Origin of the sequence: Arthrobacter sp. C9C5, assembly GCF_013359735.1 — a bacterium.
Taxonomy (GTDB): Bacteria; Actinomycetota; Actinomycetes; order Actinomycetales; family Micrococcaceae; genus Arthrobacter.
The window spans coordinates 180,359-236,413 of record NZ_JABFMX010000002.1; the positions used below are offsets into that span (position 1 = coordinate 180,359).

Annotated in this window: 54 protein-coding genes and 1 tRNA gene (1 of these 55 running past the window's edge); 36 read left to right on the forward strand and 19 right to left on the reverse strand. The window is 67.9% G+C overall.

The window, feature by feature from the left end; all coding sequences use genetic code 11:
* Nucleotides 1–108: 108 nt before the first annotated feature.
* The 5 genes from HNO80_RS02390 (at nt 109) to HNO80_RS17855 (ending at nt 7,519) form a co-directional block, all read left to right on the forward strand.
* Nucleotides 109–969, forward strand: a complete 861-nt coding sequence (locus tag HNO80_RS02390) for an SURF1 family protein (protein WP_175321238.1) — start codon at nt 109–111, stop codon at nt 967–969.
* Nucleotides 966–1,478: a DUF3817 domain-containing protein gene (locus HNO80_RS02395; RefSeq protein ID WP_175321239.1), complete on the forward strand. Its 513-nt coding sequence runs from the start codon at nt 966–968 to the stop codon at nt 1,476–1,478. The genes HNO80_RS02390 and HNO80_RS02395 overlap by 4 nt, the downstream gene beginning before the upstream one ends.
* A gap of 73 nt (nt 1,479–1,551) precedes the next feature.
* On the forward strand, nt 1,552–3,141 hold the full coding sequence (gene guaA / locus HNO80_RS02400) for a glutamine-hydrolyzing GMP synthase (protein WP_175321240.1): 1,590 nt from the start codon (nt 1,552–1,554) through the stop codon (nt 3,139–3,141).
* A gap of 222 nt (nt 3,142–3,363) precedes the next feature.
* Nucleotides 3,364–7,179, forward strand: a complete 3,816-nt coding sequence (locus HNO80_RS02405; RefSeq protein WP_349627164.1) for an AAA family ATPase — start codon at nt 3,364–3,366, stop codon at nt 7,177–7,179.
* A gap of 52 nt (nt 7,180–7,231) precedes the next feature.
* Nucleotides 7,232–7,519 carry a hypothetical protein gene (locus tag HNO80_RS17855; RefSeq protein ID WP_249777113.1) on the forward strand — a complete coding sequence of 96 codons (288 nt, stop codon included), beginning with the start codon at nt 7,232–7,234 and terminating at the stop codon, nt 7,517–7,519.
* Between the two features lie 34 nt (nt 7,520–7,553).
* Here the strand turns inward: HNO80_RS17855 and HNO80_RS02410 are convergent, their stop codons facing one another.
* From HNO80_RS02410 to HNO80_RS02420, 3 genes are all read right to left on the reverse strand, one after another.
* Complete coding sequence (locus HNO80_RS02410; protein ID WP_349627165.1) at nt 7,554–8,120, reverse strand: RcpC/CpaB family pilus assembly protein; 567 nt, start codon at nt 8,118–8,120, stop codon at nt 7,554–7,556.
* A gap of 315 nt (nt 8,121–8,435) precedes the next feature.
* Nucleotides 8,436–8,687 (reverse strand): FmdB family zinc ribbon protein, encoded by a 252-nt coding sequence (locus HNO80_RS02415; protein ID WP_175321242.1) that lies wholly within the window; start codon nt 8,685–8,687, stop codon nt 8,436–8,438.
* Nucleotides 8,688–8,823: 136 nt separating this feature from the next.
* Nucleotides 8,824–9,453 carry a 5-formyltetrahydrofolate cyclo-ligase gene (locus tag HNO80_RS02420; RefSeq protein WP_175321243.1) on the reverse strand — a complete coding sequence of 210 codons (630 nt, stop codon included), beginning with the start codon at nt 9,451–9,453 and terminating at the stop codon, nt 8,824–8,826.
* A 117-nt stretch (nt 9,454–9,570) separates the two neighbouring features.
* Here HNO80_RS02420 and galU point away from each other — a divergent pair, with 117 nt between their 5' ends.
* From galU to HNO80_RS02475, 11 genes are all read left to right on the forward strand, one after another.
* Nucleotides 9,571–10,473, forward strand: coding sequence for a UTP--glucose-1-phosphate uridylyltransferase GalU (galU, locus tag HNO80_RS02425; RefSeq protein ID WP_502707801.1), 903 nt, complete (start codon nt 9,571–9,573; stop codon nt 10,471–10,473).
* A 4-nt stretch (nt 10,474–10,477) separates the two neighbouring features.
* Nucleotides 10,478–11,119, forward strand: a complete 642-nt coding sequence (locus tag HNO80_RS02430; protein ID WP_175321245.1) for a GNAT family N-acetyltransferase — start codon at nt 10,478–10,480, stop codon at nt 11,117–11,119.
* Between the two features lie 99 nt (nt 11,120–11,218).
* Entirely contained in the window at nt 11,219–12,184 is a 966-nt protein-coding gene (locus HNO80_RS02435; RefSeq protein WP_349627167.1) for a hypothetical protein, read from the forward strand.
* An 81-nt stretch (nt 12,185–12,265) separates the two neighbouring features.
* On the forward strand, nt 12,266–13,066 hold the full coding sequence (locus HNO80_RS02440) for an SDR family oxidoreductase (RefSeq protein WP_175321246.1): 801 nt from the start codon (nt 12,266–12,268) through the stop codon (nt 13,064–13,066).
* 46 nt (nt 13,067–13,112) lie between these two features.
* Nucleotides 13,113–13,185, forward strand: a tRNA-Ala gene (locus HNO80_RS02445).
* Between the two features lie 200 nt (nt 13,186–13,385).
* Nucleotides 13,386–14,525 (forward strand): hypothetical protein, encoded by a 1,140-nt coding sequence (locus HNO80_RS02450; protein ID WP_175321247.1) that lies wholly within the window; start codon nt 13,386–13,388, stop codon nt 14,523–14,525.
* 132 nt (nt 14,526–14,657) lie between these two features.
* Nucleotides 14,658–15,119, forward strand: coding sequence for a GatB/YqeY domain-containing protein (locus HNO80_RS02455; RefSeq protein WP_175321248.1), 462 nt, complete (start codon nt 14,658–14,660; stop codon nt 15,117–15,119).
* Nucleotides 15,120–15,279: 160 nt separating this feature from the next.
* Nucleotides 15,280–15,621 (forward strand): YnfA family protein, encoded by a 342-nt coding sequence (locus HNO80_RS02460; RefSeq protein WP_175321249.1) that lies wholly within the window; start codon nt 15,280–15,282, stop codon nt 15,619–15,621.
* 246 nt (nt 15,622–15,867) lie between these two features.
* Nucleotides 15,868–16,548 (forward strand): hypothetical protein, encoded by a 681-nt coding sequence (locus HNO80_RS02465; RefSeq protein ID WP_175321250.1) that lies wholly within the window; start codon nt 15,868–15,870, stop codon nt 16,546–16,548.
* Between the two features lie 258 nt (nt 16,549–16,806).
* Nucleotides 16,807–18,399 carry an ABC-F family ATP-binding cassette domain-containing protein gene (locus HNO80_RS02470; RefSeq protein ID WP_175321251.1) on the forward strand — a complete coding sequence of 531 codons (1,593 nt, stop codon included), beginning with the start codon at nt 16,807–16,809 and terminating at the stop codon, nt 18,397–18,399.
* 69 nt (nt 18,400–18,468) lie between these two features.
* On the forward strand, nt 18,469–18,798 hold the full coding sequence (locus HNO80_RS02475; RefSeq protein WP_175321252.1) for a hypothetical protein: 330 nt from the start codon (nt 18,469–18,471) through the stop codon (nt 18,796–18,798).
* A gap of 49 nt (nt 18,799–18,847) precedes the next feature.
* Here the strand turns inward: HNO80_RS02475 and corA are convergent, their stop codons facing one another.
* The gene (gene corA, locus HNO80_RS02480; protein WP_175321253.1) at nt 18,848–19,843 is read right to left on the reverse strand and encodes a magnesium/cobalt transporter CorA; all 996 of its coding nucleotides are present in this window, start codon (nt 19,841–19,843) and stop codon (nt 18,848–18,850) included.
* Between the two features lie 7 nt (nt 19,844–19,850).
* On the reverse strand, nt 19,851–20,390 hold the full coding sequence (locus HNO80_RS02485) for an Lrp/AsnC family transcriptional regulator (RefSeq protein ID WP_502707797.1): 540 nt from the start codon (nt 20,388–20,390) through the stop codon (nt 19,851–19,853).
* Between the two features lie 175 nt (nt 20,391–20,565).
* Between HNO80_RS02485 and HNO80_RS02490 the strand changes: the two genes are divergently transcribed.
* Nucleotides 20,566–21,807, forward strand: a complete 1,242-nt coding sequence (locus HNO80_RS02490; protein WP_175321255.1) for an MFS transporter — start codon at nt 20,566–20,568, stop codon at nt 21,805–21,807.
* Nucleotides 21,808–21,859: 52 nt separating this feature from the next.
* Here the strand turns inward: HNO80_RS02490 and HNO80_RS02495 are convergent, their stop codons facing one another.
* Nucleotides 21,860–22,366 (reverse strand): Lrp/AsnC family transcriptional regulator, encoded by a 507-nt coding sequence (locus HNO80_RS02495; protein WP_175321256.1) that lies wholly within the window; start codon nt 22,364–22,366, stop codon nt 21,860–21,862.
* Between the two features lie 132 nt (nt 22,367–22,498).
* Between HNO80_RS02495 and HNO80_RS02500 the strand changes: the two genes are divergently transcribed.
* Nucleotides 22,499–23,662: a trans-sulfuration enzyme family protein gene (locus tag HNO80_RS02500; RefSeq protein ID WP_349627168.1), complete on the forward strand. Its 1,164-nt coding sequence runs from the start codon at nt 22,499–22,501 to the stop codon at nt 23,660–23,662.
* Here the strand turns inward: HNO80_RS02500 and HNO80_RS02505 are convergent.
* A complete protein-coding gene (locus HNO80_RS02505) occupies nt 23,659–24,993 on the reverse strand; it encodes an MFS transporter (RefSeq protein WP_175321257.1) in 1,335 nt (444 codons plus the stop codon). The two genes, HNO80_RS02500 and HNO80_RS02505, sit on opposite strands and share 4 nt — an antisense overlap.
* A gap of 89 nt (nt 24,994–25,082) precedes the next feature.
* Here HNO80_RS02505 and HNO80_RS02510 point away from each other — a divergent pair, with 89 nt between their 5' ends.
* Complete coding sequence (locus HNO80_RS02510; RefSeq protein WP_175321258.1) at nt 25,083–26,066, forward strand: LysR family transcriptional regulator; 984 nt, start codon at nt 25,083–25,085, stop codon at nt 26,064–26,066.
* 127 nt (nt 26,067–26,193) lie between these two features.
* Here the strand turns inward: HNO80_RS02510 and HNO80_RS02515 are convergent, their stop codons facing one another.
* Nucleotides 26,194–27,228, reverse strand: coding sequence for a nitronate monooxygenase (locus HNO80_RS02515; RefSeq protein WP_175321259.1), 1,035 nt, complete (start codon nt 27,226–27,228; stop codon nt 26,194–26,196).
* 36 nt (nt 27,229–27,264) lie between these two features.
* Between HNO80_RS02515 and HNO80_RS02520 the strand changes: the two genes are divergently transcribed.
* Nucleotides 27,265–28,197: an N-acetylglucosamine kinase gene (locus HNO80_RS02520; protein ID WP_175321260.1), complete on the forward strand. Its 933-nt coding sequence runs from the start codon at nt 27,265–27,267 to the stop codon at nt 28,195–28,197.
* A 47-nt stretch (nt 28,198–28,244) separates the two neighbouring features.
* Here HNO80_RS02520 and HNO80_RS02525 read toward each other — a convergent pair whose 3' ends face one another.
* Nucleotides 28,245–29,282: a pirin family protein gene (locus HNO80_RS02525; protein ID WP_175321261.1), complete on the reverse strand. Its 1,038-nt coding sequence runs from the start codon at nt 29,280–29,282 to the stop codon at nt 28,245–28,247.
* 65 nt (nt 29,283–29,347) lie between these two features.
* On the opposite strand from HNO80_RS02525, the gene HNO80_RS02530 reads away from it, so the two are divergent.
* From HNO80_RS02530 to HNO80_RS02565, 8 genes are all read left to right on the forward strand, one after another.
* Nucleotides 29,348–29,800, forward strand: a complete 453-nt coding sequence (locus HNO80_RS02530; RefSeq protein ID WP_175321262.1) for an NUDIX hydrolase — start codon at nt 29,348–29,350, stop codon at nt 29,798–29,800.
* A gap of 271 nt (nt 29,801–30,071) precedes the next feature.
* The gene (gene rsgA, locus HNO80_RS02535; RefSeq protein ID WP_217500462.1) at nt 30,072–31,250 is read left to right on the forward strand and encodes a ribosome small subunit-dependent GTPase A; all 1,179 of its coding nucleotides are present in this window, start codon (nt 30,072–30,074) and stop codon (nt 31,248–31,250) included.
* Between the two features lie 261 nt (nt 31,251–31,511).
* Nucleotides 31,512–32,609 carry an ABC transporter ATP-binding protein gene (locus tag HNO80_RS02540; RefSeq protein ID WP_283810426.1) on the forward strand — a complete coding sequence of 366 codons (1,098 nt, stop codon included), beginning with the start codon at nt 31,512–31,514 and terminating at the stop codon, nt 32,607–32,609.
* Complete coding sequence (locus tag HNO80_RS02545) at nt 32,609–33,319, forward strand: ABC transporter permease (RefSeq protein ID WP_175321263.1); 711 nt, start codon at nt 32,609–32,611, stop codon at nt 33,317–33,319. Before HNO80_RS02540 ends, HNO80_RS02545 begins: the two co-directional genes overlap by 1 nt.
* Entirely contained in the window at nt 33,316–34,062 is a 747-nt protein-coding gene (locus HNO80_RS02550; RefSeq protein ID WP_175321264.1) for an ABC transporter permease, read from the forward strand. Before HNO80_RS02545 ends, HNO80_RS02550 begins: the two co-directional genes overlap by 4 nt.
* Entirely contained in the window at nt 34,059–35,021 is a 963-nt protein-coding gene (locus tag HNO80_RS02555) for an ABC transporter substrate-binding protein (protein WP_175321265.1), read from the forward strand. The genes HNO80_RS02550 and HNO80_RS02555 overlap by 4 nt, the downstream gene beginning before the upstream one ends.
* 213 nt (nt 35,022–35,234) lie before the next feature.
* Nucleotides 35,235–36,455 (forward strand): pyridoxal phosphate-dependent aminotransferase, encoded by a 1,221-nt coding sequence (locus HNO80_RS02560; RefSeq protein WP_175321266.1) that lies wholly within the window; start codon nt 35,235–35,237, stop codon nt 36,453–36,455.
* A 69-nt stretch (nt 36,456–36,524) separates the two neighbouring features.
* Nucleotides 36,525–37,379 carry a polyphosphate kinase 2 family protein gene (locus HNO80_RS02565; RefSeq protein WP_175321267.1) on the forward strand — a complete coding sequence of 285 codons (855 nt, stop codon included), beginning with the start codon at nt 36,525–36,527 and terminating at the stop codon, nt 37,377–37,379.
* A 15-nt stretch (nt 37,380–37,394) separates the two neighbouring features.
* On the opposite strand, the gene HNO80_RS02570 is transcribed toward HNO80_RS02565, so the two are convergent.
* Nucleotides 37,395–37,637 carry an exodeoxyribonuclease VII small subunit gene (locus HNO80_RS02570; RefSeq protein WP_175321268.1) on the reverse strand — a complete coding sequence of 81 codons (243 nt, stop codon included), beginning with the start codon at nt 37,635–37,637 and terminating at the stop codon, nt 37,395–37,397.
* Between the two features lie 100 nt (nt 37,638–37,737).
* On the reverse strand, nt 37,738–39,024 hold the full coding sequence (gene xseA, locus HNO80_RS02575; RefSeq protein ID WP_175321269.1) for an exodeoxyribonuclease VII large subunit: 1,287 nt from the start codon (nt 39,022–39,024) through the stop codon (nt 37,738–37,740).
* 206 nt (nt 39,025–39,230) lie between these two features.
* Here xseA and HNO80_RS02580 point away from each other — a divergent pair, with 206 nt between their 5' ends.
* Together HNO80_RS02580 and HNO80_RS02585 are read left to right on the forward strand one after the other, a co-directional pair.
* Nucleotides 39,231–40,094: a hypothetical protein gene (locus HNO80_RS02580; RefSeq protein WP_175321270.1), complete on the forward strand. Its 864-nt coding sequence runs from the start codon at nt 39,231–39,233 to the stop codon at nt 40,092–40,094.
* Nucleotides 40,095–40,116: 22 nt separating this feature from the next.
* The gene (locus HNO80_RS02585; RefSeq protein ID WP_175321271.1) at nt 40,117–41,208 is read left to right on the forward strand and encodes a 4-hydroxy-3-methylbut-2-enyl diphosphate reductase; all 1,092 of its coding nucleotides are present in this window, start codon (nt 40,117–40,119) and stop codon (nt 41,206–41,208) included.
* Nucleotides 41,209–41,221: 13 nt separating this feature from the next.
* On the opposite strand, the gene HNO80_RS02590 is transcribed toward HNO80_RS02585, so the two are convergent.
* Entirely contained in the window at nt 41,222–42,514 is a 1,293-nt protein-coding gene (locus tag HNO80_RS02590) for a DNA recombination protein RmuC (RefSeq protein ID WP_175321272.1), read from the reverse strand.
* A 146-nt stretch (nt 42,515–42,660) separates the two neighbouring features.
* Between HNO80_RS02590 and ychF the strand changes: the two genes are divergently transcribed.
* Both ychF and HNO80_RS02600 read left to right on the forward strand, forming a co-directional pair.
* Nucleotides 42,661–43,746 carry a redox-regulated ATPase YchF gene (gene ychF / locus HNO80_RS02595; RefSeq protein WP_175321273.1) on the forward strand — a complete coding sequence of 362 codons (1,086 nt, stop codon included), beginning with the start codon at nt 42,661–42,663 and terminating at the stop codon, nt 43,744–43,746.
* 457 nt (nt 43,747–44,203) lie between these two features.
* Nucleotides 44,204–44,410 (forward strand): DUF4177 domain-containing protein, encoded by a 207-nt coding sequence (locus HNO80_RS02600; RefSeq protein ID WP_175321274.1) that lies wholly within the window; start codon nt 44,204–44,206, stop codon nt 44,408–44,410.
* A gap of 574 nt (nt 44,411–44,984) precedes the next feature.
* On the opposite strand, the gene HNO80_RS02605 is transcribed toward HNO80_RS02600, so the two are convergent.
* The 4 genes from HNO80_RS02605 to HNO80_RS02620 all read right to left on the reverse strand — a co-directional run bounded on the left by HNO80_RS02605 (nt 44,985) and on the right by HNO80_RS02620 (nt 48,681).
* Nucleotides 44,985–45,194 (reverse strand): hypothetical protein, encoded by a 210-nt coding sequence (locus tag HNO80_RS02605; protein ID WP_175321275.1) that lies wholly within the window; start codon nt 45,192–45,194, stop codon nt 44,985–44,987.
* Between the two features lie 18 nt (nt 45,195–45,212).
* Nucleotides 45,213–45,998: a hypothetical protein gene (locus HNO80_RS02610; protein WP_175321276.1), complete on the reverse strand. Its 786-nt coding sequence runs from the start codon at nt 45,996–45,998 to the stop codon at nt 45,213–45,215.
* A gap of 52 nt (nt 45,999–46,050) precedes the next feature.
* On the reverse strand, nt 46,051–46,890 hold the full coding sequence (locus HNO80_RS02615) for an EAL domain-containing protein (protein WP_249777115.1): 840 nt from the start codon (nt 46,888–46,890) through the stop codon (nt 46,051–46,053).
* A gap of 696 nt (nt 46,891–47,586) precedes the next feature.
* A complete protein-coding gene (locus HNO80_RS02620; RefSeq protein ID WP_175321278.1) occupies nt 47,587–48,681 on the reverse strand; it encodes a phenylacetate--CoA ligase family protein in 1,095 nt (364 codons plus the stop codon).
* Between the two features lie 337 nt (nt 48,682–49,018).
* Between HNO80_RS02620 and HNO80_RS02625 the strand changes: the two genes are divergently transcribed.
* Nucleotides 49,019–50,782 (forward strand): alpha/beta fold hydrolase, encoded by a 1,764-nt coding sequence (locus HNO80_RS02625; RefSeq protein ID WP_175321279.1) that lies wholly within the window; start codon nt 49,019–49,021, stop codon nt 50,780–50,782.
* A gap of 348 nt (nt 50,783–51,130) precedes the next feature.
* Here HNO80_RS02625 and HNO80_RS02630 read toward each other — a convergent pair whose 3' ends face one another.
* On the reverse strand, nt 51,131–51,412 hold the full coding sequence (locus HNO80_RS02630; RefSeq protein WP_175321280.1) for a metallothionein: 282 nt from the start codon (nt 51,410–51,412) through the stop codon (nt 51,131–51,133).
* A gap of 323 nt (nt 51,413–51,735) precedes the next feature.
* Here HNO80_RS02630 and HNO80_RS18040 point away from each other — a divergent pair, with 323 nt between their 5' ends.
* Both HNO80_RS18040 and HNO80_RS02640 read left to right on the forward strand, forming a co-directional pair.
* Nucleotides 51,736–52,215, forward strand: a complete 480-nt coding sequence (locus HNO80_RS18040) for a response regulator transcription factor (protein WP_349627175.1) — start codon at nt 51,736–51,738, stop codon at nt 52,213–52,215.
* 444 nt (nt 52,216–52,659) lie between these two features.
* A complete protein-coding gene (locus HNO80_RS02640; protein ID WP_175321282.1) occupies nt 52,660–53,982 on the forward strand; it encodes a nicotinate phosphoribosyltransferase in 1,323 nt (440 codons plus the stop codon).
* A gap of 514 nt (nt 53,983–54,496) precedes the next feature.
* On the opposite strand, the gene HNO80_RS02645 is transcribed toward HNO80_RS02640, so the two are convergent.
* Nucleotides 54,497–54,853: a hypothetical protein gene (locus HNO80_RS02645; RefSeq protein WP_175321283.1), complete on the reverse strand. Its 357-nt coding sequence runs from the start codon at nt 54,851–54,853 to the stop codon at nt 54,497–54,499.
* Nucleotides 54,854–54,855: 2 nt separating this feature from the next.
* Nucleotides 54,856–55,326, reverse strand: a complete 471-nt coding sequence (locus HNO80_RS02650; protein WP_175321284.1) for an Hsp20/alpha crystallin family protein — start codon at nt 55,324–55,326, stop codon at nt 54,856–54,858.
* Between the two features lie 656 nt (nt 55,327–55,982).
* Between HNO80_RS02650 and HNO80_RS02655 the strand changes: the two genes are divergently transcribed.
* Nucleotides 55,983–56,055, forward strand: partial view of a hypothetical protein gene (locus HNO80_RS02655; protein WP_175321285.1) — the 5' end (the start) only. 191 nt of this gene lie beyond the right edge of the window; only the first 73 of its 264 coding nucleotides appear in the window; the start codon lies at nt 55,983–55,985; its stop codon lies beyond the right edge, outside the window.

Consider the following 56,055-nt stretch of genomic DNA (forward strand, 5'->3'; position numbering starts at 1 on the left):
TTCGTGTCGACTCCGTCGCCACGTAGGGACCCTGCTGCCCCACTCTAGGCAGGCCCGAGTCCGAGGCCCGTTTCGTTGTTCTACACGCGGACGAAGTACGGTTAAGGGGTGCTGAAAACCGCCCTCAAACCCCGCTGGATCGCAGGCCTCGTGCTGGCGATCGTGATCTCGGGAGTCTTTGTGCTGTTGAGCCAATGGCAGTTCGGCCGCTCCACGCGGTCCGAGGCGCCGGTTTCCACAGGAACCGAGGCGGCTCGCCCGCTGACCGCGGTCCTGAAACCGGGGCAGTTCTTCCCGGGCTCGGTGGCCGACCAGGTCGTCACCGCCACCGGCAGCTACGACCCGCGGAAGCAGGTCCTGGTGCCCGGCCGGATTCATGAGGGCGCCAAGGGATTCTGGATCGTCTCCGCCTTCGCTGTGCAGGGCGCTCCCGCCCTGACCGGCGCCGGCGCATCGCCGCAGACCTGGATTCCGGTGGCCCGGGGCTGGGTCGCCGATGCAGCGGACGCCGCGGCGCCGCCGTCGGGCACTATTGAACTCACCGGCCGGCTGATCCCTTCCGAAGCGCCGCTGCCCAACACCGACGCCGGTGCCGGGCGGGCAAGCGCCGTCTCCGTCGCGGAACTCATCAATCTCTGGGACGTCAGCAGCTATCCCGGGTTCGTGGCCGCCAGCGCCGAGCGCTCCGGTGGTGCCGACGTTGCCGCCGCCGGCGCCGTCAAACCGCTCAATATCGGCCCGCAGCCGCCAGCCCAGACGGTGAATTGGCTCAACCTTTTCTACGCCGCGGAGTGGGTGGTCTTTGCCGGCTTCGCGCTCTTCATCTGGTGGCGCCTGGTCAAGGACGATTACCGCCGCGGCCTCGAAGACGCCCGAGACGAGGCTGCCGCCCGGCTGGCCGCCGCCGACGGACCCCACGACACCGATCCCCCCGCAACCGAACCAACCAATCCGAGAGTGCAATCATGATCGAGCCCCAGCCGGCCATCCAGCCGCAGCAGTCCAACGGAACGGGAAGCGCCAACGGCAGGAAGCGCCGCTTCGGCGGGACCGAGGCGCAGATCCGCTCCGCCCTGAAGTTCTACAAGGTCCTCGCCTACCTGACGGGCTCCATGCTGCTCCTGCTCTGCGCGGAGCTGATCGCTCGTTACGTCTTCGGCCACTACCTTTTCGCCGGCGGCACCAACGCCGTCACCGGGCAGCCGTTCGGCTTCGGGTTCGCCGACGCCGAGCCGCCGGGAGTGATCGGGGGAGTGAACCTCTCCGTGACGGTGCTGATCGTGCACGGCTGGATGTACGTCGTCTACCTGATGTCCAACTTCCGGCTTTGGTCGCTGATGCGCTGGCCTTTTGCCAAGCTCGTCATCCTGGCGCTGGGCGGCGTCGTGCCGTTCCTGTCCTTCTTCGTGGAGAAGAAGTTCCACGCCGAGGTGGAGGCGGAACTGGCCGCCAACCCGCAGGCGCCGCAGCGCTACTGAACCGTCCTGTGAGTTCGCTTACCCGGGGCTTCTCAATGTGCGGGGGACCGGCAGTGCAAAGTAGGCTAGTGGGGTGACCACTCCCACTGCATCCCAGACGTCCCAAAGGCCTGTGCTGGTTGTTGACTACGGTGCCCAGTACGCGCAGCTGATTGCCCGCCGCGTCCGGGAAGCGAATGTGTATTCGGAAGTCGTTCCGCATACCTACAGCACCGAGCAGCTGCTGGCCAAGAACCCGGCCGCCATCATCCTCTCCGGCGGCCCCGCGAGCGTCTACGCGGAAGGCGCCCCGAGCGTGGGTGCCGACCTGTTCGAGGCCGGCGTCCCGGTGTTCGGCATCTGCTACGGCTTCCAGGCCATGGCCAACGCCCTGGGCGGCAAGGTCGCCCAGACCGGACTGCGCGAATATGGCGCCACCGAGACCACCACCATCGGCGAAGGCCGCTCCATCCTTGAGGGCATGCCGCAGCACCAGAGCACCTGGATGAGCCACGGCGACTCCGTCCACGAGGCCCCGGAGGGCTTTGAGGTCCTCGCGACGACGGCGGGCGCCGACGTCGCCGCCTTCGCCAACGAGGAAAAGTGCCTCTACGGCGTGCAGTGGCACCCCGAGGTGAAGCACTCCGCCTACGGCCAGCAGGTCCTGGAGAACTTCCTCTTCAAGGGCGCCAAGCTGGAACCGAACTGGACCACCGGCAACATCCTGGAAGAGCAGGTGGCACGGATCCGCGAGCAGATCGGCGACTCCCGCGTGATCTGCGGGCTCTCCGGCGGCGTGGACTCCGCCGTGGCCGCAGCCCTCGTCCAGCGCGCCGTCGGCGACCAGCTGACCTGTGTCTTCGTGGACCACGGCCTGCTGCGCGAAGGCGAAGCGGAGCAGGTGGAACGCGATTTCGTGGCCGCCACCGGCGTCAAGCTTTACGTCGCCAACGAGCAGGAGCGTTTCCAGGCCGCGCTGGCCGGCGTCAGCGACCCGGAAACCAAGCGCAAGATCATCGGCCGCGAATTCATCCGCGCGTTCGAGGAGGCCGAACTGGCCATCATCGCCGAGGCCGCGGCGCACGGCGAAAAGATCAAGTTCCTGGTCCAGGGCACCCTGTATCCCGACGTCGTCGAATCCGGCGGCGGCGAGGGCGCGGCAAACATCAAGAGCCACCACAACGTGGGCGGCCTGCCGGAAGACCTGCAGTTCGAGCTCGTGGAACCGCTGCGTGCACTGTTCAAGGACGAGGTCCGCGCCGTCGGTGCCCAGCTCGGCCTGCCGCAGGAAATCGTGGGCCGTCAGCCCTTCCCGGGCCCCGGCCTCGGCATCCGGATCGTCGGCGAAGTGACCAAGGAGCGGCTGGACCTGCTGCGCAAGGCCGACGCCATCGCGCGCGCCGAGCTGACCGCGGCCGGCCTCGACAACGAGGTCTGGCAGATGCCGGTCGTGCTGCTGGCGGACGTCCGCAGCGTCGGGGTGCAGGGCGACGGCCGCACCTACGGCCACCCGATCGTGCTGCGTCCGGTGTCGTCCGAGGACGCCATGACGGCGGACTGGTCGCGGCTGCCCTACGATCTGCTCGCCCGGATCTCCAACCGGATCACCAACGAGGTGGACGGCGTGAACCGCGTGGTGCTGGATGTCACCAGCAAGCCGCCGGGAACCATCGAGTGGGAATAGCGTTGTGAATGGCCGGCCTCTTCGGAGGCCGGCCATTTTCTTTTGGCCAAGCCGTTTCGCCGAAGCAATTTGCCCACGAATTTGGCGTATGCCAGTGTTGCGGCCCCTCACTGACGCCTGGTTCGGGCTAACCTCGAAAGCATGCCGGTATGGTCCAGGGCGTTCCGCGCGAACTCAGAAACCGCGAAGTCAGAAACCGTGAGCACAGAAAAGAAGGCAGAAGTGTCAGTTGGTCAAGGCCACCCCGAGGGCTCCGAGGAGTTCAGGAAATGGCTGTCGGGTCTCAAACCCGTCACCGGAGCAGACACCATGCTGCGCTTTACGAAAACGCCCGAGGGCTCCATTGACCTGACCCACGCGCATCCCTCGGGCCTGGCCCAGCTGATGGCCGGCCGCCGGACCCGCCTGTCGACCCTGATCCGTGACCGTCAGCAGTACGTCGTCGCCGCGCGGGCCTCGCGCAACCTTCGCTCCAAGATCTTCGAGCTCGCCAACGACCGCGGCATCGACGCCGGCTACTTCTCGGCCGGCACCGTCGTCTGGACCTCCGCCGTCGGGGGCAAGCCGCAGCGCGTCTCCGCGCCGGTCATGCTCACCGCCATTTCCCTCACCGTGCGCCCCGGCGAGGACGACTACGAACTTCAGCTCACGGAACAGGCCCGGATCAACCCCGCCCTGGTCCGGCACCTGAAGACCATCCACGGGATTGTCTTCGACGTCAACGCCGTGACCCGGATGGCCTACAGCACGGCCCGGTACGATCCGCAGCCGGTGCTCGACCGCCTGGGCACCCTGATCCAGCCGATCCACGGCGCCGAAATCGAGCACAACCTGCTGGTCTCGACGTTCGCCGACCTCTCCGGCAACCTGGACGACCCCTGGATCAACCAGAACAACCCGCTCGTGGCGGCGCTGGGCCGTGCCGCGGCCGGCGACCCGGTGGACGTCCCCATCCTCGAGGAAGGGCGCTTTCCCAGCACGGACCAGCGCAGCCCCGCCGACGAACTCCTGCTGCTCGACGCCGACACGGACCAGCAGTACGTCGTGGACGCCGTCCGCGCCGGCGACTCGCTGGTGGTCAGCAGCCCGCCGGGCACCGGCCAGACCCAGACCGCGATCAACACCATCGGCGCCCTGGTCGACGAAGGCAAAAGCGTCCTGGTCGTGGGCGACCGCCGGGCCAGCCTGGGCGAAGTCGCCGCCCAGCTGGAGACGCTGGGGCTCGAATCGCTGCTCGTGCAGCTCGCCGGCAACTCCACGCCCCTGGTGCTCAAGGGGCAGCTGGTCCGCGCGATTGTCCGCAACGAAAAGTCGCTCGAACCGCAGCTGAAGAACCTGCACTCCACCCTGACCGAGCACCGGCACGCCCTGATGGACCATGTCGCATCCCTGCACAACGTCCGCCAGCGCTGGGGCTGCTCGCCGTACGAGGCCATGCAGTCGCTCGCGGCGCTGACCGCCATCCACCCGGCGCCGGCCACCACCGTCCGGCTCAAGCGCAGCGTGCTGGACAGCATCCGGGACCGTGAGGAACTGGCCGGACGGCTCCGCCGGGCGGCCGAGCTGGGCAGCTTCAGCCGCGCCTCGACCATGAGCCCGTGGCACGGCGCCCGGCTGCTGACACGCAAGGAGACCCAGGAAGCGCAGCAGGTGGCCCGCTCCGTCGCGGAGAAGCTCCCGCAGCTGCGCGAACGGATGAACGGCGTCGCCGAACATGCAGAGATCCGCCTCGGCGAGACATTCGCCGAATGGGGGGACCAGATCGACCTGCTGGTCGCGGTCCGGGAAAGCCTGGACAAGTTCACCCCCGACATCTTCGACCGGCCCGTCCATGATTTGATTTCGGCCACCGCCCCCTCATCGTGGCGCCGCGAGCGGAACATCGAAATGGCGTCCATGCAACGTTCACGCCTGCGCCGCGTTGCCAAGGAATACGTCCGTCCGGGCGTGCACATCGCGGATCTTCACAGTTCGCTCGTGCTGGTCCAGGAGCAGCGGGCCACCTGGTCGGGGTACGCCACCACACAGCGCCACCCCGCCGTTCCCTCCGGGCTGGCCGAGATCACCGCCCTGTACCGGGAGCTGGACTCCGAGCTGGCTGAGCTGAGTGAGGCCGTCCGGCATACGGCTGCCGGCGGAGCCGTCCGGGACACCCCGTACGAGGAACTCGTTGAGCGCCTGGAGCGCCTTGTCGCGGACACCGGCACGCTGGAGACCCTGCCTGAGCGCACCCTGCTGGTGGAGAACATGCGCGAGCACGGCCTGGGCGAGCTGCTCGCGGACCTCGCCGAGCGCGAGGTGCCGGCCGAGTCGGTGGCCGCGGAGCTCGAGCTGGCCTGGTGGCAGTCGGCCCTCGAAGCCATGATCAGCGGTGACGACTACCTCGCCATGTCCGACGGCGACGCCCTCCGCCAGCTCGAGGCGGAGTACCGCCTCGCGGACAACGCGCACATTGCCAGCGGCGCTGCCCGGCTGCGCTGGAAACTGGCCGAGCGGTGGCGCGCCGCCCTCAGCGAGCACCCCCGCCAGGCCGACCTGCTGCGCAGCCTGCTCAAGGACGGGCGGGTCACTCCCGCGGCGCTGACCGCGCAGTCACCGGAGCTCGTGCCCATGCTCGTGCCGGTCTGGTCCGTCAGCCCGTACCTTATGACCAGCCTGCTGCCGGCCGAACAGCGCTTCGACGCGGTCGTGATCCTCGACGCCGAGGCGACGTCCCTGCAGGCCGTGCTGCCCGCCGTCGCCCGCTCCCGGCAGGTCATTGCCTTTGGCGACGACAAGATCGCCAGCCCGCGCGGCTTCACCGTGGGGGTCGAGCGGCTCGCCGCGGGGGAGAACTCGCACCAGTCCGTGGACAGCGCCTACCAGGCCTTGGCCGCCGTGCTGCCGGTCTGGAAACTGCGGACCGTCTACCGTGGGGTCGACGAGGACCTGGTCCGGCAGTTGAGCAAGGGATTCTACGAGGGCGGACTCCGCCGGCTCCCGGAGGGGCAGTCGGCCACGGGCCTGGACCGGGCCCTGACTGTGGAATACCTGCCGGACGGGACCGGCCTGCCGAGCGCCGACCACGACGGCGTCGAATCCGTGGTGGCCGAAGTGAACCGTGTGGTGGAGCTGGTCTTCGAACACGCAAGGCTACGACCCCGCACCTCCCTGGCGGTTGTCACGGGCAGCCTGCGTCACGCCGCCCGGATCGGGGAGGCCATCCGGCGGCAGCTGCCCAACTACCCCCTGCTGGGCAGTTTCTTCACCGCCGGCGACGAATCTTTCCGGGTAGTGGACCTTGAGCGGGCCCAAGGACTCGTCCGCGACCACGTGATCTTCTCGCCCGGTTACGGCCGCACCCCGCACGGGCGTGCGCTGCACAGCCTCGGGCCGCTTTCAGCCGAGGGCGGCCGTGCCAAATTCGCCCTCGCGATGACCCGGGCACGGCGTTCACTGCACGTGCTGAGCTGCTTCCGACCCGAGGATCTGGACGTCACCCGCCTGAGCCATGGCGCGGTGGACTTCTACGAACTCCTGGACCGCGAGATCGCCGGCAACTCCAACTTGGGGAGCCCGGCATCCCGTGCCGCGGCCAGCGAGCAGGCCCTTGGCGCCGACCCGCTGGTGGCCGATCTCGGGGACCGGCTCCGTGCCCGCGGCGCGCGCGTCTGGCACCAGTACGACGGCGTCCTGGACATGGTTGCCGCGGCCGACCCGATGCACACCATCGGCCAGGACGACGCCGAGATCCCCCGCCCGGTTGCCATCGAGTCTGACGGCACCGAACGGTACCGGCGGATGACAGTGCGCGAGCGCAGCAGGCTCCGCCCGCAGCTGCTGGAGCGCATGGGCTGGCGGTACATGCCACTATGGACAATAGAGGTCTTCACCGATCCGTCCGCATGTGCGGACCGGATCGGCGGCTACCTCGGACTGGAGAAGCCTGCGGCGCCGAGCCGGATGCGCACCTCGCCCGGCTTCTCCGACGACATCGAAAACCTGAGCGTTCAAGACGGGCAAGATGCCTACGCCCCGGCCGCAGCTGACCGGGGCTAACCGGCAGGCCCGCAGGCACTGAACAGTTATTCCCAGCAAGGAGGCCGGCGGCATGAGCGCAGACGGCGAGAACGAGAACCACAACCAGGGTGACGGCAGTGACAGCGGTGACGCGGAGCAGGCAGGCGACCCGAACGTGACTGCCCCGGACACCTCTGCCCGGAGCCAGGAAGCGCCGGCCCAGAAACCACAGGGGCAGCCGGGAACAGGCGCCGCGGCTTCCGGCGGACTGCTGCCGAACAAGGCGGCCGAAGACGACCCGCGACGCTGGGGCGACCAGCCCGGCAGCTACGACCACGATGCCTGGCTCAGGGAGCAGCGGCCGCCGCACTGGGGCTGACCCGCCCGCCGGTGAAGCAGCCGGCGGCTTCCGCCTAGCCGGGCCCGGCCCTGACCAGGACGAAGAACAGCTTGCCCTGCGTGGAAGCTCCGGCGAGTTGTCGGGCCTGGTCAGGGTCCGCGGCCACCACCATCAGGCCGTCCGTCTCCCCGGCGTCGAGCCATGGGCCGGCACGGCCGCCTTGCGCGGAGGTCCACAGGACCGGAACGGCCGACGCGAGGAGCCGGGAAGCCGCTGCCTTCTCATAACCGTCGCCGTTCGTCATCACGATATTGACCAGCTGGCCGGGGGAGACCAGCTGGATCGACGCAGGGTCTGCCATCCGAAGTGGCACGGCCGCCGAACCCGGCGGACTGCCGGCGAGCAGTCCGGGGCCGACGAATTGGGAGTCGGAGAGTAGCTGGCCCTTGCGCAGGGCCACGGCGAGCTGTTTCCCCTCCAGCCCGGCATGGTCAAGCGGGCCGCCGGGCAGAACGCCGGGCGGGACCTGGATGGCGACGACGTCGGCCGCGTCCAGCACCCGGCCGGCCGGGAGATCCTTTGCCGCGGCCCATGCGGTGACGGTGGCTTCGGGCGCAGGCGTCAGCTGTTGCACGGCCATGCCGGCGGCGAGGCACAGCAGGAGGGCTATGGCCAGCCGGCGGTGTCTGCCCAGCCAGCCGCGGAAGCGCCGCCTCGGCGGAAATTTGCTGCCGGCTCCGGGGCGGAAGGCAGCGCGCGGAAGCGGTGACCGAGCCGATCTGAAACGCGGGGTCGATCCGTCAGACTGTGCTGATCCGTAAGCCGGTGCTGATCCGGAAAAGAGTGGGCGGCGGCTGCGGTGGGCCATGGCGCCACGCTACGGTGGGCATGCCGGCCGGCGTCAGCCCCGGGCGGCGCTATGTGGACAACCGCGCGGGTGCCGGCCTGCCGGGTACTAGTTGGCGGCGGCGGATGCCGGTGCGGAGCTCGCAGCCGGGGCGGCAGTCGGGGCGACGGCGCTGCCCTTGCTGTCGCGTGAGTCGGTCCGGTAGAAGCCGGAGCCCTTGAACACGACGCCGACGCTGTTGAACTTCTTGCGCAACGTCCCCTGGCACTCCGGGCAGGTCGTCAGGGAGCTGTCCGTAAACGACTGCACGGTCTCGAAGGCGTGGCTGCAGTCCTTGCAGGCATATGCATACGTGGGCACTGGGATTCCTCCTCTTGGACAAACGAGCAGGTCCCGTGCTGCCGAAGCGGCATCCCACCACCGGAATCGGTGGACGAGGAAACCGCATTAGCAGTCGCAGGGCCTGAGTGCCAATTCTATCACCCGCCGGCTGCGGCTAGGAAAGCCCGGCAAGCCGGACCAAGCCGCCGGGAGTCAGGGCGGCGGCGACTTTTTGATCGAACGACTCCGCCGGGATGCTGCTGGCGGGGAGCACCTCGGCGTCGTAGACGACGGCGGCCGTCGGCAGCGGGACGGCGCCGGCCCGGGAAGGGCCCGCCGGCAGGGCGGCGAGGGCCGCAAGGAACTTGTCGTAATACCCGCCGCCCTGGCCGATCCTGTTGCCCGAACGGTCCAGGGCCGTGGCGGGCAGGAAGATACCGGCCACGTCCCGCATCACGGACGTGCCGAGCCGTTCGCCGGTCGGTTCCTGAATGGGTGCATAGCGGCTGCGGACAAACTCCGAGGCCGGGGTCCAGTACACCCAGCTCAGCGCCAGTTCAGGTTCGCAGACCGGGAGCAGCACCCGGTGGCCCGCATCATGCAGGGCGGCCAGGAGGGGCAGTGTGGGCGGCTCGGAGCCGACGCCGAGGTAGGCGGCGAAGGTGCATGGTCTGCCGTCGGCCAGCGCGGAGGCCCACGCCAGCCCGTGCCGGGAGATTGCCGTGCCGGCGGCATCCAGCTCCGCCGGCGACATCGCTGTCCGGCGCAGCCGGTGCCGGGAACGGATCTCTTCCTTGGTGCTCATACGGTGGCGTCCTTTCGCCCGGGCGGCGCCTGACGGTGGCGGCTGCCGCGGCTGCCGTGCCGGCGGGACAATTACAATTACCTGATGTTTTGCCCCCTCAGCTAGATTAGTCGAGTGATTACACCCAACGCCTCCGTCCGTAAGGCCGTCATCCCCGCTGCGGGCCTCGGCACCCGTTTCCTTCCCGCCACCAAGGCGATGCCGAAGGAAATGCTGCCGGTCGTCGACAAGCCGGCCATCCAGTACGTGGTCGAGGAAGCCGTGAACGTGGGCCTCAACGACATCCTGATGATCACCGGACGCAACAAGCGAGCCCTCGAGGACCACTTCGACCGCGTGCCCACCTTGGAAGCGACGCTGGAGGCCAAGGGCGACACCGCCAAGTTGGAGTCCATCCAGGCGGCGAGCAACCTGGGCGATATCCACTACGTCCGACAGGGCGACCCGATGGGCCTCGGCCACGCCGTGCTGCGCGCCAAGCAGCACGTCGGTTACGAACCTTTTGCCGTGCTGCTGGGCGACGACCTCATCGATGCCCGCGACGAACTGCTCAGCACCATGATCAAGGTCCAGGCGAAGACCGGCGGCTCGGTCGTGGCCCTGATCGAAGTCGACCCCTCGCAGATCAGCGCCTACGGCTGCGCCGACGTCGAGCCGGTTGAGGGCGAGGAGTACGTGCGGATCAAGCAGCTGGTGGAGAAGCCCGACGTCGACGAGGCCCCCTCGAACCTGGCCATCATCGGCCGCTACGTGCTGCACCCTGCGGTGTTCGAAGTCCTCGAGCGGACCGAGCCCGGCCGCGGCGGCGAAATCCAGCTCACCGACGCCCTGCAGGAACTCTCCGCCGGCGAGGGTGAAGGCTACGGCGTGTACGGCGTCATCTTCCGCGGCCGCCGCTACGACACGGGCGACAAGCTCAGCTACCTCAAGGCCTGCGTCCAGCTCGCCTGCGACAGCGACGACCTCGGCCCGGGCCTGCGCGAATGGCTGCCCGGCTTCGCCTCCAGCCTGACGAAATAGTCCCATGGGGGGCAGCTTCACCTGGCCGGTGACTCTGGAATGCGGCGATCTCGTGCTGCGTCCGATCCGGTACCGGGACCGCAGGGAGTGGAGCGAGCTTAGGGCCCGCAACGACACGTGGCTGGCCCCCTGGGAAGCGTCCAACCCGGTACCCGGCGGCGGATTGCCCGACTACCGGCAGATGGTGCGCTCCCTCAAGGCCCAGGCGGCGCAGGCCACCGCGCTTCCCTTTGTCATCACCGCCTGGACTCCAGGGTTCAAGGAACCGGTGATCGTGGGGCAGCTGACGGTCTCCTCGATTGTCTGGGGCTCGGCCATGATGGCCACCCTCGGCTACTGGGTCGACCAGGACCGCGCGGGCCAGGGCATCGCCCCGACCGCCGTCGCGATGGCGACTGACTACTGCTTCCGGACCCTGGGGCTGCACCGGATGGAAATCAACATCCGGCCGGAGAACCGTCCGAGCCTGCGGGTGGTGGAAAAACTCGGGTTCCGCGACGAGGGATACCGGCCGCGTTTCCTGCACATCAACGGCGCATGGGCGGACCACCGCACCTTCGCCCTGACCGCCGAGGAAGTCCCCGGGGGCCTGCTGGCCCGGTGGCTGGAAACACGCCCCGGGCAGGCGCCGGAAACCCCCACCTGACCAGCAGTTTCGTCATATATCCAGTGATTTGGCAGTTGCCTCGCGACACACCGCTGCCAATGCCGCCCGCTCCGCCGTCTTGCTCATACGGTTTTGATTGTGGACTTCCCTCTTAGCAGCTCAGTGATCCTTGTCATTGCTGTTGCGCTCTGGATCGTATGGGTGGCTCCCTACATGCTCCGGAACGGCCGCCCCCAGCTGCAGCCGGCGGGGGAGCTCCTGATGAATGCCGTGGATGTAGAAAAAGCAGACCCCCAAGCCGGAAACGTCATGAAGATGGCTGCCCCGCAGGAGACACCGATGACGAGTACGCAGCGCCCCGAGTCAGCCCCGGGTTCCATTGACCCCGGCGATCGGAAACCGTCGGCCCCGGCGTTCCGGATCCGCTACGGCCGGCTGGTGCTTGCCGTGCTGGGGCTGCTCTCGCTGCTCACCGGCGTCGTGTCCGCCGCCCTTCGGCTCTTCGGGGTCGGCTCGGGCTGGCTGCCCGCCGCCACCCTGCTCGGGGCCGTTGCCGCCGTCGTGTTGCTCCGCAGGCTTGCGGTGCGGGACCGCCGGCGCAAGGTGAACGCCGCGTTCCGCTCGGCCTTGGGCGCCCCGGCGGGGAGAGCTTCCGAGGAGACCCCGGCGCAGTCCGACGTCGTCCGGGAAGCTGCGGTGCCCGCGAAGGAGAGTCCGCTCTTCGACGCCGAAGCCGGCGCCGAAAAGCCCCAGGCCGCACCCACACCCCTGACGGCCGATGAACTGCGGCAGGCGGCACTGGCCGAGGCCGCCGCCTCGGGCGACACCTCCGTCCGCCGCGTCGGCGACCCGTCCTCTGCAGAAGGCTCCAGCTGGGAACCTGTGGAGGTCCCCAAGCCGACCTACGTGGAGGCGCCCAAGGCGGAACGCCCCGCCCCGGAGCCGCTGGACCTGCCGGAAGCCCCGAAAGCGGTCGGCAAGCCCTCGCTCAAGCAGGCCACGGTCCGGCAGCCGGAGGCGGCTGCTGCCGAGTCGAAGGCGATGGGCAAGGGGCAGAGCGCCCTGAGCAACCTCGACGACGTCCTGCAGCGCCGACGCGCCTGATTCGTAAACTTTCCGCCCCGGGCGGCCGACGCATCGGCCGCCCGGGGCTTTTTGTTGCCCGCGGGAGTTATCCTGACGAGCATGACGAGAATCTGCGTTGCGGGGGGAACCGGCCAGGCGGGCCGTGAAGTGGTGCGGCAGGCCGTCGAGGGCGGACACCGCGTTGCCGTACTCAGCCGCCGTCCGCCCGCGCCGGGGGAGGCCGGCCGGGACAACGGCGCCCAGTATTTCCGCGGGGATGTCACCACGGGGGAGGGGCTGGCCGCCGCGCTGGCCGGAGCCGACGTCGTCTTCGACTGCCTGGAGGGACAATCCGGCAGGGCGTTGAAGAATTTCGCCGACGGCGGAGCGCGGCTGCTGGCTGCCGCCCAGGACGCCGGCGTCAGGAAGGCGGTCATGCTCTCGATCGTCAACTGCGACCGGAGCAGCTTCGGCTATTACAAGTCGAAGGCGGCCAAGGAGCAGGTCTATGAGCGTTCCGGGCTTGAAACCCTGGCGCTTCGGGCCACGCAGTTCCATTCCCTGCTCGCAGGCGTGTTTGCCGCCGGATCAAGGATCCGGCTGGTCCCGGTGGTGAAGGGGGCCCGGTTCCAGCCGATTGCGCCCGCAGAAGTGGCCACGGCCCTGCTGGAGGCGGCGCTGGAGGCGCCGTCCGGCGTGCGGCACCGCGTCGTGACCGTCGGGGGTCCGGAGATCGTCGGGATGCGCGAGCTGGCCCACAGCTGGCAGCAGGCTACCGGGGCGCGCGGTCGCGTGGTGGAACTGCCGTTGCCCGGCGGCATGGGCAAATACCTGCGCGCCGGCCTCAACCTGGCGCCCGGCGAGCGACACGGCACGCAGACATTCGAGGGCTGGCTGGCAATGCACGCCGATAGTTTGTAGCCTAGGAACGTTGACAACGCCGTTCCTCCGGGAGCGGCGTTGCTGCGGGGCTATAGCTCAGTTGGTAGAGCGCTTCGTTCGCATCGAAGAGGTCAGGAGTTCGAATCTCCTTAGCTCCACAATTTGCAGGGGTTTTTGAACCCTTGCGTGGATGGCACAAACACGTTGGTAACCTGTTGAGCCCGCCTGTGGCTGTAAAGCCACCCGTGCGCCGGCATCTCGGCTGATGCCGGGGTCAAAATCGTCCCTGACGTAGTGCGGCGCCTCGAATTCCCTTACGCTGGCACCGGAGCCGACGACGATGGGGGTAGGGGCGCCGATGAGTGATGCGGGGGAGCCGAAGCGGATTCCGCTCTGGAAACTTGAAGAATTGGCCGGCAGCCAGGCCCGGCCGGAGGGCTGGCGCGGCAACCCCGCCCCGCTGCTGCCCGACTGGGACTCCAGCCAGGTCCACACCTCCTCCGCCGTCCGGGACGTCTGGGCCCGCCGCGCCCCGTGGCCGGTCCGCCTCCTCCGGGCCCTCGGCAGGATGCTGGGACGGCTGTTCAAGGCTGTCGCCGTCCTGACGGCCGTGGCGCTCGTCTGCGGTTTTCTGCTGTACCTGAAAGGTGACCTGAAGCCGTCGTCGTTCCTGGGCGGCCCCGCGGGCGGTCCTGCCGCCGGCACATCCGGCCCCCTGGTGTACCGCACCGTTCCGTCTCCCGGCGCCAAGCCCCGGACACCGGCGGCGGCCCCTGCGGCGGTGACTCCGGCGCCCACCCCGCGCGCCGCTGCGGATCACCCCACCCCGGGCCGCGAAGAGGCTGCCGCCCCGCTGGGCCGTCCCGCGCCGGTGACCGTCAAATCCGGCTCCTACGCGTTTACGGCCACCGGCAAGGACAAGCGGCCGGCCGCTTACGACCCCTGCCGGCCTATCCATTACGTCACCCGCGCCGCCAACCAGCCGGCGGAAGGACCCCGGCTGATCAAGGAGGCCATCGCAGCGGTCTCCCGGGCGACCGGGCTGGTCTTCATCAACGACGGAGCCACCACGGAGGCACCGGCGGCAAAGCACAAGTCCTACCAGCCGGCGCGGTACGGGGACCGCTGGGCACCGGTGCTCATCGCCTGGGAGACCACCGCCGAGGAGCCCCGCTTCACCAACTACGCCGTGGGAACCAACGTCATGGGTCTGGGCGGCAGCGCTGCGCTCAGCCGGGACGGCACCGAGGTCACCTACGTCAGCGGCCAGCTGGAACTGAACGGGCCCGCAATTCAGTCCCTGATCTTCCGGGACGGCTTGGCGCCTGCCCGCGGGGTCATCGAACACGAACTCGGCCACGTCGTGGGCCTGGGCCACGTCCAGGACCCGGCCCAGCTGATGAACCCCACGGCCGTCCCCGGGGTAACCACGTACCAGGCCGGGGACCTCACAGGCCTGTCCATTCTCGGCCAGGGGGCGTGCAGGCCCGAAGTCTGAGCGGTGAGCGGTGGAAACAACGGCCTGTACCCCTGGAGGGCAAGCCGCAGGCGGCTTGGCATCGTCATTCGCACGCGTCTGGGGGAAACTGGCCTGTAGGGCACCCGTGAACGAGCTATGAAAGAGGACACCATGACGCTCAAAGAGCGCCTGAAAGAAGACGTTGTCACCCACATGAAGGCCGGCAACAAGACCGCGCTGACTACCGTCCGGAATGTCCTGGGCGAGATCAGCACCCGGGAGAAGTCAGGCAAGACGCCGATTGAGCTCGACGACGCCCAGGTGACGTCGCTGCTGCAGAAAGAAGCCGCCAAGCGGCGCGACACCGCCCGCATCTTCACCGAAGCCGGCGAAACCGACCGCGCCGCCGCCGAGGTCGCTGAAGCCGAGATCATCGAGGCCTACCTGCCCACGGCGCTAACCCGCGACGAGGTGGAAGCGATCGTCGACCAGGCCATCGCCGCACTGAAGGCCGACGGCGAGGAGCTCTCGGTGCGCTCCATCGGCGCGGTGATGAAGCCGGTCACCGCCAAGGTCGCCGGCCGCTTCGACGGCAAGTCCGTCAGCGAGATCGTCCGCAGCCGCCTGGCCTGAAACGGGACAAGGCGATGAGGACAACCCGGATGTAACCGTCTAGGGATACCTTGGCTACGGGGGCGTCTCGAGGGCTAGATGAGGGCCCAGCCGTTCCCTCCGGCGCCGATTCTGCTCCGGTGCCCGCGAGTGTCCGCGGATGTGCGGCAGGATGGGAGTCATGACGATTGCGAAGTCCGTGCTGCTGTTCATTCTGGCCGCGGCCGCGGAAATTGGCGGCGCGTGGATGGTGTGGCAGGCCGTTCGTGAGGGACGTGCCTGGTGGTGGGCGGGGATCGGAATCATTGCCCTGGGCATCTACGGTTTCGTTGCGACCCTGCAGCCCGATGCGCACTTCGGCAGGATCCTGGCAGCTTATGGTGGCGTCTTCGTCGCGGGATCCCTGGCCTGGGGAATGGCCTTCGACGGGTTTAGGCCGGACCGCTGGGACGTCATCGGATCGCTGATCTGCCTGGCCGGGGTGGCCGTGATCATGTTCGCGCCCCGCGGGCCGGTCTCCTAGGACACAACCACAGCTGTTGCCCCGGCATCCGCCCGGCCTGGCCGGACAGGTAGTCGGGGCACTGTGGCTTCAGCCCTATGCTGGCCGCGGACCGGCTTTCGGGCGCTGTCAGTGTTTTTCCCAAGGAATTCCGCAGTAATTCCCTTCCCGCCCCGGACCGCGCTTTCTGTTCGATAACGTTGCGCGCGGCTGGCAGTGTGGTACCGCCAGCCGCCCTCAACGTACGAACTCTGGAAGGATCACCCCTTGGCAGGAATCTTCACCTGGCTCAGCGCCCTCGGTACCGCAGGCAAGGCCACCGTCGTTGCCGCCGTCGTCGTCACGGGTGGTGCCGGCGCCGCCATGGCTGCCACCGTAACTGAACTCGGCTCGGACCCGACCGCCACCGTCTCTCCGGAACCGACCGCCACCGAGACCCCGACGGCGGATCCGGCGATTGAGCCGACCGAGACCGCTCCGGCTCCGGAGCCGACCGAGACGACTCCGGCTCCGGAGCCGACCGAGACGACTCCGGCTCCCGAACCGACCGAGACTGAGACTGCTCCCGAACCGACCGAGACTGAGACTGCTCCCGCGCCGGAGCCGACCGAGACGACTCCGGCTCCGGAGCCGACCGAGACTGAGACCGCTCCCGCGCCGGAGCCCACCGATGGCGATGATGCCGACGAGGCCGGGGAAGACCAGTCAGACGAACACGAGAAGTCTTCGGAACACGGCAATAGCGCCTGGGCCCACGAGAACGCCGCCGCGCACCGCGCAGCCGGGCTCGCCAAGGCCGCCCAGCACCGCAACGAGCACGCCGCCACCCCCGCGGCTCCGAGCCACGGATCCGGTTCGGTCGCCGCAGCCGTTCGCACGCCGGGCCACGCCGAAGCACCCAAGGCCGCGCACGCCAAGCCAAGCGAGTCGGGCAAGCACCACAAGTAATCATTGATCCAAAGACCCCGTACCGCGTCGCGGTGCGGGGTCTTTGCCGTCTCCGGCACCCACTGCGTCTCCCGATCCCGGCCTTGGGGTGCTGTCTCCGTGTCCGGCGGCTCCGCCCGTTCGGGATAGTCTGAAAGCCCGGCCCACTTACGGACGCCCGCCCACAGTTCCTGCGCCGGCGGCGCATATCGTGGGCCCGCCCCGTCCCGGACAGCACCCGGGAATCCCCGGAGCCAACCCCTTGAGAGGACCGCAGCAATGAGCCTGATCCGGCTGCACGACGTCAGCGTCCGCTTCGACAACACCCAGATCCTCCGTGAGGCGTTCTTCCGCCTCGAAGCCGGCGACAGGGTGGGCCTGATCGGCAAGAACGGATCCGGCAAGACCACCATCCTGAAGCTGATCCTGGATCAGGTGTCCCCGGACACCGGTACGGTCAGTGTGGACCTCGGAACGAGGGTGGGGTACTTCTCCCAGTTCTCCGAGCTCAACGGCGACTTGACCATCACCGAGGTCCTCGACGGGCTGTTCGGCGAGATCAAGGCGGTGGAAGCCGAGCTTGCCGCCATTGACGCGGCCATCGCCCTGGATCCCGCGGCCGATGAGCTGGACCGGCTGATCGGGCGGCAGGCTGGACTGTTCGAGGACATGGACCGGCTCGACGGCTGGGACTACCCGCGCCGCATCGATACGGTGCTGACCACCCTGGGGTTCGACGACGCGCACCGCAATTGCGCGATTGACGCGCTCTCCGGCGGCTGGCGCAACCGTGCCGCGCTGGCCAAGATCCTGCTCGAAGGGCCGGACGTCCTGCTGCTCGACGAGCCCACCAACTTCCTGGACGTCGCCGGCGTCGAATGGCTGGAAAGCTGGTTCCGCGATTTCAAGGGAGCTGCGGTCATCGTCTCGCACGACCGGACGTTCCTGGACGCCGTCGTGACCCGCATCATCGAGGTGGAGAACTTCCACCTGCACGAATACCCCGGAAACTTCGGCGAATACGTGGTCCAGAAGCAATTCCGGCTCAAGACCCTCGAGCAGCAGTTCGTGCACGAGTCCGAGCTGCTCGCGTTCGAGGCCGAAGGGATCGCCGACCGCCGTGAAGCCGCCAAGGCCGCCGGCCGCGGCCTTGGCAACCAGCTCGCCAAGATCAAGAAATCCCGGACGCCCCGGCCGGTGGACCAGATTGTCACCGAGATCTATGGCGGACTGCACGTGAAGGACGTGCTGTGCCGGGTGGAGGGGCTGGGCAAGTCCTACGGCGAGAAGGTGCTGTTCGACGATTTGAGCTTCGAAATCCGCAGGGGCAACCGGATCGCGGTGCTGGGCGCCAACGGCAGCGGTAAGTCCACCCTGCTGAAGGTCCTGACCGGCGAGGAGGACGCCGACGCCGGTGCGGTTGCGTGGGCGAAGGGCCCCGGCTTCGTTTCGTACAACCGGATGCTGGAAGACCTCGACGACGGCGACACTGTCTCCCACACCGTCAACGCGCTGCCGGACAGCCTGGCCTTCAGCGCCACGAAGAAGTCCGTCAACCGCTTCCTGGCGATGTTCCAGTTCTCCGAAGCAGACCTCAAGCAGAAGATCGGCAACCTCTCCGGCGGCCAAAAAGCACGCGTGGCCATGGCGCAGTGCCTGCTCTCCGGCGCCTCGGTGCTGCTGCTTGACGAACCCACCAACCACCTGGACCTCTCCAGCACGCAGGTCATGGAGCGGGCGCTGTTGCACTTCCCCGGCGCCGTCGTGGTGGTCAGCCATGACCGGTTCTTCACCGAGAAGATCGCCACCCGCCAGCTCATCTTCGGCGCAGCCGGAGCCGGGCCCGGCGAAGTCGGCCAGCGGGCCGCCTAGGCCGGTCAAGCCTGCCGGTCCAGCCTGCCCGGTGAAGCCAGCGCGCTGCCGTCGCGGGATAATGGGGCTATGGCCGATCAGCGACGGGAACAGGACCGTGACCCGTGGGAGGAATTCGACCGGCTCGAGCCGGCCGGGGAGGACCGCGTGGGCGGCTACCCGGGCGGCGAGCCCCACGGCTTCGGTTTCCGCACCGGGGTGCGCAGCGCACGGGTGGCCCTCGGCTTCGCCGTCTATGCCCTTGTCCTCGGCAGCGTGCTGGTCCTACTCGGGACGATCTACTTCATCGGCCACGGGCAGTGGTTGTGGCTCGGGCTGATGGCCGTGATCGAGAGCTGCTTCGTCCTCGCCTTCATCCGCCTCGTGGCCCAGGCGCGCCACCGCCGCTCAACCCGCTGACCGCCGAACCGCCGGCCGGCTCCAACACCTGCGGCCGACGACGCGCCGGCTAGAGCCAGCCCTTGCGTTTGAATATGGCGTACATGAGCGCCGCGGTGCCCGCCATCATGAAGAGCGCCATCGGGTAACCGTAGGTCCAGTGCAGCTCCGGCATCCGTTCGAAGTTCATGCCGTACACGCCGGCGACGAAGGACGGCGCGAAGAAGATGGCGGCCCAGGACGAGATCTTCTTAACCTGCTCGTTTTGCTCGGCGCTGGCCTCGTTCTGGCGGTTCGCCGTCAGCGTGCCGTCCAGGGTCAGCGCGTTCTGCAGCAGGTCGCGGAAGGAATCGGCGCGGGAAATCAGCCGCTCCACGTGGTCCTCGACGTCGCGGAGGCTATGCTGCAGTTCCGTGTCCACCTGGTACTTCTCGAAGCCCCGGCGGAGCTGCTGCATCATGGCCGGCAGCGGGTGGATGGCCCGCTGGAAATGGATGACCTCCCGGGCGAGCTCGTAGATGCGCCGGGACACCAGCGGATCGCCGCTGAAGAGCTGGTCCTCAATCTCGTCGATGTCGTTCTCCAGCCCGGCCACCACGGGGACGTAATCATCCACCACCTGGTCCATCAGGGCGTAGAGGACCGCCTCGGGGCCGTGGCAGAGCAAGTCCGGGCGCCGCTCCAGCCGGCGCCTGACCTGGCCCACGACGGCCGTCTCGGCGTGCCGGACGGTCACCACGAAGTTCCGGCCGGTGAAGACGTGCAGCTCGCCGAACTCCACGGTCTCGGTCTCGTCCAGGTACCTGGCCGGCCGGAGCACGGTGAAGAGGTTGTCGTCGTAGCGTTCCAGCTTGGGTCGCTGGTGCGCGGAGATCGCGTCTTCCACCGCCAGGCCATGCAGGCCGAATTCCTCGGCGACGGCGGCCATTTCCTCTTCCGTCGGCCGGTACAGGCCGATCCAGGCCATGCCGCCGTGTTCGGTCAGGGTTTCAAAAGTCTGTTCCAGGTTGCGCGGCTCGGCGCGGCGGACGCCGTCAACGTAAACGGCGTTGTCAATGATAGTCACCGGGACATTATCCAGTCTTTAGCTGTGGATCCAGGGCACCGGCCCGGCGCGAGGCCGACCGGCCGGGGGCAAGGGCGCTGCCCTGGGCAAGCCGGCTGATGAGCGGCTCGGTGCGGTACGGGATATGGGTGTGCAGGGCGAGTACGGTTTCAGTCCGGATGACGCCCTTGATCCTCAGGATGGACCGCAGCGCGGCCTGGAGGTTGTGCGTGTCGGTCGCCACCACCCGGCACCAGACATCGCCGCGGCCGGAAATCTCGTGGACCTCAAGGACTTGGGGGATCAGGCGCAGGGCGCCCACCACGCCGTCGAGTTCGCGGTGGTTCACCTCGATCGTGACGAAGGCGACGACGTCGTACCCCACCGCCTCCAGGTCGATTTCCCGGCCGCCGTCGTGCAGCAGACCGGAGCGCAGCATCCGCCGGACCCGGGACTGCGCGGTGTTCCGCGCGATCCCGAGCGCGTCGCTGAGCTCGCCGATCTGGATCCGCGGATCTTTGATGAGTTCGAGCAGAATCTTCAGGTCGGTGGGGTCCAGACTGTTCAAATCATCACTCCGGTTCATGATTGCGGTCCGCGATTGACGGTTTTGCTCAATCTTGGCACAGAACTTGGCTGGAACCGTCACTCGTCCCGCATTCTGTAGGTATCAATCTTCACCGGGCCGGTGCCTCCTCACAGGGAACGCATGCGGCCCGCTTCGATGCAGCAGGGGCACCGCTATGACCGTCTTCAGCGAACTTCGCATGCGCCCGGCCACGGCAGAACGCTGGGGCTGGGACGCTTCCGTCACCGCACGGCTGGTGATGGCCGGCGTCGTGATTTTCACGCTGCTGGTCGGCGCCAACCTGGCGACACCGCTGTACCCCCTGCTGCAGGCCAAACTGGGCATCACGGCCCTGGACGTCACGGTGGCCTTCTCCGCCTACGTTCTGGCGCTCGTGGCCACCCTCATCCTCGCCGGACACTGGTCGGATCACATCGGCCGGCGAGCTGCCCTGGTCCTGGCCGTGCTGGTAGGCCTCGCCGGGGGCTTCGTCTTCGCCGCCGCGGACAGCCTGCTGGCGCTGTCCGCGGGCCGGGCGCTGCAGGGCGCCGCGGTGGCACTGGCCACCGGCGCCAGTTCCGCGGCCCTGCGCGAGCTGCTGCCCAGCCGGCCCGAGTGGGCCTCGCGGTTCACGCTGCTGGCCTCCGCCGGCGGGGTGGCGGCCGGGCCGGCCATTGGCGGGGTGCTTTCTGTGCTTCCCGGGCCGACGTCCACGCCCTACTACCTGCACTCCGTTGTCCTGGCCGCCCTGCTGGTGCCGCTCTACCTGCTCAAGGCCCGGCCCGCCATCACCTCGGTCGCGGGTCCGCAGCCGCTCAAGGTCCTCGCACCCCGGCGCCCCTCCGTCTCAAGGGAGGCGCGGGGCGCGTTCTGGCTGGCCTCGGCCGTGGGGTTCCTCAGCTTTGCCGTCTTCGGCTTCTGCCTCTCGCTGGCTCCCGGCTATTTCGCGCAGATTGTCCATGCGGACTCCCGGCCGCTGATCGGGCTGCTCGCGGGACTGACCCTGGCGGCCTCGGCGCTGAGCCAGCTGTTGGCCGTGCGCGGGCGCTTCGTGGTGCCCGCTGGTCTGTCCCTGCTCGCCGGTTCCGTGCTGCTGATCGCGGCAGCCGCGGCGTGGAGCAGCCCGTGGCTGCTGATTGCCGCCAGCATCACCGCCGGCCTGGGCCAGGGCGTCTCCTTCCGGACGGTCTTCAACGATGTGGCCGGCAAGGTGGAGGCGTCGCGCCACGCCCAGATCATCAGCACCGTCTACGTGATCACCTACCTCGGCAGCGCCTTCCCGGTGATCGGGCTGGGGCTGGCGGCTGGATTCTTCGGCCTGCAGGCTGCCGTGGCGGGTTTCGTGGTGCTGTGCGCGGTCTTTGCCCTTGGTCTGGCGGCCGTCACGCTGCGCAGCGCCCTCCGGCAGCGGGCCTGAGCCCGCGACCGGCAGCCGCCCGCTAGTCTGCAGCCGCCCCGGCAGCAAACCGCTAGTCCGGCAGCGGCCCGTGGTTGCCCTGAATGTGGTCGAACACCAGGGTGGTCTCGGTGTGGCCCACCACGGGATCGGTCGCCAGGTTGTCCAGCACCCAGTCGCGCAGGTCCTCCGTGGTGGCGACGGCGATATGCAGCAGGTAATCCACCGAACCCGAGGTGTGGAACGTGGACAGCACGGCTGGCAGCTTGGGGACTCGGGCCGTGAAACGGTCGATCTGTTCGCGGTCGTGGGCGCGCAGCCGGACGGCAATCAGCGCCTGCACCGAGCGGCCTACCGCGGCAAGGCTGAGCTTGGCCTCAAAACCCTGGATGATCCCGCGCTCGGACAGGGCCCGGGTGCGCATCAGGGCCGTGGACGGTGCGATCCCCACCAGTTCGGCCAGCTGCTTGTTGGAGATCCGGGCGTCCGCGACCAGGGCCGCGAGCAGGCGCTCGTCAATGGCGTCCAGGGGTTCGCCGGCTCCGGCTCCCGGCCGAACATTCTTCGTGGTGCTGCTCACGGATCCTCCTTGATGTGTTGTGAGTTCATCATAAACGCCACTATCTGACAGTTCCATTCAGAACCCCTGTAAAACGCCGAATTATTGCCAGATACTTACCGCATTCAATGATGAATATTCATAAGGAGTACGGTGCTTTCTCAAGACTCGCTGGCGGTCCACGCCGGCCGGAACGGCCTCACGGAACTCGGCGTCCACGCCGTCCCGATCGATCTGTCCACCACGGCGCCGCTGCCCTCGGTCCACGACGGCGGCCTCGCCTATGAACAGATGGCCACCGGCGGCCCGCACCTGGACGGGCAGAGCACGGTCTACCAGCGGCTCTGGAACCCGACCGTCGCCCGCTTCGAAGACGGCGTCGCCCTGCTCGAGGCCACTGAAGAAGCCGTGGCCTTCGCCACCGGCATGGCCGCCCTGAGCGCGGTGCTGCTCGCCGTCGTCGCCACCGGGAAGAAGCACGTGGTGGCGGTCCGGCCGCTCTACGGAGGCAGCGACCACCTGCTGGCCTCAGGGGTGCTGGGTACCGAGGTTACCTTCACCACGCCCGACGGCATCGGCGCGGCACTGCGCCCCGACACCGGGCTCGTCATCCTGGAGACGCCGGCGAACCCGAGCCTGGAGCTCGTCGATATCGCCGCCGCGGCGGCTGCGGCGGACGGTGTGCCGCTGCTGGTGGACAACACCTTCGCCACTCCGGTCCTCCAGCAGCCGTACCGGCACGGTGCGGCCCTGGTGCTGCACAGCGCCACCAAGTTCTTTGGCGGCCACGGCGACGCCATGGGCGGCGTCGTCGCCGTTTCCCCGGAATGGGCCGTCCGGCTCCGGCAGATCCGGGCCATCACCGGCGGCATCCTCACGCCCTGGCCGGCCTACCTGCTGCACCGGGGCCTGGCGACGCTGCCGGTCCGGGTGCGGGCGCAACAGGCCAGTGCCGAGAAGGTCGCGGCCGCCCTGGCGGAGCACGAGCTGATCCGGCGGGTGTTCTACCCGGGCTTGCCGGAGTGCGATCCGCGCGGCCTGGTCGGCACCCAGATGGCGGGCCCGGGCTCGCTGCTGGCGTTCGAGCTGGCCAGTGCCGAGCACGCCGAGCGCATCCCGGCCGCCGTCAGCATGATCACGCACGCCGTCTCGCTGGGCGGCATTGACACCCTGATCCAGCACCCCGCGGGCCTGACCCACCGGCCGGTGGCCGCGGAGGCCAAGCCGCACGCCAGCCTGCTCCGGGTTTCCGTGGGGCTGGAGGACCCGGCGGACATTGTCGCCGATCTTGTGCAGGCCCTCGAGGCGACCCGCTAGCGCGCTGCGCTCCGCCCCGGGGATGCGCCCTGGGCGACGCCGCCCGCGCCGGCGGGATGCACGACGGCGGTGATCACCGCCGTCGTGCAGGCCAGCCCCATCACGGCGAGGGCGAGGGCGGTCCAGCCCAAGGACTGGAACAGCAGGCCGCCGGCCCAGCCGACGACGCTGGATCCCAGGTAGTAGGCGAGGTTGTAGAGCGAGGCGGCCTGCGCACGGCCGGTGCTCGCAATCACCCCGGTCCAGCCGGAGCCGATGCTGTGGGCCGCGAAGAAGCCGCCGGTGAACAGCAGCAGGCCGGCCAGGATCAGGACCAGGAGCTGGGTCAGGGTCAGTGCGAGCCCGGCGACCATGAGGACCGTGCCCGCCACCAGCACGTTGCGCCGGCCGAAGCGCAGCGTCAGCCCGGCGGCCCAGCGGGCGGAGACGGTGCCGGAGAGATAGGCCAGGAAGATCAGGCTGATCAGGGTGGCCGGCAGGCTGAAAGGTTCGCCGGACAGCCGGAAGCCGAGGTAGTTGTAGACCGCCACGAAGCCGCCCATCAGCAGGAACGCCTGGACGTAGATGGCCAGCAGCCGCGGGTTCCGGCCGTGGCCGGCGAGGGTTGCGAGGGCGCCACGGAAGCCGCTGGCGGCCGCGGCGGTGAAATTCCGTGCCGGTGGCACCAGCACCAGGAACAGGACAGCGGCGGCCGTCGCCATCACGGACACGGCCAGTGCCGCGGCCCGCCAACCCCACAGTTCGCCCACCGGACCGGCCACAAGCCTGCCTGCCAGCCCGCCGAGGGTGGTGCCTGCGACGTAGGTTCCGGCCGCCAGGGCGGCGTGGGCCTTGTTCACTTCCTCATTCAGGTAGGCGATGGCGATGGCCGGGATGCCGCCCAGTGCCATGCCCTCGAACATCCGCAGGCCCAGCAGGACCGGGAAGCTGGGCGCCAGCGGGGCCAGCAGCCCCAGGACGGTGGCCGCGGAGATGCTCCAGGCCATGGCACGCACCCGGCCGACCCGGTCGGCCAAAAAGGACCACGGCAGGACCGTCGCGGCCAAGCCAACGGTGGCCAGGGAGATGGTCAGGGCCGCTTCGGCGGCCGTCACCTGCAAGTCTGCGGCGATGATCGGCAGCACGGCCTGGGTTGAATAGAGCTGGGCGAAGGTTGCGACGCCGGCGAAGGCCAGGCCGGCGAGGATCCGGCGGTAAGCCGCCGAGCCTTTGGGGTGGCCCGCCCACGCGGTACCCCGGCCGTCGACTGCGGGGCTACCGTCCGCCGCGGTACCCGCATCAGGTGCGGCACCGGGCTCGGTTGCGGGATTGCGGAGGGGGAGGCGGGGCATGACCCCAGAATAGGTCCCGGAAAGACATGCTTCCAATGCATGTTTCTCATAGAATTCATGGCAAATGCGGAACGATTGAGAGGGTGGGCATGGACGTTGAGCACAAACAGCTCGTTCAGCTGCTGCCGCTGCTGCCCCTGCTGGCCGAGCTCGGGAGGACCCAACACATCACCGCCACGGCCGAGGTGCTGGGACTGCCCCAGTCGACGGTGAGCCGTGGAATCGCGCGGGCCAGCGGCATCATCGGGACGGAACTGCTGATCCGGGACGGTCGCGGCGTGCGGCTGACCCCCGCGGCCAAGGCGCTCCTCCCGCACATTGAGGCCGCGCTGGGCGAGTTCCAGACCGGGCTGGACTTGGTCAGGCACGAGTCGGAGGTGGTGCGCGGCCGGATCGCGGTGTCGTTCCAGCACACCTTCGGCGAGGCGATGCTGCCGCTGCTGATCAGCGCCTTCCGCAGCCGGCATCCGCAGCCGGCCTTCGACCTCAGCCAGGGTGCGCGGGACGGCTGCCTAGCGGAACTGGCCGCCGGGGATGCGGACCTGGCACTCACCGCCCCGATCGCGTCACCGAGTCGGCTGATCTCCTCGGCTGCCCTGTACCGGGAACCGCTGCGGCTGGTGGTCCACCACCGGCACCCGCTCGCCCGGCGTCGTCGTGCCCGCCTCGCGGAGATCCGGCAGGACCCGTTCGTGGCGATGGGCCCCGGCTACGGCATGCGCTCGCTGACGGACGCACTGTTCCGGGAAGCCGGATTCCGGCCCCGCATCGCCTTCGAAAGCCAGGACTCCCACACGGCCAGAGGGCTCGTCTCGGCCGGGCTGGGCGTAAGCATCCTGCCGCCCGGCGGACTGGCCCCCGGACGCCACACCCCGGGGCAGTCCGGCGACCTGGGCTGGGTGGAGCTGGCGCTGGACTCCGGCCTCGCCTTCCGGGAGATCGGCCTGGCCTGGCGGGAGCGGCGCGGGGGAGCGGACGCCGAGCCGGACCCGGTGCGGCTGTTCCGCGAGCTGGTGCTTAGCGAGGGCCCGGCGCTCCTGGCCGGCTTTGTCCGCGGACGCTCGGGGAACTGAACCGACCCGCCCCGCGCCGCTGCAAGCCGTCGCCGCCGTCGTTCGTTCGCGGTCTCCGTCCTGACTCGACGTTTCCACACGGCGAGCGCGGGGCGAAGCCGCGAGTGGGCAGCCCCGCCCGCGCCCCTCAGCCCGGCAGTCCCGCCAGGACCTCCGCGACGGAGGCGGCGCGGGCCTGCTGCCAGCCGGTCCCGGCCCAGAGATTCAGCCGCTCCGCATCCCCGACGGCGGCAGCGGCCGCGCGCAGCGGGGCGGTGAGGTGGTGCACCGCCGGGTAGGACTCCGGCGCGTCCGGGTGGTCCCGGACGAACTCGTTGACCAGCGCCCGGGCCGGCCGTCCGGTGAAAGCCCTGGTCAGGGCCGTCCGGGTGAAGTGCGGGCTGGCCAGGGCGTCCTTGTGCAACTGCCGGGCGCCGCTCTCCTGCGTGCGGAGCAAGGCCGTGCCAAGTTGGGCTGCCTGTGCGCCCGCGGCCAGCACCCGGTCCACGCCGGCGGCGTCCATGATCCCGCCCGCCGCGACGAGGGGGAGCGCGACGGCGGAGCGCACCGTCGCGATCAGCTCCGCCGTCGTGGCCGGCGCGCCTGAACCCGGATCGCCTGACGCCGGCAGGAACGCCGCGCTGTGGCCTCCGGCGCACCCATGCTGCACCACCAGGGCATCCACGCCCTGTTCGGCCGCCTGCCGGGCCTCGGCCGCGGTGGTGACCGTGGCCAGTACTGCCGACCCGGCCCGCTGCAGGGCGTGGACCACGTCCGCGCCGGGGAGGCCGAAGGTGAAACTGACCAGCTCCACCGGATCCGCCAGCAGGGCCTCGATCTTGGCCTGCCACGCGTCGTCGTCATCGAGCCGCAAGGGCGGGAGCTCCACACCGTAGCGCCGGGCATCAGGGCGCAGCTGCAGCCGGTATGCCTCGAGCTCGGCCACGGCAGCCGCGGAGGGCGGCAGCTGGGCCGGATCCGGGACGAAGACATTCATGCCGAACCGCGCGCCGGACTCCCGGGTGGCGCGGATGTCCGCCAGCATGGCAGCAACGCTCTTGTAGCCCGCGGCCAGGAAGCCCAGACCGCCGGCCTCATGCACGGCCGTGACGAAGGGCGGAGTTGAAGTCCCGCCGGCCATCGGCGCGGCGATGATCCGGGTACCGAAGATATCGCGGGACATTGCTCACTCCTGTCGGTGATTCAGTAGGCTGTTCCGGTGACTCATTCTGACATCCCCACCCCGCCGGACGCCGTTTCCGCCGCCGCTCCCGGCGCCGTGATCGGACTCGACATCGGCGGCACCAAGACCCGCGGGGTCCGGTTCGAGGGCGGCACGCCCGTGGCCGACGAGTCGGTGGGCAGCGCCAACGTCCAGAACGTCACTCCCGAGGAAGCCGCCCGGAACCTCGCGGAACTCTTCGCCCGGATCGGCGGCGGTGACATCGCCCAGGTCTACGCCGGAGCCGGCGGTATCGACACCGACGACGACGCCGCGGCGCTCGCCGCGCTGATTGCCCCGCACGTGCCCGGCGCCAAGATCACCGTTGTGCACGACTCCCGGCTCCTGCTGGCAGCCGGCGGGGCCAGCACCGGCGTCGCCGTGATCGCCGGAACCGGCTCGGCCGCGTGGGGCAAGAACAGCCGCGGACAGGAAGCCCGGGCCGGGGGCTGGGGCTACCTGCTCGGCGACGAAGGCAGCGGCTACTGGCTGGGCCGCGAGGCCGTGCGGCACAGCCTGCGCCGGATGAACCAGGGGCTGGAACCGGATGAACTGACCAGGGCCCTGCTGGCCTCCTGCGGGGTGGACCACCCGAACAAACTCATCGCGCTGTTCCACTCACCCGAGACCGGACGCCGCTTCTGGGCCCAGCGCGCCCGGCTCGTCGTGGAGGCGGCCGACGCCGGCCACGCGCCGAGCCAGGAGCTGATAGACCAGGCAGGCCGCGACCTCGCCGCCATGGCCGAGCAGACCGTGAGGCAGCTCGGCATCGAGGGGCCGGTCATCCTGGGCAGCGGGCTCGGCATGAACGTGCCGCGGCTGCAGGAATCGTTCCGCACGGCCCTGGCCGCGGCCGGGATCACCGACGTCCGGGTGCTGCAGCAGGAACCCGTGTTCGGGGTGCTCCAGCTCGTCGCCGAGCAGGGCTAGCGGGCAGGCACGGGGGGCAGCCGCAGCGGCGGGAACCAGGGACGGGGTCACTGCCGGCGCCGCGGCCGCAGCGGCACCCCCGGCAACGGCGGCGCCGGGATGCGGCCGGCTTCGGATCCGGCGTCGGGACCGTGTCCGCGCACCAGCCCGAACCGTGCCCGCGACGCGTCGTCGTCGGAGAGCCCGGCCTGGGCTTCCCAGTCCAGGCGTGACTGCTCCACCTCTTCGTGGCTGCGGCCGACGAAGTTCCACCACATCAGCAGTTCCTCTTCGAACGGCTCGCCGCCCAGCAGCACGAAGCGGGTGCCCGGAGCGGCGTCCAGGTCCAGGCTGCTGCGCCCGGAGCCGAGGTAGCCCAGCGGGCCTGGCTGCACCTCCTGGCCGTCCAGCGCCAGGGCGCCGTCGAGCACCAGCACGGCGTGCTCGAACTCCGGCTGCAGCGGCAGGCTGATGCTTCCGGCGCAGCTGATGTCGGCGCCAACGATCGGGGAGTACATGGTGGCCGGCGAGGTGGTGTCCGCCAGGGTCCCCACCATGACGGTTGCAGTGAAGCCGTCGCCGCGGACCACGGGCAGCTCGCGGTGCTGCTCGAACGCCGGTGCCCGGTGCCGTTCGGAGTCCGGCAGCGCGACCCACAACTGCAGCCCGCGCTGCACGGGCAGTTCCGGCGTCGTCGCGCCCGGTCCCCCGTTCACCTGAAGCACCGCGAATTCGGAGTGCGATACGCCGCGGCCCGCCGTCATGATGTTCAGCTCGCCCGGGCGGACGGTCACGTCGCTGCCCACACTGTCCCGGTGCCGGATGTTGCCGGCCAGCGGCCAGGTAACGGTCTGCAACCCTGTGTGCGGGTGCGGCAGCACGGACATGGCCACCCGGTCCGGTCCGAAGCTGTCCAGGAAGCACCACGCGCCCACGGTGGGCAGCCCGCGCTGCGGCAGGGTCCGCGAGACGTTCATGGCGCGGACGCCGCCCAGCGGAACCTCCCTCGCCGGCCACAATTGCAGGCACGGGCCGTTGGCGGTCCCCTCCACACTGTGGGCGGCGGGGCAGACTTCTTCGGGCGGAAGGACTTCGAGGTTGGTCACACTCAAACTCTAGGACCGAACCGGAAGATCCGGCAGGGTCCGCGCGGCGCCGTTACGCTGGTGCCATGACCCTGCCATTCGATACCCGCCCGGCTGCCTACGGGCTGATCCTCCGCGATGACTGCCTCCTGCTCGCGTACTGGAAGCAGGGCGGCAAGGAGGGGTGGACGCTGCCGGGCGGCGGCCTGGATCTCGCCGAGCACCCGGTGGACGGGTGCCGCCGGGAGATCTACGAGGAGACCGGCTACCACGCTGAGATCGGCGCCATGCTGGGGATCGACGTCGGGCATTGGCCCGCCGAGAGCAGGCTCGACGGCGGCCACCGCGACTTCCAGTCGCTGCGGCTGGTCTATGAAGCGAGCATCACCGGCGGGGAGCTGCGGCATGAGGTGGGCGGCAGCACCACCCACGCGGCCTGGATCCCGCTGGCCGAGGTGGCGGGCCTGAACCGGGTCTCACTGGTCGATGCCGCGCTCCGGCTGTACCGTGAGCGGCCGCTGGACGGAAAGCTCGCCTGACAAATCCCTAGCCAGCCGCGGCGCGGGCGGTTACCCTAGAGAAACCGCGGCCGGGACGGCCGCCCAATGAGCCCAGATATAAGCCGAGATATGGGCCAGATGACCGGGGAGGTGGAAGCAATGAATGCAACGGAACTGCGCGCGCAGCGCACACCCCTAAGCCACGTCATTATTCCTGCCCCGGCAGTCCGCATCTCCTAGCCCTACAGCTGGCCGGTCCTCTTCGACCGCAGCGGGCAACACGCGTCCGGGGCCCATCAAAGGGTTTCCATTGAATCTTCAGTTCAGTCACCACACCGGCCTCCAGGGGCCGGCCCGTTTCGGTTTCACCGAGGCCGTCACGGAACTTTTCGCCGCCAACCCCGTCCCCGGCGGCACCAGCGCCGGGCGGGTGGTCCGCGTGGACCGCAACCTCGTCCTGGTCGCGGACCATGCCGGCCAGGCACAACTGCCCTACCCGCGCGCGGGGCGCGTCCCCGCGACCGGCGACTGGGTCTGGCTCGGCAGCAACCCGGTCGGCGAACCAGCCATCGTGGGTGTGCTGCCGCGCCGCTCGGAACTAAGCCGCAAGCGCGCCTTCGAGGCATCCTCCGAGGCACAGGTGCTCGGTGCCAACATGGACGTCGTTGGCGTTGTGGTGCCGGTGGACCGTCCGCTCACGCACAACAGGCTCGAACGGACCCTCGTCGCGGCCTGGGATTCCGGCGCCACCCCGCTCGTGGTGATCACCAAGGCCGACCTCGCGCAGGTGGCGGACGACGTCGTCGGGCAGGTCATGCTGCAGGCCGCCGGCGTCGACGTGGTCACCACCTCCGCCGAGCAGGGCGACGGCCTCGATGAGTTGCTGGCTCATCTGCCGCCCGGCGGGACCATCGTGCTGCTGGGCCCCTCGGGCGCCGGCAAGTCCACCCTGATCAACGCCCTCGTCGGGTTCGAAGCGCAGGAAACGGGCGCGGTGCGGGCCGGTGACGGCAAGGGCCGGCACACCACGACCTCCCGGGAGCTGGTCCCGCTGCCGGGCGGCTCGGTGCTGATGGACACGCCCGGGGTGCGCGGCTTTGGCCTGTTCGACGCCGAGGACGGCCTGGACGAGGTGTTCGGCGATCTCGAGGAGCTCTTCACCCGGTGCCGGTTCACCGACTGCGCGCACGGCCGCGAACCAGGCTGCGCCGTGCAGGCCGCGCTCGCGGAGGGGGCCCTGGACGAGCGCCGCTGGGCAAGCTACCTCAAGATGCAGCGCGAAGTGGCGGCCCTGGCCCGGCGCCACGACGCCGCTGCCCGGCGGGCGTACCAGCGGGAGTGGCACCAGAAAGTGGTGGTGGCCAGCCGGAGCCAGCGGGCGGCCGAGCGGCTCAGCCACGACCACCCCCGCAGGGGAAAAGACAACGGCAAAGACAACGGCAAAGACAACGGAAAGGGCAACGGAAAAGGCAGGGGCCGGGCGACGTGACACAGCGCCGGTCCCGGACCAGCGCGGGGTCCGGGGCCGGGCCTGAACCCGCGCCCATCCGAATCCCGTCCGGCGCCGAATGCCAAGGGTAGCCCCGGCGCCGCCGACGATATCGGGCCCGTTTCTTCGATTCGGTGCTCCGACATCGCCAGCGGTGGCAGCTACGCTGGGTCATACCCGCTTTACAGCCAAAAATCAGCATGCATATGATCAGTTGGCTGGACCGTCCCATGTTGCCGCCAACAGTTAGGTAAGCCCGGAATGGCAGAGGCCATGATCGAGTTCCAGAGCGTCACCAAGCAGTACCAGGGCGGCCAGGCCGCCGTCGACGATCTGAGCATGTCTATCGACAAGGGCGCCATCACGGTCTTCGTCGGCCCCTCGGGCTGCGGCAAGACCACCTCGCTGCGGATGATCAACCGCATGGTCGAGCCGACCTCGGGCACCATCACCGTCGACGGGCAGGACGTCACCTCCGTGCCCGCCGCGCAGCTGCGCCGTTCCATGGGCTACGTCATGCAGTCCTCCGGGCTGATGCCGCACCGGTCCGTCCTGGACAACATCGCCACCGTCCCGCGGCTCAACGGGGTATCCAAGGCGGCATCCCGCAAGCGCGCACAGGAGCTGCTCGACGTCGTCGGCCTCGCCGCCGGACTCGGCCGGCGCTACCCCTCACAGCTTTCCGGCGGCCAGCAACAGCGCGTGGGAGTGGCCCGTGCCCTCGCCGCGGACCCGCCCGTGCTGCTCATGGACGAACCTTTCAGCGCGGTGGACCCCGTGGTGCGCGATGAACTGCAGAAGGAACTACTCCGCCTGCAGCGCGACCTGGCCAAAACCATCGTGTTCGTCACCCACGACATCGACGAGGCCACAGTGCTCGGTGACAAGGTGGCCGTCTTCGCCGGCGGCGGCAAGCTGGCGCAGTACGCGGCGCCGGAAGAGATCCTGCGGGCCCCGGCCAACGACTTCGTCGCGTCCTTCGTGGGCCGCGACCGGGGCTTCCGGCACCTCGCCTTCAGCCCCTCCGACGGCGTCACGATCCATCCGGTCGACACCGTCCGCGCCGACGCCCTCGGCCGTGACGGCGGACCCGGAGCGGGCGAGTGGCAGCTCGTGGTCGACGCTGACAGCCGGCCGCTCGGCTGGAGCGCGCCGGGCGCCGGAGCGGCGACCGTCCCGGGCGGTTCCCTCTTCCACAAGGGCGAGACCCTGCGCCGCGCGCTGGACGCGGCCCTGTCCTCGCCGTCCGGACTCGGCGTCGCTGTCGACGCGGACGGCCGGGTGGCCGGTGTGATCACGGCCGAAGAAGTGCTCGCCGTGATCGAAGCGGACCGCCGGGTCCGGCAGGGCGTGCGCTGATGCAATGGTTCCTGGCCAACAGCGGGCAGGTCTTCAGCCTCGCCGGCCAGCACCTCGTCCTGGCGATCCTGCCGATGCTCTTCGGCCTGCTGATTTCGATCCCGCTGGCCCAGCTGGCCAGGCAGAACCGGACCCTGCGCACCGTGGTCCTGACCGCGTCCTCGCTGCTCTACACCATCCCGTCGCTGGCGCTCTTCATCATCCTGCCGACCTTGCTCGGGACCAGGATCCTTGACCCCGTCAACGTCGTGGTGGCCCTGACCATCTACGCCGTCGCGCTCCTGGTCCGGGCCGCCCTGGATGCCTTTGACTCCGTGGACGAGGACCTGCAGCAGGCTGCCGTCGCCATGGGCTTCAAGCCCCTCGCCCGGTTCCTGCAGATCGACCTGCCGCTGTCCCTGCCGGTGCTGTTCGCCGGGCTCCGCGTGGTCTCGGTCAGCAACATCTCCCTGGTCAGCGTCGCCGCCCTGCTGGGCATCGGCAACCTGGGCATGCTCTTCACCTCCGGGCTGCAGCGGGACTTCGTCACCGAGGTGATGGTGGGCATTATTGCGATCCTGGTGCTGGCGTTGCTGATGGACGCCGTCCTGGTCCTGCTCGAACGCCTCCTGACCCCGTGGACCCGGGCAGGCGCCGGGAAACCGGGGAAGCCCGGGGAGCCGGCCGCGGCCCGGCGGCTGTCCGATTCCGCGGCGGGGGCGTCAGCATGAGCAATGTCTTCACCGACACCTTTGCGTGGCTCGCCGACCCGGACAACTGGTCCGGCAGCACGGGCATTCCGGTGCGCCTGGCCGAGCACCTGCAGTACACCGGGCTGGTGATGCTGATTGCGACCGCCATCGCCGTCCCGATCGGCCTCTACGTCGGCCACACCGGCCGCGGCCGGGTGGCCGTCGTGGCCCTCGCCGGGGCGCTGCGTGCCCTGCCGACCCTGGGCCTGCTGACACTCTTCGTCCTGCTGGCCGGGATCGGGCTGATGCCTCCGGTCTGGGCGCTCGTTATCCTGACCGTGCCGCCGCTGCTGGCCGGGACCTACGCGGGAATCTCCAGCGTGGACCGGAACGTCGTGGACGCCGCCCGGGCCATGGGCATGACCGAGCTCCAGGTGCTCTTCCGGGCCGAGTTCCCCAACGCGCTTCCGGTGATGTTCGGCGGGTTCCGCACCGGTGTGCTCCAGGTGATCGCCACGGTCTCGGTGGTCGCGTACATCAACCTGGGCGGCCTGGGCCGCTACCTCTTCGACGGCCTCGTGCTCTCCGACTTCCCGCAGATGCTCGGCGGCTCGCTGCTCATCGCGGGGCTCGCCATCGCCGTCGACCTTGTCCTCGTCCTATTCCAGCGGCTCTTCCTGTCCCGTGGGGCCGCCAACAAGCCAGACCGGAGCCAGCAGGCCGCGGTTGATCTCACAGACCCCGCGACCGCGGGGACTGTTGTCCAAGGAGGTACGTCATGAAGGAAATCCGCCAACGAGCACTCGGCAGGCGCGCATTCGGCGGCCTGGCCGCCGGCGTCGGCCTGGCTCTGGCCCTGTCCGCGTGCGGAGGCTCGTCCAACCCGCTGTCCTCGGCACCCGCCAGCGGCGGTTCCTCCGGGGGAGCCGGCGGGGCGCTCGTGATCGGTTCGGCCGACTTCACCGAGAGTCAGATCATCGCTGAGCTCTACGCCGGGGCACTCAACGCCGCCGGTGTCACCGCCACCACCAAGCCGAACATCGGTTCCCGCGAGGTCTACTTCAAGGCCGTGCAGGACGGCTCCGTCGACGTGATCCCGGACTACAGCGGAAACCTGCTGCTGCACGTCAACAAGGACGCCACCGAGATCTCCGCAGAAGACATTGCCAAGGCACTGCCGGGCAAGCTGCCCGACGGCCTGGCCGTGCTCGACGCCGCCAAGGCCGAGGACAAGGACGCCATGGTGGTCACCAAGGCCACCGCGGAGAAGTACAAGCTGAAGTCCATCGAGGACCTGGCCAAGGTCTGCAACGAGATCGTGGTCGGCGCCCCCGCAACGTTCGCGGAGCGCGCCTACGGGCTGCCCGGCCTGAAGAAGAACTACGGTTGCGAGCCCAAGAAGCTGGAACCCTTCAGCGACGGCGGCGGCCCCGTCACGGTCAAGGCCCTGCTTTCGGACCAGGTCCAGGTGGCCGACATCTACACCACCACCCCGGCCATCGCGGACAACGACCTGGTGGTGCTGGAGGACCCGAAGAACAACTTCATCGCCCAGCAGGTCTTGCCGCTGTACAACAAGGCCAAGATGACCGACAAGGCGAAGGAGGCGCTCAACGCCGTCTCCAAGCTGCTCACCACGGAGGACCTGATCAACCTCAACCGCGCGGTCGGCGGCAGCGAGAAGCAGAACCCCAAGGACGCCGCGGCAGCGTGGCTCAAGGACAAGGGCCTGGTCAAGTAGACCGGAGCTTCTGAGCGTTCGACGGCGGCCGCCGGATCCGGAACCCCCGGGCCCGGCGGCCGCCGTCGTTCCCGGCCTGAAGCCGCCGTCGTTCCCGGCCTGAAGCCGCCGTCGTTCCCGCCCCGGGGCGGCCCGGGGCGCCCGTGTGACGCGGACTTCCGCTGTGAGACAAGTCTCAGGGGAAGTACATCCGCCATATGGCATATTTGATGAATGGCAGAATTCAAGCAGTCCACCAAGCTTCATAATGTCCTCTACGACATCCGTGGACCGATTCTTCAGGCCGCCCAGCAGATGGAGGCAGAGGGTCACCGCATCCTCAAACTGAACATCGGAAACCCGGCCCCGTTTGGGTTTGAAGCGCCGGACGCGATCCTGGTGGACATGATCCGCCACCTGCCGCACGCCCAGGGCTACAGCGATTCCCGAGGCATTTTCTCCGCCCGCACCGCCGTCTCGCAGTACTACCAGACGCGCGGCATCCAGAACATCCACGTCGACGACATCTACCTGGGCAACGGCGTCAGCGAGCTCATCACCATGTCGCTGATGGCCCTGCTGGACGACGGCGACGAGGTCCTCATTCCCACCCCGGACTATCCGCTCTGGACGGCGTCGGTGGCCCTGGCGAGCGGGAAGCCGGTGCATTACCTCTGCGACGAGGAATCCGGCTGGCAGCCCGACCTGGACGACCTCGAAGCGAAGATCACGCCGCGCACCAAGGGCATCGTGGTGATCAACCCCAACAATCCCACCGGCGCTGTCTACCCGGAGGAGACGCTCAAGAAGATCGTGGCACTGGCCGAGAAGCACGGCCTGGTGCTGTTCGCGGACGAGATCTACGAGAAGATCCTGTACGAGGACGCCGTCCACGTGAACATGGCCAGCCTCACCGGCGACGACGTGCTCTGCCTGACCTTCAGCGGGCTGTCCAAGGCCTACCGCGTCTGCGGCTACCGGGCCGGCTGGATGGCCATCTCGGGTCCGAAGAAGGACGCCGCGGACTACCTTGAAGGCATCAACCTGCTCGCCAACATGCGCCTGTGCGCCAACGTGCCGGCGCAGCATGCGATCCAGACCGCACTCGGCGGCTACCAGAGCATCAACGACCTGATCCTGCCCGGCGGCCGCCTGCTGGAGCAGCGGAACAAGGCCTACGACATGCTCAACGCCATCCCCGGCGTCAGCACGCAGCAGGCCCGCGGGGCGATGTACCTGTTCCCGCGCCTGGACCCCGAGGTCTACCACATCCGCGACGACGAGAAGTTCGTCCTGGACCTGCTGCGCCAGCAGAAGATCCTCGTCTCCCACGGCCGCGCCTTCAATTGGGTCCGGCCGGACCACTTCCGAATGGTGACCCTGCCGAACGTCAAGGACCTCGAGGAAGCGATCAACCGCATGGCGGACTTCCTGAGCCGGTACCAGGGCAACTAGGATTCGGGACAGCAGCGCCGCTGGTCGAACGTCCGGCCGGCGGGCTGCCCGAACCGGAAAGAGGCGTTGATGGCAGATGTCGTGGACTTCGACAAACATCCCTCCGAGACCCTGAGGGCAGGCAAGAAGTTCAGCCTCCGCGACCTTGACCCGGGTTCCACACCGGGCTACGCCGGGGACAAGGCCGCCGGAGAGACGCTGCTCAGCGAGCTCGACGGCAAGCTCACGCAACTGCAGGAGCAGCTCTTTGCGGAGTCCAGGACCGGCGGAAAGAAGCGCGTCCTGCTGGTCCTGCAGGCCATGGACACCGCGGGCAAGGGCGGCATCGTCAACCACGTCATGGGCCAGATGAATCCGCAGGGCGTGCAGCTGAAGTCATTCAAGGCGCCCACCCCGGAGGAACAGTCCTACGACTTCCTCTGGCGGATCGAGAAGGAAGTACCCGCGGCCGGCATGGTGGGGGTGTTCGACCGTTCCCACTATGAGGACGTCCTGATCCACCGGGTGCACCGCTGGGCGGACGCCGAGGAACTGGAGCGCCGCTACCGGGCCATCAACGAGTTCGAGGCCCGGCAGGCCGCCGCCGGAACGAAGATCGTCAAGGTCATGTTGCACATCAGCCGCGACGAGCAGCAGGAACGGCTGCTCGCCCGGCTGGAAGACCCCTCGAAAATGTGGAAGTACAGCGGCAACGACCTCAAGGAACGGGCCTTCTGGGACGACTACATGGACGCCTACCAGGCCGCCTTTGAGCAGACCAGCTCGGAGCACGCGCCCTGGCACGTGGTCCCGGCCAACAAGAAGTGGTACGCCCGGATCGCCGTCCAGCAGCTGCTGCTGGACGCGCTGGAGTCACTGGCGCTCGAGTGGCCGGTCCCGGAGATCGACGTCGACATGGAACGCGAGCTGGTGCGGCGCTCCTAGCCGGCCGGCGGTCGGTCAGCTCTCCTGGCCGGCCTGGTCCCGGGCCGCGGCGAGACGCTTGCGGGCGCCCTCGAGCCACTGCTCGCACCGCTTCGCGAGGGCCTCCCCGCGCTCCCACAGTGCGAGGGATTCCTCAAGGCTGGCGCCGCCGGCCTCCAGCCTGCCGACCACGCCCACGAGCTGTTCGCGGGCCTCCTCGTAGCTGAGTCCGTCGATGTCGGTGTTCGGGGTCGGGGTTGCTGCGTTTTCTGCTGCCATGCTGATGCTCCTTGCGTGGATCCGGTGCCTACCGCGTGTCGGGGGTCCCGTCGCGGGGTCCGGGAAGTCTGAACTGCCTGGGTTGTTGGGAGTGGGCCGGTCAGTCCTCGGCGGGCTCCTGGCCGCCGGTGGACTGGGCCTTAAACCTGCCGCCGGCCACCCGCACGGCCAGGGGAGTGCCGGCGGGTGCCTGGTCCGGGTGCCGCACCACGTCGTGGCGGGTTCCCGGGGCGGTGCTGCCATCGTCTAGCTGGACGACGGCGTAGCCGCGGTCCAGCGTTTTCTGCGGCGAGAGGGCGCGCACCTGGGCCTTGAGGTGGACCAGCTGGTCGGCCGCCCGCACCACGGCGGTGTTGATGGCCGCATGGGAGCGGCCCTTGAGCCGTTCGACGTCGTCGTGCCGGGCGGTGACCATGCCCTCCGGGGCTGCCAGCACCGGTCGGGAGCGAAGCGAGGCCAGCCGGTCCGTCTCCCGCTCGACCAGGCGGGTGACGCCGCGGCGCAGCTGCTCCCGTGCCTGCCGGACCCGCGCCAGTTCCTCCACGACGTCGGGCACAATCCGTTTCGCCGCGTCGGTGGGGGTCGAGGCGCGCAGGTCTGCGACGTCGTCGAGGATGGGACGGTCCGCCTCGTGGCCGATCGCACTGACGATCGGCGTGGCCGCGGCGGCGACAGCCCGGATGAGTTCCTCGCTGCTGAAGGGGAGCAGGTCCTCCAGGGCGCCGCCGCCGCGGGCGATGACGATGACGTCGACCTCCGGGTGGGCGTCCAGCTCCTGCAGCGCGCCGATGACCTGGGCCACCGCGGTGTTGCCCTGGACCGCCACCTCGCGGATCTCGAATTCGACGGCGGGCCAGCGCAGCGCCGCGTTGCGGAGCACGTCTTTCTTGGCGTCGGAGTCGCGGCCGGTGATCAGGCCGATCCGGTGGGGGAGCAGGGGCAGCCGCTTTTTGCGGGAGTCGGCGAACAGCCCTTCCGCCGCGAGGGCCTGGCGCAGGCGTTCGATCCTGGCCAGCAGGTCGCCGAGTCCTACCGGCCGGATGTCCTTGACTGACATGTTCAGCCGGCCCGTCTTCAGCCAGAACTCGGCCTTAAGCAGCGCCACCACCCGGGAACCGCGCTCCAGCGGCGTGGACTGGCGGTCCAGAACGTTGGTCCAGACCGAGGCAGGGAGGGATATCTCCGCGTCGATGTCCCGCAGCGTGAGGTAGGCGTTGGTGCCGCGCCGGTTGAGTTCGATGACTTGGCCCTCGACCCAGGCCGAGGGCGCCCGTTCGATGTGCATCTTCAGTTTTTGCGAGAGCAGCTGCAGCGGCCACGGGTTGTCCGGGCTGGTGTCTGCCGCAGTCGCCGGCAGGGTGGTGGCCGCGGCGGTGTCTTCAGACATGCCGGTGGCCGCCGGCGAAAAGTGCCTGGTGCAGGTGCTGGTGCATGCATGGTCCTTTGGTGGAGAGGGGGAGCTGCTTCAACTCTATCCATAGCTCTACCAGTAGGGCCGGACGTTTTGGCCCGCTGCTTTCCGGTGCCCTGCTTTCCGGTTCGCGGCGACGCCACCGTAGGATGGCTCTACTCCCAACCTCCTAGGAGACTTTCGTGCGCACTTTTGTCTCGGCCGTTGCAGTGCTGATCGGCCTTGCCATGGCGGCTGTTGCCGTCCCGGCCATGTGGGCGGACCGGAACATTGTCCAGGAGGAGGGTTTCGTCGCCCTCACCGCACCGCTGGGCAAGGACCCGGCGTTCCAGAAGAGGCTGGCCACGGCCGCCGTGAATGGGATGGCCTTTGGCGGCCAGCAGCTGCCGGCCCCCCTCGAGGCCGTGGTCAAACCGATCCTGGCGGACGCCGCGCAGTCCCTGACCTCCATGCCCGGATACTCGGAGGCCTGGGCAGAGACCCTGCGCAGGAGTCACCGGCTAAGCTTCGCCGACCCCCGCACGCTCCCGCCGGAAGTGGGCGGCACCACCTCCCTGACCCTGGACGTCGCCCCGCTGGTCGGGTTGGTGGTCAAACGCGTCTCGGAGGCCTCTCCCGTTCCGCTTAAGGCGCCGGAGCAGGTCCGCATCAGCATCGGCCAGTCCGACCAGCGCCAGCTCATCGAACGGGTCTCGGCCTACGCGCCGATGGGCACCGCCGTGGCCGTGGGCTCGGCCATCGCGTTCCTCCTGGCGTTCGTCGCGGCGCGGCGGAAGTGGACGGTCCTCGCCGGGACCGGTCTGGGTGCCTTGGTCCTGGCCGGTGTCTGGAAATTTGGCTCGGACGCCGCAGGCAGGATGGTCCAGGGGGCCGGGAGCGGCAACGACGTGGCGGAGATCTTCAAACGTGAATTCGTGGCGGCTGCCACGGCCAGCTTCGGGCAGTGGATTATGGCGGCGCTGCTGGCAGGCGGTGTGCTGCTGGCCGCCGGGATCGTGTTCCGTGTTGTCGGCGGCCGCCGGCCGGCGTCAAATAACCTGCCATAGCGAACACCGGTAGCATTGGGGCATGACCTCCACCGCTGTATCCATTCCGATGCCCTCCGTTCCGCGCCGGCGGCGTTCGCCGGAGGAAGTGCTGGCGGCGGCACCCGTGACCGGACCGAAGAAGGTGCTGCTGGCGGCCCCGCGCGGCTACTGCGCCGGCGTCGACCGTGCCGTGATTGCGGTGGAAAAGGCGCTTGAGCACTACGGTCCGCCCGTCTACGTCCGCAAACAGATCGTCCACAACGTCCACGTGGTCAGCTCCCTTGAGGAAAAGGGCGCCATCTTCGTTGACGAAACCGATGAGGTTCCTGAGGGCGCACTGGTCATCTTCTCGGCGCACGGTGTCTCGCCGGCGGTGGTGCAGTCAGCGGAGGACCGCGGCCTGCGGACCATTGATGCCACCTGCCCGCTGGTGACCAAGGTGCACCGCGAGGCTGTCCGCTTCGCGAAGGACGATTTCGACATCCTGCTGATCGGCCACGACGGCCACGAGGAAGTCGAGGGGACAGCCGGTGAGGCGCCCGAGCACATCCAGATCATCAACGGCCCGCACGAGGTCGATAAGGTGACGGTCCGCGACCCGGAGAAGGTCATCTGGCTCTCGCAGACCACCCTGAGCGTGGACGAAACCATGGAGACAGTGCGCCTCCTGAAGGAACGGTTCCCCACCCTGCAGGATCCGCCCAGCGACGACATCTGCTACGCCACCACCAACCGGCAGGTGGCGATCAAGAAGATCTCGCCCCAGGCCGACCTCGTGATCGTGGTCGGATCGGCCAACTCCTCGAACTCCGTGCGCCTCGTGGAGGTGGCACTGGAATACGGGGCGAAGGCCTCCTACCGTGTCGATTTCGCCAATGAGGTGGACGAGTCCTGGTTCGAGGGCGTAGCCACGGTCGGCGTGACGTCGGGGGCGTCCGTGCCCGAGGTGCTGGTGAAGGACGTACTGCGGCTCCTGGCCGACTACGGCTACGGTTCCGTCGAGGAAGTCGTCACGGCCGAGGAAGACCTGCTGTTCTCCCTGCCGAAGGAGCTCCGGGCCACCCTGAAGCAGGCCGGGGACGTCTCCCGTGCCCTTGGCGGCCGCGGCGCCCGCCCCGCCAAAGAGTCCTAGCCCGGGGACAGTCCTAGGCGGCTGACTCTTCCGAGGCGCCGCCGGCGTCGGGCCGCTCGACGTCGTCGGTCCGGTCGCCGCCGACGTCCCGGGAGCCAATTTCCTGCTGGAGTTCCGGCGCCGCCACCGAGCGCGGTGTCACCTCGACAGTGACCGGAGTCGCCAGGCCCGCGCCGTCCAGGGCGTTGAGCTTCCGTGCGGTGGGCAGCACCCTGGCCTCCAGTGTGCCGACCAGAGAGTTGTAGCGGTCCACCGAGGTCTTCAGCGATGAGCCCAGCTTGGAGACGTTGTCGCCCAGGGTTCCCATCCGCTCATAGAGCTGCTGCGCCAGTTCGAACAGCTCCCGTGCGCTGTCCGTCAGCACATCCTGCCGCCAGGTAAACGCCACCGACTTGAGCACCGCCAGCAGTGTCCCCGGCGAGGCGAGGACGACGTTCTTGGACAGCGCGTAATCCAGCAGGGCCGGATCCGCCGTGAGCGCCGCGGCCAGGATCGACTCCGCGGGCAGGAAGCAGACCACCAGCTCCGGAGCGTTGCCGGGGATGTCCCAGTACTTCTTGTTGCTCAGGGCGTCCACATGGGACTTCAGGGCCTTCGCGTGGGTGGCCAGCAGCGCCTGCTGACCGTTCAGGGCTCCCGCCCCGGCGGCCCGACTTCCGGCGGTGGCGCCAAGTTCCTGCGCCTCAAGGTAGGCCGTCAGCGGCACCTTGGCGTCCACCACGAGCTGCTTGTCGCCCGGGAGCTGCACCACGAGGTCGGGCCGGACGGTGTTTTCCGACCCCGAACCGGAACTGTGAAGCTGCTCGTGGAAGTCCACGTGGCGGAGCATACCGGCCGCCTCCACCACCCGGCGCAGCTGCACTTCGCCCCACTGGCCGCGCGCGCTGTTGGAGCGCAGGGCGGATTCGAGTGCATGCGTTGAGCGCAGCAGCTGCTCGTCCGACAGCCTCGCCTCCTGCAGCTGCTGGGCGAGCTGGCCGTACTGTTCCAGCCGGTCCCGCTCCAGCAGCGAGACCTGCTGCTGGACCGCGGTGAGCTTCTCGGCCACGGGGGCCAGCGCACGCAGCACGCTGCCGTCCTGCGTCCTGGCGTCGCCCAGCTCCCGGTTCTGGGCCGCCAGCAGGCGGCGTTCGGCGTCGGCGGCGGCGAACTGGGCGCTGACCTCGGAGAGTCGCGCGGAGACGCCGTCGAAGTCCTGTTCAAGGCCGGCGCTGCGGCGCCGCAACACCACGAAGGTGAAGGCGGCGCCGGCGACGGCTCCGATCAGCAGCATCAGCATGGCAAGAATGAGTGCGAAAGCGTCCATGCCTTCACTCTGGCACGCACCCCTGACACTTTTAGCCAGTGACGCACGGGCCCTCACGATCCGAGGAAGCCCGGAGCGACGCCGACGGCGAACAGCGCCCCGCCTCCGCAGGGGGACCGGCGCGTTTACCGGTAGAATCAATACTCGTGGCTCTTACTATTGGCATCGTCGGACTGCCCAACGTCGGCAAATCAACTCTTTTCAACGCACTGACCCGCAACCAGGTGCTCGCTGCGAACTACCCGTTCGCCACGATCGAGCCCAACGTCGGCGTCGTGAACCTGCCGGACCCGCGGCTCGAGAAGCTGGCGGCCATCTTCGGCTCCGCACGCCTGCTCCCGGCCGCGGTATCCTTCGTGGACATCGCCGGCATCGTCAAGGGCGCCTCCGAGGGTGAGGGCCTGGGCAACCAGTTCCTCGCGAATATCCGTGAGGCCGAGGCGATCGCGCAGGTAGTCCGCGTGTTCGATGACCCCGACGTCATCCACGTCGACGGCAAGGTCGATCCCCGCTCGGACATGGAGACCATCAACACCGAGCTGATCCTGGCGGACCTGCAGACCATCGAGAAGGCCGTCCCCCGGATCGAAAAAGAAGTCAAGATCAAGAAGCGCGAAGCCGCCGAGCTGGCCGCCGTCAAGGCCGCCCAGGCTGTGCTGGAACGCGGTGACACCATCTTCTCCTCGATCAAGAGCGACAAGCTCGAAATGGAACACCTCAAGGAACTCGGCCTGCTCACTGCCAAGCCGTTCATCTACGTTTTCAACGCGGACGAGGGAATCCTTGGCAGCGCGGAGAAGCAGGAAGAGCTGCGCGCTTTGGTGGCCCCGGCCGACTGCATCTTCCTCGACGCCAAGCTCGAGTCCGACCTCGTCGAACTGGACGAGGAAGAAGCCCGCGAAATGCTGGAAATGAATGGCCAGGACGAGTCCGGCCTCGACCAGCTGGCGCGCGTCGGCTTCCACACGCTGGGCCTGCAGACTTACCTCACCGCCGGTCCGAAAGAAACCCGGGCCTGGACCATCCACCAGGGCGACACGGCACCGCAGGCCGCCGGCGTTATCCACTCCGATTTCCAGCGCGGCTTCATCAAGGCCGAAGTTGTGTCCTTCGACGACCTCATCGAGGCCGGCTCGATGGCCGAGGCGAAGGCCCGTGGCAAGGTCCGCATTGAAGGCAAGGAATACGTCATGGCCGACGGCGACGTGGTGGAGTTCCGCTTCAATGTGTAGCTCCTGACCTCCTGAAACCTTTGCGATGGCCGCTAAGAACACGTGTTCTTGGCGGCCATGCGCTTTTTTTAGACCGGTGGCGAACTCAAACTGAGACCGCCAGCATTTCGCGGCACAAGGAACGACTGGCCAACGTTCAAATGCCAGAACCTTGTGCCGGATGGCTGGAACCTGACATCGGAGAGATCCTCGGGGCAAGCCAATCCTGAGCCGAACCAGTCAGCCGCTCTCGCAATGCCAAAGTGCTCGCCGGGAGACCGCTAGCCGCGGAAGTACATGATCGTGAGATCGGCCCGGCGCCGAAACGTGACGCCGTCTTGTGCAGTGCCCCGGGCGTGACATTGACGCCGCTCACCGTCGATCCCTCTTAGGCGCCCTCAGTCATGCCCCGGAGGAGCGGCCCGCCGCGTCGAGTAGCATTGCCCCCAATTGGCCAGCAACGGAAGGAAATCGAGTCATGCAGTATGTCGTCGTGCAGGTGATCCTGAAAGAGAAACTGTGGGGGACCGGGTCGGGCAACCTGACCTCCCTAGAGAAGACCCTCAATGATCAGGCCGCGAAGGGCTATCGACTCCACACCATTACCACCGCGAGCAGCGGGAGCAAGGGAATCGGCGGCGGTGACCGCATCCAGGCAACGATGGTGTTCGAGAGCCTCGGATAGTTGAGTATGCCAGCCTGATTGAGGAGCACCGAGACGGCCTGATCCAGGACCACTGACGAGCGTGGTGACCGAGGGTAAGAATTTGAGGAAGCTGGGATGAGCCGTTCACCGATCGAACTGCTGCAAACCGTTCCCGGAGAAGAGTTCGACGGGTGAATGGCCAAAACCCAAAAGAGGCTTTGAGCCGGTTTGTCATGCGCGGTACCCCGGGAAGCGCTTCTTCTACTGAGACGAAATAGATGTCGCACCGCGCCTCGAGCCGGCAGAGTGCGACGTCGATCTGCGCGGCACCTGCTTGTGCGGCGCTCCTCTTCAGCCCGCGGCGCAGGCCCAATGGCGGTGACCATTTCTGACTAGTTTTTTCGACTACCGAGTTCGCTGTTGCTCTGACCCCTGGATGCTGCCACTTGGTCTAATTGAACGATGCAAAAGCAAGGAATTTTACAGGGTCATCCAGCCCATCCTGCCGCCTCCTTCGGGCCAGCATCGCCATAGCAACGCTGCAGGGGAGTGCACTGAAGTTATTCGTTGACCGGGGTGAGATGGACGAGCAGGGTTGGATCGCTTAGGCCGGTTATCGGTGTCGTTCGTGAGTCTGGCCAAATGGTACTCCGTCGCTGAGCGCGACTATGTAGTGGCCGGGATTGAGTCGCGTGACCATGATCCCTCGTGTGCCGCTGTGGGTGGCCATGGACTGAAGGTCGAGAACGGCCGCGTCTAAGCGCGCTTCCACCAGCCGGGTGGTGTCCGCAATCACTTCGATGACTTCAGTTGAGTTGTCCATGTGCTGTCCTTTGCGGTGCTAGGGATTCGGGCGGCGGGGAGGTCGCCGTAGAGTCGTCGTTGCCGGGAGCGCTCGGGACTGGGTGACAAAGATGTTTCGTGAGGGCTCGTGCGGGTGCATGGGAGACGTGCGCTCCATGTCTTTCCTAGTCTGGCGAAAGCTTGAGGCAATGCCGTGCCCTTCACCGTGGCCGAGGTGGGAGACCACTATGTCTATTTCTTCGGACGCCAGTCCTAGAGTTTCCCCAGTCTTTTTCTTGCCTAGGGTGAGTCGGTCGATTGCGCCTAAGGGAAGATCGACGTGGGCGGGTGCGAGGGCTGTACCTTCCACTATCAGGATGCGTTGAGTGGTGAGCGCTACCACGACTTGCGCGTCTCCGAGTTGGCCCCGCCCGGCAGCGGTCACGACTTCACGACGCCCGAGCGAGTCGACGACATTGCGAAGGGCTGCTCTACTGCCAAGAATGAAGCCTGCTTGCGACGCGGCTTCGATCAGGCCGTGGTAGTGCATAAAGCCGGCCGGGAGATTTTCTTCCAGGCTCAGTAGGTGCTCTCGCTGAGCTCGGTTGGATACGGGCCATGCAATCTCGAGCGGCTCGCCCGGATGGGAGACAGTTCCGGTCAGGGTTGTCTGCCTGCGCCTTTTGAGCAATGACGCTGGAACAGTGAGCCGGATCTTGCCGGGGACCGTTGAGATGATCTTGAATCCCTTCTCGCCCGCGACGTGCTGCAGTACAGCTAGGAAAGTCTCCCTTTCACGTAGCGCTCTCCAGAGCACTCGGGCGTGGGTATTTTCCTCTCGCATATTTGTGGCCTTTCATCTTCGAGTGGGCGTCTGCCGCCTGTCATTGGTCGGTTTATTGCTGTCCGGGCGCTGGGCCGGCCGTGGACAGTTGGGTCCATCCGAGCCATTTAGCGGCACTGACTGAAGGAGTTCCAAGGAAGTAACCTTGCGCGGAGTTGATACCGAGCTCCGCAACAGCGGCGAGTTCGGACTGGGTCTCGACACCTTCGGCAATCAGCCCGGCCGAGGTTTCCTCCGCGAAGGTGACCATTGCGGCGACGAAAGCCCTCTTGCTCCGGTCGTCGTCGATGCCGGCGACGATGCTGCGGTCGAGCTTGATTAGTTCCGGCCTGAGCCGAAGTATGTGGCGCATGCTTGCGAAACCGGCGCCTGCGTCGTCGACTGCAATCCGCAGCCCGGATCGCCGCAGCTCCGCGAGGGCCAGCAGCAAAGGCGCATAATCGGGCACAGCGGCCCGTTCGGTGATCTCGACTACTATGCGCCGCGGGGGTAGCCCGGATTTCAGCAAGATGTCTGTCAGCCGAGGATCAAGGCAGGCTTGGGGTGAAAGGTTCACGGCGATGTACACGCTCTCAGGAAGCTGCCCGGCCGCACGCAATGCTGTTGCCATTGCAAGGAATTCAAGGTCCAACCCGCGCCCAATGCTCGCCGCCTCTGCAAACCACGTCTCCGGTGACCGGACGGGTGAACTGACAATACGTGTCAGAGCTTCAGCGCCGACGACCGTGCGGGTTTCCAAGGAGTAGATCGGCTGGAATGCGGTCACCAAAGCCCGGGTGGCAAGCACAGCGTCGATACGGTCCTGCGTCTGGGCGGCAGTGAGGCGGCTTTCGGTCTGGTCCTCCAGTCTGGGGCCCTCGAGAAGCGACGGTAGGCCGAAGATCGCCAGCAACCGCCTTATTGCGGCAAACAATGCCGCGCTGCAGACGACTGCAATAAACCACCACGCCGCCGCGGACAGTGTTCCGGACCGCGCGCGCCACCTTTGCGCAGCTGGCGGACGCCGGCCAGGCCGCTGGCGAAACTGTGCCGATGGTTTGTCCCACGGCCCGGGCTCCAGACCGCTGGCATCCACGTGGCCTGAGGGCCGTGCCGCCGTGGGGAGACGTTTATTTCCCGTCGTGATCATGCTGTCGGCCCTATCCTGTCCTGCGCTGTTCTTTCCGACGTCGACGTCGTCATGGGCGGCCCAGGCCAGAGGCCAGGGGGTGGACTACGGCGACCGCCGGCGGTGATCGGCTACCGAAGGCTCCACCCGAATCGGAATGCTGATTTGGGCCTTACCCGATTCCGCCGAGACGGAAACCAGCGCAGCCGCCGCCATGAAGCGCTGCACGCCGGACCCTCTCCTGCGTCCCAGGTTTGAAAACGCCTCAAGCCTGAAGCGCTGACTTCTAATGGCTTCTCCCTCGTAATCAGCCTAGGGACCGTTTTGGCCCCAATAATCAGGCAGTCGTTACAATCCGTGCAGACATTGGCCATATATGTTCCATCCAGTGCACGAAAGTAAAATCAAGGGCATGGCAGACGCAGGTCCCTTTTCCGCGATACTGCACGGGGACAGTCCCAGCCTGCCGGGGTTCGGCAGTCAGGTCTGACGCGCCCGTGGCATCCCGTGGCGCCGGGTTCCCCTAAAGTTGTCATTGACCTTTCCTGCACCCGGATCCGGCTCCTGAGGCGGGGATGAACCCGGCCAGGCCTTGGAGGTCTCATGGAATGCAAACTTCCAGCCACACATGTGGCTGGGCCGGCACAGCACGACCCACCTGACCGGAGCTTCACGCGCTACACCGTCCCGGCCTCGCGAAGTCCGGAGGACAGATTTGAGCACTGGCGAACCTGGTTCGGGAGCGCTGTGGTGGCCCCGATACGTCTGGAGAAAACGGAAGCCGTCCTCAGGTCTGGCTTCAACCCTTCGGCGGTAAGCCTTGACGGCCCGGCCGCAGCCGTAGGCGCAGTAGCCGGACTCGGTGCAGCCGTAGACCTCCCGCACGACAGCCCCGAAGACGCGCTCCAAGCGGCCGCGCTCTGCCGGCGGCATCCCCTCGGCGGTGCTGAGTACCAGCACCGGGTGCATGTGCAGCCGCCCGGCTTGTTGCTCGGTGGCCAGCAGGCGCAACACGCTGGCGTAGCCGCCAAGCAGGGCCGGATCGAAGCCGTTGAGCTGGGCCACCAGCCGGGGCAGCGGGGAGTGAACGGAGAATATTCTCACATTGCGGTGACGCCTTGGTTTCTCCTGTTTCTCCCGGGTGCCGGCGGCCACGGACAGGAAGTGCCCGCCGGTGGCGACGACCTCAGCGGACCGCGCCCCGCGGCGCACCAGCCGCGTCACGTCCCACCAGGACAGCCATTTCGCGGTCAATATGCCCATCAGGCCAGAGGTCACTGACCAATACCGGTCGTCGAGCACGAAGATGCCCCGGGTGCCGGTGGTGCCGGCGGTGGTGGCCACCAAGTACTTCCCGGCGAAGCGGTGTCCGATCCGGGCTGGGTCCGCCACGAACTCCTGGACCCCCGCGAGGGTCACCGCCGGATCCGTGGCGACCTCGTCAAAGCGGGCCATCAGCTCGCCCTTGTTCGTCACCGGCAACAAGGTGACGTCCTCGACATGCTCGGGCAGCCCCTGATACCGGTCCCGGTAGTAAGCCGAGTGCTGCCGGGCGTACGCTACCAACTCAGCCAAGCGCGCCCGCTGCCGTCGCCGGATGGCCGCCCGACCCTGCCGGTGGGCCCGGTAGGCGTCCCACCACACCCAGGCCGTCATCCTTCCCCGGCCACCGGGCGTCGACCTTCGTCGCGTCTCCATGGCACGACACTAGATCTCATCGTCACCCCAGGACAGGGCCATTGGGCGGGTGACGACGCGATGTTCGTGGGTGCTGGATCCCGGGACCCGAGCAGCCACTGAGAACGTCGACTATGTCATTCTTGGGGAACTCAAACGGTGTGAACCGTCCCTTGCGGCGCCCGGAAGCATCGGCGTAGTGTCCGGGCTATGAGGCCATCCGGCGGGAGGATCCATGGACGGATATGCCGAGTTGCGGGCGTTCCGGGCCACGCACCCCTTCCGTTCGCTGACGGTGGACGGCGTCGAGTGGAAGTACATCGCGGGACCGGAACCACCGCCTGCCCCCGCGGAAACTGAAAAGCCTGCACTCATCGTTCTGGGCGGCGGCTTTTCGTTTGGCGACTCCGCGTTCCGCACGGTCAGCGCTTTCGAGCCCCGTTTCCGGGTGCTGGCCCCCTCCTATCCGGCCGTGCGGACCATGGCCGAACTCTTGGCCGGCATCGCAGCCATTCTCGACGCCGAGGGCATCCGGTCCGCGAGCATTCTCGGCCATTCCCTCGGCGCCGGCGTCGCGCATGCTTTTGCCCGCCGGTATCCGCACCGCGTGGACAAGCTCACCCTTTCCGGATTCGGCCTCTATACCCGGGCCCACACGCGTTTGGTCACCGCGTTTGTGGTCCTCTTCTCGATCCTGCCGAAGGCCGCCCTCGCGGCCTTCTACCGCCCCCGGATCAGGCGCCTTCTGGCTGCGGCGGAAGAAGATGAGCGTGCATTTCTCAGCGCCTACAGTGAGGACCTCTTCGCAGCCCACAGCAAGGCGTCGGCCCTGGCGCGCTTGGCCGTACTCCTGGATCTGGCGGCGCATCCGGACCGTTATGCTGCCACGTCAGCCTTCGAGCGGCCGGATGACGTGCTGATCATCGCCGCTTCCGATGACCGCGGCTTCACATCCCGCGAACGCGAAGCCTTGCTGGCCGCCTACCCCGGCGCCCGCGTGCACCTTTTCGGGAAGGGCGGGCACTGGGCGGCTGCCACCCACCCGGCGGAGTACGACGACGTCGTCCGCCGCTTCCTCGAAAGCGGCCGCCAAGGCGCGAGGAGCAAAAGTCCTGCATTCCCATTGCGCCGCACCGAGTCCCAAGGCAGCGGGGTAATGCGGGCGCATGCCGGGGATCTGGCGGCCAAACTCGCCGCTTTCCGCGCCGGCCATCCGTACCGCGAGCTCGATGTGGGCGGCGTGCGCTGGCGGTACCTCACCTGCGGCTCGGGGGAGAACGTTGTGCTTCTGCCCTCCGGAGGGACGAGGGTGCCTGATCTGTACCTATTGCTGATTGAAGCGCTGGAATTGGACTTCCGGGTGATCGCCCCGGCGTATCCCGCCGGCGCCGGCATCATCGGGCTGGCGGACGGCCTGGCTGCGATCCTCGATGCGGAGGGCGTGCGCCGGTCGAATGTGCTGGGCTCCTCGTTCGGCGGTTTCGTGGCTCAGGTATTCGTGCGGCGGTTTCCCGAACGCGTGCGGCGACTGGTGCTGGCCAACACCGGTGGCCCGGCCGCGGCCCCGCTGCCTGTGCTGCCGCTCATCATCCGCTTCCTTACTGTCCTTCCGGAAAGTGCCGTGCGTTTCTTGACGGGGTGGAACTGGCGCCGCTGGTTTGTTCAGGACTCACAGGACACAGAAGAGTTCCGGAAGACGCTGCTGTCGGACATCCTGGCACGACTGGGAAAAGAGGATCTGCTGTCCGGACTCCGGGAAATGAACGAATTCGCGCATCTGCCGCCCCTGCCTGCACCTGGGCCCACCGCCGCGCCGGTACCGGTCCTGCTCATCGAATCGGAACTTGACGAAGCGTTTTCACCACAGGCGCGAGCTGCCCTCCGGGCCCTGTACCCCGCGGGGGAGGTCCGTATTTTCGCGGGCGCGGGCCACGGGGTGATGGCAACGCGGACCGCTGAATACGTCGAGGTGGTGCGCGAATTCCTTCGCAGACCCTGACAAGTTCGTGGCCGCGGGGAGATCTGGCTCTTGCGCCACCGGCAAACTAGGCGTAACACTGTTAATACGTTCTTCGAAAGAAGGACGGGAACGAACAACAGGGGAACCCTTGAACGCACGGTGGATCTGATCCGCCGTGGTCTGCCGGTGACGAGGCAGGAAGCGCCAGGATTCCCGCAAGTTCGGGAGATGATGTTCGTCATAACGGAATCAAAACAGTCGAAGCCCCTTCAGCATTGCTGGTGGGGCTTCCCCTATGACGGCCAGGCGACTCGGTCTTGTCCGCCCTTGCGGCGTGCGTCTCCGCTTAGGGGAACTCGCTCCCCGGCGGTTGCGAAATGGGTGAAGCTATTCGGTGGACGATGCTTTTTGTGCCTGAACGGCGAGGCCGGAAGCTTCCGCCTTGGCGGGCTTGTGCGGGTTTCCTGCTTCCTTGGCGCAGTGGATACAGCAGTACACGCCCGATTCGCTCTCGACCGGATGTCCGATAATCCGGCAGCCGCAGTGTTCACACGCCGGCGCCATCATGTGTATGGCGCATTCAAAGCTGTCGAAAGTTCCAGTCTGGTTGCCCATTGAGATGGTGAAGGTTCTTCCGTCGGTGCTGCCGCAAACATCGCATGCTCCCATGATCCGTCTCCTCTTTCGCGCATGGTCTAGGTCCAGTTGATCGCTTGTATGGACTTCCTGGATAGGGGCTAAGGTCCTTGCACGACGCAACGCCCCCGCGCCCAACCCTGTACGGGTTCAACGTGCGGGTTCATTGGCTTCTGGGCCGGGGGAGCGCGCTCAAGCTGGCGGCCGCCGATACCGGTCCGGCTCCGAGGTAAGTGATTGAATCGGCCGGATTGGTCGTGCAGGATGACAGCGGCGAGCAGTTGAGGTTAATCCGTCGGGTACTGGCCGGACAGACCGCTTACAGCGGACGGTTCCGGAGAGGACGTGTTGGTCAGGTGTCAGGGGGGCATGAGTGTCCGGACGAGAGACTCCTGAGCCTGTCGAACCGGGAAGCCTCCGTCGCCCTCGGTCTGGCCAGAGGTTTGAGCAACCGCCAGATCAGCCGGGAGATGTTTCTTGCGGAGAAGACTGTGAAGAATATGGTCTCGTCAATACTGGACAAGCTCGGCATGGCGCGCAGGACTGAGGTTGCTGTGCTGGTCACCGGGGCGCTGAACCGTCCCGAGGTATCCGGCGGCGCCGGATACCGGTCCTGCCGGTCCCCCGACCTGGTCGCTGAAGTCACCGCCGGCCTGGCAAACTGCACCAGCGAGGACCTCACCGGGCCACGGACGGACGCCGGGCTTGCCGCCGCCGCGGCCCGGCTGGCCAACGCTCTTGACGCGACCCGGATGGAGTCGAGGGGGCACGGCTCGACGCTGAATCGGCACAGCGGATCGAAACCCGGATCCGGAGGGTTGTTGCCAGCCCGTTAGGCGGAATTTGTGCGCCCCGGCATGGAAGCGCCCCAATGTTATTTGGGGGGAAACATCGGGGCGCTAGGTGCTAATCATATTTTCCTTCATTTTGCAAGTCAAATCATGATGGCTGGGGGTGGTGCTCCGGTGCGGCCCGCATTTTTTTGGGGGCGGGCCGCATCGGTTGTCGCCCCCCGCACGTGTCCCCGGGAGTTCGTGGTCCGGGGGAGGGTTCCACGCTCCCGGGCCCCGTAGCGGGCGCGGGGCATTGGTGCGGGGAGTTTGTCAGCGGCGAGGAGGTCATAGGCCCCTTACCGATGCGTTGCGGCGGGGGTAAGTCTGGAGAGACCACGGCGGGCTTCCCAATCTTGAGGCGGTTGAAGCCGGGGCAGGTGGCCCGGGCACGGAGTTGAGCGGTCCGGGCGGCCTCCCCTTCCGGACCGCCCCGCCCTAGAGTGAATCATGGACACTTCGGCCGGACCGGACGGACCCCGGACCTCACTGTTTACTGATCACTATGAGCTGACCATGTTCCAGGCGGCACTCCACTCCGGGGCCGCACACCGCCGGTCCGTCTTCCAGGCCTTTGCCCGGGGGCTCCCGGCCGGGCGCCGTTACGGGATCGTGGCCGGCACTGGCCGGCTCCTTGAAGGCATCGCGGACTTCCGCTTCAACCAGGACGACCTCGATTTCCTGGCCGGCACCGGGGTGGTTAACCAGGACACGCTGGAACAGCTGTCCTCCTTTCGGTTCTCCGGTGACATTTGGGGCTACCCGGAGGGCGAGGCCTACTTTCCGCACTCCCCAGTTTTGATCGTGGAATCGACCTTCGCCGAGGCCTGCGTCCTGGAGACCTACGTCCTGTCGGTGCTGAACCACGACAGCGCCATCGCCTCGGCCGCGTCCCGGATGACCAGTGCCGCTGGCGGCAGGCCTTGCATTGAGATGGGTTCGCGCCGCACGCATGAGGAAGCGGCTGCGGCGGCGGCACGCGCGGCCGTGATCGCGGGCTTTTCCGGCACGTCCAACCTGGCAGCCGGCCGGCGCTATGGCCTCCGGACCGTCGGCACCGCGGCCCACTCCTTCACGCTGGTCCACGACTCCGAGCGTGACGCCTTCGAGGCGCAACTTGCCTCGCTGGGGGCAGGCACCACACTGCTCGTGGACACATACGACGTCGAAGCGGCTGTCCGCACCGCCGTCGACCTCGCCGGAGACAAGCTCGGGGCCATCCGACTGGACTCTGGAGACCTCGTGGCCCAGGCACGCTGGGTCCGCGAACTTCTGGACAGCCTTGGCAATGTGCACACCAAGATCGTGGTGACCTCGGACCTGGACGAGTTCTCCGTAGCTGCGCTCCGGGCAGCGCCGGCCGATTCCTACGGGATCGGCACGTCGCTGGTGACAGGTTCCGGGGCGCCCACCGCCGGCATGGTCTACAAGCTGGTGAGCCGGGCCGACGACTCCGGCCGCCTCGTTGCCGTAGCGAAGACCTCGAAGGACAAGATCAACGTGGGCGGCCGCAAGTTCGCGGTGCGCCGCCTGGACGACCGCGGCACGGCCACCCATGAGGTCCTCGGCGTGGAGCATCCGCCAGCGGACGGAAAGAACGGCCGACCGCTCCTGCAGCAGTTCATGATGGACGGCGAACTCCTGCCCGGCTGGACCGGGCCGGACGCGGTGAGGCGGGCGCGGGAGCGGCACACGGCCTCCATGGCGGAGCTGCCCCGGGTCGTAGACCGGCTGCAGTCCGGCGAACCGGCCATCCCGACCATCTACGAGTGAAGCCCTCGACGTACCGCACGGGATGGCGGAACACTATTTCCCGGAGGCTGATATCAGTGCGCCCGTCCAGCTCATCCACGGCGTTGTTTCCGCAAGCGCCACCCTGGGTGATGGGGCCTGTGCCGGCTCGTAGGCCGAGGCACGGATCTCCCGGCGAGTGCGGTTCATCCAGCTGGGCGCGGGGGCCAGCTTCGACGACGTCGGCCGTGCCGCTGATCATGACAGCCGCCGCCATCAAGCCCGGCACCGAAGGCCACCACCGCATCCGTATCTCACACAAGGAAGGCGCGCCGCCGTTCGGGGCCCGCGGTGACCGCGCGGTGCTCCTTGCTGAGCCCGCCGGCGGCCCGCGGGGCCTCGAACAATTAACGCGGCAAAGAAGGGCAACCGGGCGGCCGAATCTTCGTCAGCCGCGAACCCCGGACGCTGCTGCAGGCGGCCTGTGCAGGTCTGATTCGGGTGCCATCGACTGTTCCGGCCCCGGTCTATGAGTCGGGTGACGGCCGGTTCCAGCTCAGTCCCGGTAGTGGCTTGCGTCGTGCCCGCTGTCGGGGGGCAGGCGCGTGGGCCTGGGTTGCACGGCTTCGTAGAGCCGTTCGGTTCCGTGTTCGGCGAAGGCGCTGTGGGCCCGGGTGCGGATGAACTGCATATCGTCCTCGTTGAGCCAGGCCTGGCCGTGCGCGTCCTGGGGGACGACCTGTTCGCTTTCCCGGCACATGGCGGCAGTGACTGTTCGGGGCACAACCACGGAGCCGGTGTGGTCCATGAGCCACTGCCGGGTGCCGGGATCCAACAGCGTCCACAGGGATTTCATGTCCACACCGGCCCCAATCTCGTCGCCGGCGGAACCGGCCGGTTCCGGGGTGTTCATCGCTATCCGCGGGTGATGGGAAGTTTTTTGGGCGCTTCGGTGCCGGTTGCTGGTTCCGGCAGAGGGGTCCTGACTTCCAAAACACCATCCGTGTAGGAGGCCTTGATGTCTTCCTCTTTGACGCCTTCGGGAAGCATCACGCTGCGGCTGAAGGACCCATAGCGGAATTCGGACCGATAGCTGCCCTTATCCTGGTGTTCTTCTTTCTCCTGACGTTCGGCGCGGATGTTCAGGTACCCGTCCGAGATGGTAATTTCAACGTCCTTGTCCGGATCGACGCCCGGCATCTCGGCGCGCACCACCAAGGTCTTGCCGTCGACGAATTCCTCGACGCGGATCGGGGCCGACCCCTCCGTGGTTTCAAAGACTCGGTCCAGGGAGTCCATGACCTCCCAAGGGGACCTCAACATCGTGCGAAACGGCGACGCCCACCGGGTTGTCGCGAACGGTGACCACTTGAGCAGATCAGACATGACGGTATCTCCAAACTCGGGGCAGGGGAGGGCCCGAATGGGGCCCTGGTGTCTTCCCAGTTGATACCCGCACCGGTAGCGGTGACAGGGCACAAAGTCCCTCCGGCGGGAAACCCGGCCGGCCGGTTGCGCACGAGAAGAGAGCAATGAACGGTTCGGGATCTTTCGTCCCAGACGATGGCGGCCGACCGCCGCCATGCTGGGAAGGACTGTTCCGGAAGAACCCTGCGAAGACGAGGCGCACGACCGACTCCCGGACCCGCGCGGATTTCGGTCCGGGCCGCCCGGTGACCGCCAGGTCCAGGCAACGACGCAACACAACAGACCAAGGGCAAGGATGCCCGAGAGGACTGAGGTGGAGTTCCGCTGCAATGTCTAGTGCCTGCCTCCCTGAAACCTTTTGCGATGGCCGCTAAGAACACTTGTTCTTGGCGGCCATGCGCTTTTGCGACCGGTTGCCACGTCAAAATGATGCCGCCCGCATTTCGCCGCACAAGGAATGAATCGTCGAGTGCCCGAACGATGTGTGAGCCCAGCCCCACGGGGCAACACTCAGCTATGTCGCGGCCGCCATTACCGGCGTAGGCTTCGGCTGTGCCGGCTCTGTCCGTGGGATCCGTCCGCCCGGCCGGCAATCGCCCACAAAGGAGTCCGCCATGACTGTTCTGGTCCAAAACCTTGTGCCCGGCCTGACCCGGGAACAGTACGACGGCATCGCTGCCGCCCTCA

Bases quoted from the DNA above. Each gene is read 5' to 3' on its own strand.
- HNO80_RS02395 (WP_175321239.1), top strand. From the start codon at position 966: ATGATCGAGCCCCAGCCGGCCATCCAGCCGCAGCAGTCCAACGGAACG.
- HNO80_RS17855 (WP_249777113.1), top strand. From the start codon at position 7,232: ATGAGCGCAGACGGCGAGAACGAGAACCACAACCAGGGTGACGGCAGT.
- HNO80_RS02410 (WP_349627165.1), bottom strand. From the start codon at position 8,120: ATGGCCGTGCAACAGCTGACGCCTGCGCCCGAAGCCACCGTCACCGCA.
- HNO80_RS02420 (WP_175321243.1), bottom strand. From the start codon at position 9,453: ATGAGCACCAAGGAAGAGATCCGTTCCCGGCACCGGCTGCGCCGGACA.
- HNO80_RS02430 (WP_175321245.1), top strand. From the start codon at position 10,478: ATGGGGGGCAGCTTCACCTGGCCGGTGACTCTGGAATGCGGCGATCTC.
- HNO80_RS02440 (WP_175321246.1), top strand. From the start codon at position 12,266: ATGACGAGAATCTGCGTTGCGGGGGGAACCGGCCAGGCGGGCCGTGAA.
- HNO80_RS02450 (WP_175321247.1), top strand. From the start codon at position 13,386: ATGAGTGATGCGGGGGAGCCGAAGCGGATTCCGCTCTGGAAACTTGAA.
- HNO80_RS02455 (WP_175321248.1), top strand. From the start codon at position 14,658: ATGACGCTCAAAGAGCGCCTGAAAGAAGACGTTGTCACCCACATGAAG.
- HNO80_RS02460 (WP_175321249.1), top strand. From the start codon at position 15,280: ATGACGATTGCGAAGTCCGTGCTGCTGTTCATTCTGGCCGCGGCCGCG.
- HNO80_RS02470 (WP_175321251.1), top strand. From the start codon at position 16,807: ATGAGCCTGATCCGGCTGCACGACGTCAGCGTCCGCTTCGACAACACC.
- HNO80_RS02475 (WP_175321252.1), top strand. From the start codon at position 18,469: ATGGCCGATCAGCGACGGGAACAGGACCGTGACCCGTGGGAGGAATTC.
- HNO80_RS02490 (WP_175321255.1), top strand. From the start codon at position 20,566: ATGACCGTCTTCAGCGAACTTCGCATGCGCCCGGCCACGGCAGAACGC.
- HNO80_RS02505 (WP_175321257.1), bottom strand. From the start codon at position 24,993: ATGCCCCGCCTCCCCCTCCGCAATCCCGCAACCGAGCCCGGTGCCGCA.
- HNO80_RS02510 (WP_175321258.1), top strand. From the start codon at position 25,083: ATGGACGTTGAGCACAAACAGCTCGTTCAGCTGCTGCCGCTGCTGCCC.
- HNO80_RS02515 (WP_175321259.1), bottom strand. From the start codon at position 27,228: ATGTCCCGCGATATCTTCGGTACCCGGATCATCGCCGCGCCGATGGCC.
- HNO80_RS02530 (WP_175321262.1), top strand. From the start codon at position 29,348: ATGACCCTGCCATTCGATACCCGCCCGGCTGCCTACGGGCTGATCCTC.
- HNO80_RS02540 (WP_283810426.1), top strand. From the start codon at position 31,512: ATGGCAGAGGCCATGATCGAGTTCCAGAGCGTCACCAAGCAGTACCAG.
- HNO80_RS02545 (WP_175321263.1), top strand. From the start codon at position 32,609: ATGCAATGGTTCCTGGCCAACAGCGGGCAGGTCTTCAGCCTCGCCGGC.
- HNO80_RS02550 (WP_175321264.1), top strand. From the start codon at position 33,316: ATGAGCAATGTCTTCACCGACACCTTTGCGTGGCTCGCCGACCCGGAC.
- HNO80_RS02555 (WP_175321265.1), top strand. From the start codon at position 34,059: ATGAAGGAAATCCGCCAACGAGCACTCGGCAGGCGCGCATTCGGCGGC.
- HNO80_RS02560 (WP_175321266.1), top strand. From the start codon at position 35,235: ATGGCAGAATTCAAGCAGTCCACCAAGCTTCATAATGTCCTCTACGAC.
- HNO80_RS02565 (WP_175321267.1), top strand. From the start codon at position 36,525: ATGGCAGATGTCGTGGACTTCGACAAACATCCCTCCGAGACCCTGAGG.
- HNO80_RS02570 (WP_175321268.1), bottom strand. From the start codon at position 37,637: ATGGCAGCAGAAAACGCAGCAACCCCGACCCCGAACACCGACATCGAC.
- xseA (WP_175321269.1), bottom strand. From the start codon at position 39,024: ATGTCTGAAGACACCGCCGCGGCCACCACCCTGCCGGCGACTGCGGCA.
- HNO80_RS02585 (WP_175321271.1), top strand. From the start codon at position 40,117: ATGACCTCCACCGCTGTATCCATTCCGATGCCCTCCGTTCCGCGCCGG.
- HNO80_RS02590 (WP_175321272.1), bottom strand. From the start codon at position 42,514: ATGGACGCTTTCGCACTCATTCTTGCCATGCTGATGCTGCTGATCGGA.
- HNO80_RS02600 (WP_175321274.1), top strand. From the start codon at position 44,204: ATGCAGTATGTCGTCGTGCAGGTGATCCTGAAAGAGAAACTGTGGGGG.
- HNO80_RS02605 (WP_175321275.1), bottom strand. From the start codon at position 45,194: ATGGACAACTCAACTGAAGTCATCGAAGTGATTGCGGACACCACCCGG.
- HNO80_RS02610 (WP_175321276.1), bottom strand. From the start codon at position 45,998: ATGCGAGAGGAAAATACCCACGCCCGAGTGCTCTGGAGAGCGCTACGT.
- HNO80_RS02625 (WP_175321279.1), top strand. From the start codon at position 49,019: ATGGACGGATATGCCGAGTTGCGGGCGTTCCGGGCCACGCACCCCTTC.
- HNO80_RS02630 (WP_175321280.1), bottom strand. From the start codon at position 51,412: ATGGGAGCATGCGATGTTTGCGGCAGCACCGACGGAAGAACCTTCACC.
- HNO80_RS02640 (WP_175321282.1), top strand. From the start codon at position 52,660: ATGGACACTTCGGCCGGACCGGACGGACCCCGGACCTCACTGTTTACT.
- HNO80_RS02645 (WP_175321283.1), bottom strand. From the start codon at position 54,853: ATGAACACCCCGGAACCGGCCGGTTCCGCCGGCGACGAGATTGGGGCC.
- HNO80_RS02650 (WP_175321284.1), bottom strand. From the start codon at position 55,326: ATGTCTGATCTGCTCAAGTGGTCACCGTTCGCGACAACCCGGTGGGCG.